55 protein-coding genes (2 of these 55 only partly in view) are annotated in these 57366 nt (G+C 62.9%); 30 read left to right on the top strand and 25 right to left on the bottom strand.

Going from position 1 to position 57366, the window contains the following annotated elements:
- The 5 genes in view from tssE to tssA are tightly spaced (at most 48 nt apart) and all read right to left on the bottom strand, a layout consistent with a single transcriptional unit that may run on beyond the window.
- A protein-coding gene (gene tssE / locus AC07FD_RS04975) for a type VI secretion system baseplate subunit TssE (protein ID WP_478348940.1) crosses the window boundary here: on the bottom strand, positions 1-227 show its start. The gene continues 529 nt to the left of window position 1, outside the view; 227 of the gene's 756 nt are visible here — the first part of the coding sequence; its start codon is at positions 225-227; the stop codon falls past the left edge of the window.
- Complete coding sequence (locus tag AC07FD_RS04970) at positions 214-669, bottom strand: Hcp family type VI secretion system effector (RefSeq protein WP_095080773.1); 456 nt, start codon at positions 667-669, stop codon at positions 214-216. The genes tssE and AC07FD_RS04970 overlap by 14 nt, the downstream gene beginning before the upstream one ends.
- A gap of 48 nt (positions 670-717) precedes the next feature.
- Positions 718-2223, bottom strand: coding sequence for a type VI secretion system contractile sheath large subunit (gene tssC / locus AC07FD_RS04965; protein WP_478348897.1), 1506 nt, complete (start codon positions 2221-2223; stop codon positions 718-720).
- Positions 2224-2226: 3 nt separating this feature from the next.
- Positions 2227-2766, bottom strand: a complete 540-nt coding sequence (gene tssB, locus AC07FD_RS04960; protein ID WP_478348896.1) for a type VI secretion system contractile sheath small subunit — start codon at positions 2764-2766, stop codon at positions 2227-2229.
- A 6-nt stretch (positions 2767-2772) separates the two neighbouring features.
- Positions 2773-3945 carry a type VI secretion system protein TssA gene (gene tssA, locus AC07FD_RS04955; RefSeq protein WP_478348895.1) on the bottom strand — a complete coding sequence of 391 codons (1173 nt, stop codon included), beginning with the start codon at positions 3943-3945 and terminating at the stop codon, positions 2773-2775.
- Positions 3946-4268: 323 nt separating this feature from the next.
- Between tssA and tssH the strand changes: the two genes are divergently transcribed.
- The 14 genes from tssH to derI all read left to right on the top strand — a co-directional run bounded on the left by tssH (position 4269) and on the right by derI (position 22825).
- Positions 4269-7094, top strand: coding sequence for a type VI secretion system ATPase TssH (tssH, locus tag AC07FD_RS04950; protein ID WP_478348894.1), 2826 nt, complete (start codon positions 4269-4271; stop codon positions 7092-7094).
- Positions 7095-7564: 470 nt separating this feature from the next.
- Positions 7565-9100: an FGGY-family carbohydrate kinase gene (locus AC07FD_RS04945; RefSeq protein WP_478348893.1), complete on the top strand. Its 1536-nt coding sequence runs from the start codon at positions 7565-7567 to the stop codon at positions 9098-9100.
- Positions 9097-9873 (top strand): DeoR/GlpR family DNA-binding transcription regulator, encoded by a 777-nt coding sequence (locus AC07FD_RS04940; RefSeq protein WP_095080779.1) that lies wholly within the window; start codon positions 9097-9099, stop codon positions 9871-9873. Before AC07FD_RS04945 ends, AC07FD_RS04940 begins: the two co-directional genes overlap by 4 nt.
- Positions 9870-11582 (top strand): glycerol-3-phosphate dehydrogenase/oxidase, encoded by a 1713-nt coding sequence (locus AC07FD_RS04935; protein WP_478348892.1) that lies wholly within the window; start codon positions 9870-9872, stop codon positions 11580-11582. The genes AC07FD_RS04940 and AC07FD_RS04935 overlap by 4 nt, the downstream gene beginning before the upstream one ends.
- A gap of 419 nt (positions 11583-12001) precedes the next feature.
- Complete coding sequence (locus tag AC07FD_RS04930; protein WP_477284122.1) at positions 12002-13024, top strand: sugar-binding transcriptional regulator; 1023 nt, start codon at positions 12002-12004, stop codon at positions 13022-13024.
- A 33-nt stretch (positions 13025-13057) separates the two neighbouring features.
- A complete protein-coding gene (locus AC07FD_RS04925) occupies positions 13058-13714 on the top strand; it encodes a DUF2291 family protein (RefSeq protein WP_478348891.1) in 657 nt (218 codons plus the stop codon).
- The gene (locus AC07FD_RS04920; protein WP_478348890.1) at positions 13711-15252 is read left to right on the top strand and encodes a sugar ABC transporter ATP-binding protein; all 1542 of its coding nucleotides are present in this window, start codon (positions 13711-13713) and stop codon (positions 15250-15252) included. Before AC07FD_RS04925 ends, AC07FD_RS04920 begins: the two co-directional genes overlap by 4 nt.
- A 26-nt stretch (positions 15253-15278) precedes the next feature.
- On the top strand, positions 15279-16412 hold the full coding sequence (locus tag AC07FD_RS04915; protein ID WP_478348889.1) for an ABC transporter permease: 1134 nt from the start codon (positions 15279-15281) through the stop codon (positions 16410-16412).
- Between the two features lie 39 nt (positions 16413-16451).
- Entirely contained in the window at positions 16452-17393 is a 942-nt protein-coding gene (locus AC07FD_RS04910; protein ID WP_095081092.1) for a D-ribose ABC transporter substrate-binding protein, read from the top strand.
- Positions 17394-17498: 105 nt separating this feature from the next.
- A complete protein-coding gene (locus AC07FD_RS04905; RefSeq protein WP_478348888.1) occupies positions 17499-19073 on the top strand; it encodes an FGGY family carbohydrate kinase in 1575 nt (524 codons plus the stop codon).
- Positions 19074-19077: 4 nt separating this feature from the next.
- Positions 19078-20586 (top strand): glycerol-3-phosphate dehydrogenase, encoded by a 1509-nt coding sequence (locus AC07FD_RS04900; RefSeq protein WP_478348887.1) that lies wholly within the window; start codon positions 19078-19080, stop codon positions 20584-20586.
- The gene (locus tag AC07FD_RS04895) at positions 20586-21524 is read left to right on the top strand and encodes a sugar phosphate isomerase/epimerase family protein (protein ID WP_478348886.1); all 939 of its coding nucleotides are present in this window, start codon (positions 20586-20588) and stop codon (positions 21522-21524) included. The genes AC07FD_RS04900 and AC07FD_RS04895 overlap by 1 nt, the downstream gene beginning before the upstream one ends.
- A 63-nt stretch (positions 21525-21587) precedes the next feature.
- Positions 21588-22355, top strand: a complete 768-nt coding sequence (locus AC07FD_RS04890) for a triose-phosphate isomerase (RefSeq protein ID WP_478348885.1) — start codon at positions 21588-21590, stop codon at positions 22353-22355.
- 32 nt (positions 22356-22387) lie between these two features.
- A complete protein-coding gene (gene derI, locus AC07FD_RS04885; RefSeq protein WP_478348884.1) occupies positions 22388-22825 on the top strand; it encodes a D-erythrulose-4-phosphate isomerase in 438 nt (145 codons plus the stop codon).
- Positions 22826-22844: 19 nt separating this feature from the next.
- On the opposite strand, the gene dhaL is transcribed toward derI, so the two are convergent.
- The 4 genes from dhaL to AC07FD_RS04865 all read right to left on the bottom strand — a co-directional run bounded on the left by dhaL (position 22845) and on the right by AC07FD_RS04865 (position 26530).
- A complete protein-coding gene (gene dhaL, locus AC07FD_RS04880) occupies positions 22845-23486 on the bottom strand; it encodes a dihydroxyacetone kinase subunit DhaL (RefSeq protein WP_478348883.1) in 642 nt (213 codons plus the stop codon).
- Positions 23487-23569: 83 nt separating this feature from the next.
- Positions 23570-24577 (bottom strand): dihydroxyacetone kinase subunit DhaK, encoded by a 1008-nt coding sequence (locus AC07FD_RS04875; RefSeq protein ID WP_478348882.1) that lies wholly within the window; start codon positions 24575-24577, stop codon positions 23570-23572.
- A 142-nt stretch (positions 24578-24719) separates the two neighbouring features.
- Positions 24720-25484, bottom strand: coding sequence for a GntR family transcriptional regulator (locus AC07FD_RS04870; RefSeq protein ID WP_478348939.1), 765 nt, complete (start codon positions 25482-25484; stop codon positions 24720-24722).
- A gap of 5 nt (positions 25485-25489) precedes the next feature.
- Complete coding sequence (locus tag AC07FD_RS04865; protein ID WP_478348881.1) at positions 25490-26530, bottom strand: Gfo/Idh/MocA family protein; 1041 nt, start codon at positions 26528-26530, stop codon at positions 25490-25492.
- A 187-nt stretch (positions 26531-26717) separates the two neighbouring features.
- Between AC07FD_RS04865 and AC07FD_RS04860 the strand changes: the two genes are divergently transcribed.
- The 10 genes from AC07FD_RS04860 (at position 26718) to AC07FD_RS04815 (ending at position 36942) form a co-directional block, all read left to right on the top strand.
- Positions 26718-27977, top strand: coding sequence for an ABC transporter substrate-binding protein (locus tag AC07FD_RS04860; RefSeq protein WP_478348880.1), 1260 nt, complete (start codon positions 26718-26720; stop codon positions 27975-27977).
- Between the two features lie 101 nt (positions 27978-28078).
- Complete coding sequence (locus AC07FD_RS04855) at positions 28079-28966, top strand: carbohydrate ABC transporter permease (protein ID WP_478348879.1); 888 nt, start codon at positions 28079-28081, stop codon at positions 28964-28966.
- A gap of 29 nt (positions 28967-28995) precedes the next feature.
- Positions 28996-29850, top strand: a complete 855-nt coding sequence (locus tag AC07FD_RS04850; protein ID WP_478348938.1) for a carbohydrate ABC transporter permease — start codon at positions 28996-28998, stop codon at positions 29848-29850.
- Between the two features lie 64 nt (positions 29851-29914).
- On the top strand, positions 29915-30958 hold the full coding sequence (locus AC07FD_RS04845; protein WP_478348878.1) for an SIS domain-containing protein: 1044 nt from the start codon (positions 29915-29917) through the stop codon (positions 30956-30958).
- Complete coding sequence (locus tag AC07FD_RS04840) at positions 30958-31887, top strand: ROK family protein (protein WP_478348877.1); 930 nt, start codon at positions 30958-30960, stop codon at positions 31885-31887. The genes AC07FD_RS04845 and AC07FD_RS04840 overlap by 1 nt, the downstream gene beginning before the upstream one ends.
- A gap of 4 nt (positions 31888-31891) precedes the next feature.
- The gene (locus AC07FD_RS04835) at positions 31892-32983 is read left to right on the top strand and encodes an ABC transporter ATP-binding protein (RefSeq protein WP_478348876.1); all 1092 of its coding nucleotides are present in this window, start codon (positions 31892-31894) and stop codon (positions 32981-32983) included.
- A gap of 208 nt (positions 32984-33191) precedes the next feature.
- Complete coding sequence (locus AC07FD_RS04830; protein WP_478348875.1) at positions 33192-34190, top strand: ABC transporter ATP-binding protein; 999 nt, start codon at positions 33192-33194, stop codon at positions 34188-34190.
- Between the two features lie 7 nt (positions 34191-34197).
- Positions 34198-35067: an ABC transporter permease gene (locus AC07FD_RS04825; protein ID WP_478348874.1), complete on the top strand. Its 870-nt coding sequence runs from the start codon at positions 34198-34200 to the stop codon at positions 35065-35067.
- The gene (locus tag AC07FD_RS04820) at positions 35064-35858 is read left to right on the top strand and encodes an ABC transporter permease (protein WP_478348873.1); all 795 of its coding nucleotides are present in this window, start codon (positions 35064-35066) and stop codon (positions 35856-35858) included. The genes AC07FD_RS04825 and AC07FD_RS04820 overlap by 4 nt, the downstream gene beginning before the upstream one ends.
- Before the next feature lie 37 nt (positions 35859-35895).
- Positions 35896-36942, top strand: coding sequence for an extracellular solute-binding protein (locus AC07FD_RS04815; protein ID WP_477413912.1), 1047 nt, complete (start codon positions 35896-35898; stop codon positions 36940-36942).
- A 76-nt stretch (positions 36943-37018) separates the two neighbouring features.
- Here the strand turns inward: AC07FD_RS04815 and AC07FD_RS04810 are convergent, their stop codons facing one another.
- The gene (locus AC07FD_RS04810) at positions 37019-37720 is read right to left on the bottom strand and encodes a GntR family transcriptional regulator (RefSeq protein WP_478348872.1); all 702 of its coding nucleotides are present in this window, start codon (positions 37718-37720) and stop codon (positions 37019-37021) included.
- A 144-nt stretch (positions 37721-37864) separates the two neighbouring features.
- On the opposite strand from AC07FD_RS04810, the gene AC07FD_RS04805 reads away from it, so the two are divergent.
- Genes AC07FD_RS04805 through AC07FD_RS04795 form a run of 3 tightly spaced genes read left to right on the top strand, consistent with a single transcriptional unit; the run spans position 37865 to position 40587 of the window.
- Complete coding sequence (locus AC07FD_RS04805; protein ID WP_478348871.1) at positions 37865-38749, top strand: fumarylacetoacetate hydrolase family protein; 885 nt, start codon at positions 37865-37867, stop codon at positions 38747-38749.
- A gap of 27 nt (positions 38750-38776) precedes the next feature.
- On the top strand, positions 38777-40051 hold the full coding sequence (locus tag AC07FD_RS04800) for a metal-dependent hydrolase family protein (RefSeq protein WP_477413909.1): 1275 nt from the start codon (positions 38777-38779) through the stop codon (positions 40049-40051).
- A 5-nt stretch (positions 40052-40056) separates the two neighbouring features.
- Positions 40057-40587, top strand: coding sequence for a DUF5943 domain-containing protein (locus tag AC07FD_RS04795; RefSeq protein ID WP_478348870.1), 531 nt, complete (start codon positions 40057-40059; stop codon positions 40585-40587).
- 23 nt (positions 40588-40610) lie between these two features.
- Here AC07FD_RS04795 and AC07FD_RS04790 read toward each other — a convergent pair whose 3' ends face one another.
- A complete protein-coding gene (locus AC07FD_RS04790; RefSeq protein ID WP_478348869.1) occupies positions 40611-40946 on the bottom strand; it encodes a hypothetical protein in 336 nt (111 codons plus the stop codon).
- Positions 40947-41292: 346 nt separating this feature from the next.
- Here AC07FD_RS04790 and AC07FD_RS04785 point away from each other — a divergent pair, with 346 nt between their 5' ends.
- On the top strand, positions 41293-42723 hold the full coding sequence (locus tag AC07FD_RS04785; protein ID WP_478348868.1) for a DHA2 family efflux MFS transporter permease subunit: 1431 nt from the start codon (positions 41293-41295) through the stop codon (positions 42721-42723).
- 88 nt (positions 42724-42811) lie between these two features.
- Here the strand turns inward: AC07FD_RS04785 and AC07FD_RS04780 are convergent, their stop codons facing one another.
- The 8 genes from AC07FD_RS04780 to AC07FD_RS04745 form a co-directional block, all read right to left on the bottom strand.
- On the bottom strand, positions 42812-43267 hold the full coding sequence (locus AC07FD_RS04780; RefSeq protein ID WP_478348937.1) for a MaoC/PaaZ C-terminal domain-containing protein: 456 nt from the start codon (positions 43265-43267) through the stop codon (positions 42812-42814).
- Positions 43264-44337 (bottom strand): Gfo/Idh/MocA family protein, encoded by a 1074-nt coding sequence (locus tag AC07FD_RS04775; protein ID WP_478348936.1) that lies wholly within the window; start codon positions 44335-44337, stop codon positions 43264-43266. Before AC07FD_RS04775 ends, AC07FD_RS04780 begins: the two co-directional genes overlap by 4 nt.
- Positions 44333-44662 (bottom strand): L-rhamnose mutarotase, encoded by a 330-nt coding sequence (locus AC07FD_RS04770; protein WP_478348867.1) that lies wholly within the window; start codon positions 44660-44662, stop codon positions 44333-44335. The genes AC07FD_RS04775 and AC07FD_RS04770 overlap by 5 nt, the downstream gene beginning before the upstream one ends.
- 9 nt (positions 44663-44671) lie before the next feature.
- Positions 44672-45784: a mandelate racemase/muconate lactonizing enzyme family protein gene (locus AC07FD_RS04765; RefSeq protein WP_478348866.1), complete on the bottom strand. Its 1113-nt coding sequence runs from the start codon at positions 45782-45784 to the stop codon at positions 44672-44674.
- Positions 45785-45789: 5 nt separating this feature from the next.
- Positions 45790-46887, bottom strand: coding sequence for an ABC transporter ATP-binding protein (locus AC07FD_RS04760; RefSeq protein ID WP_478348865.1), 1098 nt, complete (start codon positions 46885-46887; stop codon positions 45790-45792).
- A 3-nt stretch (positions 46888-46890) separates the two neighbouring features.
- Entirely contained in the window at positions 46891-47757 is an 867-nt protein-coding gene (locus AC07FD_RS04755) for a carbohydrate ABC transporter permease (protein WP_478348864.1), read from the bottom strand.
- A gap of 16 nt (positions 47758-47773) precedes the next feature.
- Entirely contained in the window at positions 47774-48670 is an 897-nt protein-coding gene (locus tag AC07FD_RS04750) for a carbohydrate ABC transporter permease (protein WP_478348863.1), read from the bottom strand.
- Between the two features lie 161 nt (positions 48671-48831).
- Entirely contained in the window at positions 48832-50151 is a 1320-nt protein-coding gene (locus tag AC07FD_RS04745; protein ID WP_478348862.1) for an ABC transporter substrate-binding protein, read from the bottom strand.
- A gap of 168 nt (positions 50152-50319) precedes the next feature.
- Between AC07FD_RS04745 and AC07FD_RS04740 the strand changes: the two genes are divergently transcribed.
- Together AC07FD_RS04740 and AC07FD_RS04735 are read left to right on the top strand one after the other, a co-directional pair.
- Positions 50320-51105 carry an IclR family transcriptional regulator gene (locus AC07FD_RS04740; protein ID WP_478348861.1) on the top strand — a complete coding sequence of 262 codons (786 nt, stop codon included), beginning with the start codon at positions 50320-50322 and terminating at the stop codon, positions 51103-51105.
- Between the two features lie 63 nt (positions 51106-51168).
- On the top strand, positions 51169-52008 hold the full coding sequence (locus AC07FD_RS04735; RefSeq protein ID WP_478348860.1) for an amidohydrolase family protein: 840 nt from the start codon (positions 51169-51171) through the stop codon (positions 52006-52008).
- A 109-nt stretch (positions 52009-52117) separates the two neighbouring features.
- Here AC07FD_RS04735 and AC07FD_RS04730 read toward each other — a convergent pair whose 3' ends face one another.
- The 6 genes from AC07FD_RS04730 to AC07FD_RS04705 all read right to left on the bottom strand — a co-directional run.
- Positions 52118-53233, bottom strand: coding sequence for an extracellular solute-binding protein (locus tag AC07FD_RS04730; RefSeq protein ID WP_478348935.1), 1116 nt, complete (start codon positions 53231-53233; stop codon positions 52118-52120).
- Between the two features lie 32 nt (positions 53234-53265).
- Positions 53266-54426: a CaiB/BaiF CoA transferase family protein gene (locus AC07FD_RS04725; protein ID WP_478348859.1), complete on the bottom strand. Its 1161-nt coding sequence runs from the start codon at positions 54424-54426 to the stop codon at positions 53266-53268.
- Between the two features lie 2 nt (positions 54427-54428).
- Positions 54429-54980, bottom strand: coding sequence for a MaoC family dehydratase (locus tag AC07FD_RS04720; protein ID WP_478348858.1), 552 nt, complete (start codon positions 54978-54980; stop codon positions 54429-54431).
- Positions 54981-55365: 385 nt separating this feature from the next.
- The gene (locus AC07FD_RS04715) at positions 55366-56388 is read right to left on the bottom strand and encodes a Tim44 domain-containing protein (RefSeq protein ID WP_478348857.1); all 1023 of its coding nucleotides are present in this window, start codon (positions 56386-56388) and stop codon (positions 55366-55368) included.
- Between the two features lie 76 nt (positions 56389-56464).
- Positions 56465-56764, bottom strand: coding sequence for a TFIIB-type zinc ribbon-containing protein (locus AC07FD_RS04710; RefSeq protein ID WP_478348934.1), 300 nt, complete (start codon positions 56762-56764; stop codon positions 56465-56467).
- 166 nt (positions 56765-56930) lie between these two features.
- Positions 56931-57366, bottom strand: the final stretch of a protein-coding gene (locus AC07FD_RS04705; protein ID WP_478348856.1) for a zinc-dependent alcohol dehydrogenase family protein. Its footprint extends 554 nt past the window's final position; only the last 436 of its 990 coding nucleotides appear in the window; the start codon falls outside the window, past its right edge; it ends in the stop codon at positions 56931-56933.

The raw sequence follows: 57366 nt of genomic DNA, 5'->3' as shown, positions 1-57366 counted from the left end.
TCGGCGTCTATGGTCCGCGCACTGCCGGCGACGAGTGTGTCGAGACGGTCCGCGCCAAGCTCGTCGAGCAAGACATGGCGCAGCCCGTCTATCTCCGAAGTCAGGCCCGGCAGGTCATTGACGAGGCGATCCCAAAGTGAAGGCTGGACGGCCTCGCTTTTTGCCCGCAAGCTGCCGGTAGTCTGCTGCTTGCCCGCGCCGGGTCGCCGAACCTCACTTGCCGACATAGACATCCATTTCGGCTTCATCATTGCCGTCATAGACGAACTTGATCTTCTTGTAGGCGAAGCTGACCTCTTCCTGGATCAGGTCTTCCTCGTCCGGCGCCTGCGACATGTCGTATTCCATGATCGAGGCGTCGGTGAGGGTGACCACCAGGTAATCCTTGGTCTCACCATCGATGGTCCGCCGTGCCGAGAACACCACCTCATCCAGGGCCTTGTTCTCGAACAAAGCCTTCTTCAGGTAGGGCGAGGATTTGTCGTAATGTTTGATGAATTTGATCATGCCCATGGACACGCGGCCACGGCGTGAGAGCGAATTCGGATCATACGGTGCGACCATCTTGTAGTCGACGCCATGGATTTCGATCTCGTCATCGTGGCCGTCGCGGGTGCTCGGGCCTTTGATATCTGGAACCTTCAGAAAACCATCAATCTTCACTGGCATTGTCTTTCTCCACCGCTTTCAAACAAAACAAAGTCTGGTTGCTGCAAATCAAGTCTTCACGGACGGTAGTTCCGACACCAGTCGGAGCGAGGCATTGATGCCCTCCAGCTGGTAATGTGGGCGCAGATAGAAGCGGGCAGCGTAATAGCCGGGACGCCCCTCCACACTGTCCACCTGAACCTCGGCGGCGGCAAGCGGGCGCTTGGCGCGCGCCTTGTCGTCGGCAAAGGCCGGGTTGGCCAGCACGTACCGGTTGATCCACTCGGTCAACCAGATCTGCATGTCGGAGCGCTCCTTGAACGAGCCGACCTTGTCGCGCGCAATGGCCTTGAGGTAGTGCGCAAAGCGCGAAACCGGGAAGAGATAGGGCAGGTTGGCGCTTAGCCGCTCGTTCGACTGTGCGTCCGGGTCGACCAGCCGTCCCGCCCGCGTCTCGTCGTCCTGCAGCGAGTGCGCGCCGATGAAGGCCGCGAGATCGGTGTTCTTCCGGTGCAGGATCGGCATCAGGCCGAGCTTGGCCAGTTCGGCCTCGCGTCGGTCGTCGATGGCGACTTCGGTCGGACATTTCATCGCTATCGACCCATCGTCGGTCGGGAAGCTGTGCACTGGCAGGTTCAGCACCGTGCCGCCGTTCTCGACGCCGCGGATCTGCGTGCCCCAGCCAAACAGCTTGTGGCTGCGGTTGATGTTGACGCCCATCGGGAAGGCGGCGTTCATCCAGACATATTTGTTGTGGTCGCCCTGCACCTCTTCCTCGAAGGTGAAGCCCTTCACCGGAACGGTATCGGTGCCGTAGGGCAGCCGGGCCAGGACGCGGGGCATGGTCAGGCCGATGTAGCGAGCGTCCTCGCTCTCGCGCAGCGACTGCCACGAAGCATAGGCCGGGTTGGAGACGATCTGCTGCAGGTCTTGAGGGTTCGGCAATTCCTGCCAGCTGTCCATGCGGAACAGGCGCGGCGAGGCGGCTGCGATGAACGGCGTATGCGCAGAGGCGCAGATGCCGGAGATGTTGCGCAGCAGACCGACGTCGCGCGGGTGGTTGGAGAATTCGTAGGCGCCGACCACGCAGCCGATCGGCTCGCCGCCAAGCATCGAATACTCGTCTGTATAGACTTTCTTGAAGATCGGGCTCTGATCCCACATCTGGCCTTCGTAGTCTTCCAGCGTATCGCCCAACTGCTCCTTGGAAATGTTCATCACCCGGATCTTCAGCTTCTGATCCGTCTCGGTGTTGTTGACGAGATACCAGAGGCCGCGCCATGTGCCTTCCATTTCGCGCACTTCCGGTGCGTGCAGGATCTCGTTGACCTGTGTCGTCAGCATCTTGTCGATGCCGGCGATCAGCGACTTGATCGACTTGATTGCATTGGACGAGATGGTCGTGGTGTCGGAACGGGACTGCGCCGCGAGAGCGAGATTGCGCACGAGTTGCTGCAGCTTCTCGCTGTCGTCCTTCTTGACCTTGAAATCCTTCTCGAGGAGCCCGCTGAATTCTCCAAGGTCTATGGCTTCGGCCTCGGCGGCGACGGCGGCGGTCTTTTGCTGTTCGGCCATGATCTATTCCCCCGCCTTGTCATCATCGGCCAGCGCCTGGCCAGCGATCTTGCCAAGAAGCGGCTCGTTGTTCAGAAGCTGCGCGATACGCTTTTCGGCGTCGACGCGGCCATCCATGAAGCCCAGCAATTCCTCGAGCTGACGACGCATCTTGAGGATCTCGGCCAGTTGCGGAACTTGCGCGGCGATCTTGTCCGGGGCGAAATCACCCATTTTGGTGAAGGTGAGGTCGAGCGCCAGTTCCTCGTCGCGCTCCTGGCCTTCGGCCTGCGGCAGCGTGTTCTTCACCCGGGCTTTGACGCGGGGCCCGAGCGCCTCCATGAACTTGGGAAAGCGGTTCGCGTCGGTCTCGACAAAGGAGCGGTCCAGCACCGACTTTGACGCTTCCTTGGTTTGCGAAGCACCGGAAAGATCGGCCATCACGCCCATGACGAACGGCAGTTCGATCGTCGTCGGGCTGCCATAAGTTTCCACATCATAGGCGATCTGCACCCGCGGCGCGCGATTTCGTTCGATGACCTTCGCTTTGCTTTCGGCTGGCATGTGTTGTTACCTTTCATCCTTCTGAGCCGCCTTCTTGGCGTCGGGAACGCCGGCAAGGAGCCGGAATTCCTTCAGCCCCGACGGGGCGAGATCTTCCATCAGTTCAACGAAATCCATATGCACCATCCGGCGCACACGCCGAGCCAGGTGCGGTATCGGGCTCGACGGTTCGGTGCGGTCATAGAAGGCGACCACGAGGTCGAGGCATTTCACCACGTCGTCGCGCGAGGAAATCCGGTCGGGAAGCCCCGTGCCCGGCTCCGCGTAGCTTGCCATACTTGCCATCGTATCGGCTCCATGACCGTTTCGAGCAGGCGTTGCCGGTTCTGCCGGCGTGGGCGGCTTGGCCGCGCCATTCGCCACGACACCGGCTGCCGAATTCCGTTCGAGGGTCGTCAGCAAACGCTGCAGGAACCGCTTTAATTCCGGAACCGGAGCGCCGCCGCCTTCGAGGCGAGCGTTGAGGGCGGTCTCGACCGCATCGAGGGCCGCCATCGCTGCCCGGGCATCGGCGATCAGCAAGACCATCTCTGCGTTGGCTTGATCCATCTGTGCCGCGCATCCGGCACGCACCCGGTTCAAGAGTTGTCCGTGCGCACTGGCCAGTGTCGCCTTTTCTGCCGCATTCAACCCCGAGGCGGCTTCCTGGAGCATGACGCGGTCGTCGAGCGCACCCTTTTCCAAGTCTATGCCCTGAATCGGGCCGATTGCGCGCGGCGCAAAGAACGTCATTCGCCGCAGGTCCACCAGCAAACCGTCCTGACCATTCTGCAGGTCGAGCAGCGCATTGATTCGACGCAAGGCGGCATCGCGTGGCGAAGCGTTGGGCCGCAGTGCCGGATGCATGGTTTCCCAATGCTGATCGAAGGTCTGCGCAATGAGGGTCAGGCCCTGCGCGAGCCCGGCCAGTCCCTCTTCATTGGCCAGCGCGCGCGTTACGATGACGAGCAGGCGCAGGTCCCGGCCATGGGCGCGCAATTCCTCCGCCTTGGCGAGTACCGCCGACCAGTCGACCGGAATGGTGCTTTGCGAGCTGGCCTTGTTGTTGCCGTCATGGACGACCTTGACCTGGGATTCTGTCAGGCGCTCGAGCTCATGAAAAGCCGGGTCGTTGCGCAAATCCTCCCCGGACGGATTTTCACCGTCGAGCGGAGTAAGCCAGAGTGCGAGATCAATCACACCAACCCCCAGCGACCGGCCCTCAAACCGTACGTGACCCAACGTTATCACACCGTTGCGCTTTACTACAATTCAACAACTGCTCAAAAATTAACAGAAGGCTAAACGCGTGCCGGAACCGGTGGCGTGATTGTCGAACCTGTATGTGAAATGTATCGCATAGGGCACGCAATTCCATGGTTGTTTGCAGCCGGTGGTGCGGGACTTTCCGCAAGCGGAAGGAGCCGGCTGAACCGGGCATCGAGCCGCCGTCCATCACGCGCTTTGTCAAGTGACGGCTTATGTGGCAGGTTATCGGCTGGCAGATTGCAGGAGCACGTTCGATGGAACAGCGCCGGTCGTCGCAGAGCTTCAAACGCAAGGAACTGGTCGGCAAGCTCAATCCTGTCGGAGTGCGCGCCTTCAAGGCTGCCGCCGACACCGCCAAACTACGCGGCAATCCTTACGTCGAACTCGTCCACTTCATCGAGCAACTGGTGCTTTCCGACCGCTCGGATGTGCAAATGATAGTCGCCGATGCGGGACTGGATGCGAGCCGGCTCACGGCCGATATGACCCGCGCCGTCGACAAGCTGCCTTACGGCGCGACGTCGATAGAGGAGTTTTCCGACCATATCTTCCATGCCATCCAGGAAGCCTGGAACCTGGCAACGCTGGAATTCGGCGTCGAGGAAGTCCGCAGCGCACATATCCTCCTTGCCTGCCTGAAGACGCCGGTGCTGGAAGGCCTGCTGTCGAAGATCAGCGGCGAGTTCGACAAGATCGACGCCGACGCAGTCATCGCGCGGTTCGCCGATGTCGTGGAAGGTTCGCTCGAAGCCGGCGCGGCCATCGCGGTTCCCACGGCCGAAACGCCGAAGCGGGCTCCGGGCGGGGATTCGGCGCTGGCGAAATACGCCACCGACCTGACCCAGCGCGCCCGCGACGGCAAGATCGACCCGGTCGTCGGCCGCGATCCGGAGATCAGGCAGATCGTCGATATCCTGATGCGACGCCGGCAGAACAATCCGATCCTGACCGGTGAGGCCGGCGTCGGCAAGACGGCGGTCGTCGAGGGCTTTGCCTTGCGCATCGCCCAGGGCGATGTGCCGCCCACACTGCAGGATGTCAGTGTCCGCATGCTCGATGTCGGATTGATGCAGGCGGGTGCAAGCGTGAAGGGCGAATTCGAAAAACGGTTAAAGGCTGTCATCGATGAGGTTCAATCGTCCGAAACGCCGGTCATCCTGTTCATCGACGAAGCCCACACCTTGATCGGCGCCGGCGGCGCGGCAGGAACGGGCGATGCCGCCAATCTCCTGAAACCGGCGCTAGCGCGTGGCGAACTTCGCACCATCGCGGCAACGACCTGGGCCGAATACAAGCAGCACATCGAGAAAGACCCGGCGCTGACCCGCCGTTTCCAGGTGGTGAAAATCGACGAGCCGTCGGAGGCGGTGGCGGTTCTCATGTTGCGCGGCGTGGCCGGGGTTCTGGAGCAGCACCACAAGGTGCAGATACTGGATGAGGCGATCGAGGCGGCGGTCGGCCTGTCGCATCGCTACATCCCGGCGCGGCAACTGCCCGACAAGGCGGTGAGCCTTCTCGACACCGCTTGCGCCCGTGTCGCCATATCGCAGCACGCCACGCCGGCCGAGGTCGAAGACATCATGCGTCGCCGCCAGGCGCTGGAGGTCGAGAACGGTATCATCGGCCGCGAGGCCGCGATCGGCATCGAAGTGGCCGAGCGTCAGGCACGGGTCGACACCGGACTGGCCGAAACCGAGGTTACGCTGGCCGCAGCGCAACAGCGTTGGGATCGGGAAAAAGCCCTGGTTGCCGAGATACTCGAATTGCGTGCCCGGCTGCGCGGCGAAGGTGTGCCGCTCGATGCGGTGGAGACGCCCGAGGCCTATGCCGAGACGGCAGGCACGGACGCCGCGGAGACTCCGCCGCCCAAGACCGCAACGCCCCAAACCGAAACGCTAAAGACCGAAGCGCCCAAAACCAAAAAAGCCAAGACCAAGACTGCCAAGGCCGACGTAGAGACACCGGCGGCGGCCAATGCCCCTCCACCGGAACCGGCCGCCGATCTCGTCCGGTTGCGCGAACTGATGGCCGAACTCGCCGAGGCGCAAGGCGAAACGCCGCTGATCCTGCCGTCGGTCGACCGCAACGCCATAGCGGCGGTCGTTCAGGACTGGACGGGAATCCCGACCGGGCGGATGCTGTCGAGCCAGACCGAAAAGGCGCTGCGGCTCGCCGCGACCCTGTCCGAACGCGTGGTCGGCCAGGATCACGCCATGGAGATGATCGCCAAGCGTGTGCAGACCAGCCGCGCCGGGCTCGGCGCGCCGGAAAAACCGGTGGGCGTGTTCCTGCTCTGCGGCCCCTCGGGCGTCGGCAAGACCGAAACCGCATTGGCGCTGGCCGAAACGCTCTATGGGGGTGAGCAGAATCTGATCTCGATCAACATGTCCGAGTTCCAGGAGGCACATACCGTCTCTACCTTGAAGGGCGCTCCGCCCGGATATGTCGGCTATGGCAAGGGCGGCATCCTGACCGAGGCGGTCCGCCGCAAACCCTATTCGGTGATCTTGCTCGACGAGGTCGAGAAGGCCCATCCGGACGTGCACGAAATCTTCTTCCAGGTTTTCGACAAGGGCATGATGGACGACAGCGAAGGCCGGCGCATCGATTTCAAGAACACGCTGATCCTGCTGACCTCGAATGTCGGCTCGGAGGTCATCATGGACCGGACCAGGAACGGTACGCTGCGGGCCGGGCTCGACGATCTGGACACCGCGTTGCGCAGCCCGCTGCTGAAGGTTTTTCCCGCGGCCTTTCTCGGCCGGGTGGTGACCATTCCTTACTATCCGCTCTCGGATTCGATGATCGAAGCCATCACCCGCCACCAGTTCGCCAAGATCGCCCGCCGGCTGCGTGCAACCAACGACGCGGAATTGGTGATCGGCGACGGCGTCATGGACCTGGTCAAGGCCCGCTGTACAGAGATCGAATCCGGCGGCCGGATGATCGATGCCATCCTGACCAACACGCTTCTACCGGAATTGAGCCGCGGCGTGCTGAACCGTTCGCTCGGGGGCGAAAAGATGACGAAGGTGACCGTCGGCGCCTCCAAGGAGGGCTTCACCTATTCCTTCGAGTAGCGGAGGCTGGGCTTCCCGTCACCGAAAGGCTGGCACATGAAGTCTTCAGCCTTCCAATGCACCCCTACCTGGACGAAGCCACGCAGGACTTCATTGTCGAAGCAATCCATGAGGTCTTGAATCCGTCGGCCTGATTCCACGGCGTCCGCGGGGATTTCGAGTTCGAAAGGCATGGCCGTTCCGACCGAATGAACGATCTCGGTGGGATATTCTTGTAGCGAAAAATTTTAACAGAATCAGAAAGTTAGTAAGTTTCTGATTTTCGACAACGCTCATTTTCAGCGATGCCAGCGGCATTGTCTCACATATTGACGTTAAATTCACATCGCTATATGGTCCGTTCAATCCGCAAGGTGCAGCCGCATTGTATCGCCGTTGTCCATTGATTGTCGTAATTTCTGTAGCCCTCGCCCCAGCCTGCAGGGTTGTCGCGCAGTGCGCATCGCCAGTTGCCGAAAGAGGCGGTGATCATGCCCAGTTTGCTCGGAATCGATAACGGTCTCACGGTCACCAAGGCGGTGATCTTCGATGCCGATGGCACGCAGTTGTCGGTGGCGCGCCGGCGGGTGCCGCAGTCGATGCCCCATGCGCGCTGGGTGGAGCGCGACATGGCAGGCCTCTGGCAAGCGACCGCCGACGCCATCAAGGAAGCGATCGCGTTCTGTGGCCGGCCGGCGGACGATATCAGGGCGGTGGCAGCGACCGCGCATGGCGACGGTCTCTATCTGCTCGACAAGGATCGTCGGCCGCTAGGGCCCGGAATCCTGTCGCTCGACAGCCGCGCCGGCGAGATTATCGAAAGATGGTCGGCGGACCTGGTCTTCGACGAAGCGCTTGCGTGCACCGGCCAGGCGCCGCATGTTTCGGCGCCTTCGGCGCTGCTTGCATGGCTCAAGCAGAACGATCCGGATCGCTATGCTCGCATCGGTCACATACTGGCCTGCAAGGACTGGCTTCGCTTTTGCCTGACCGGCACGATCGGTACCGACCGAACGGAGGCCAGCACGTCGTTCACGGATTTCCGTACGCAGGCCTACGCGCCGGAAGCGATGCAGATCTTTGGATTGGGTGACCTTTTCGACGCGCTGCCGCCGGTGGCGCATTCCGCCGACATCGTCGGCCAGGTCACCGCCGATGCCGCCGAAATGACTGGCCTTCGCAAGGGAACGCCGGTCGCGTGCGGCCTGCACGACGTGACCGCTTCGGCGCTTGGCATGGGCGGCCATGAGGAGGACGTGCTCAGCATCGTTGCCGGCACCTATTCCATCAACGAAGTCGTCTCTTCGAAACCGCGCGTCGACCGACGCTGGTTCTGTCGCAACGCCATCGATGCAGGCCGTTGGAACAACATGGCGATCTCGCCGGCCTCGACCGCAAACTACGACTGGTTTCTCGACACCTTCTGCCGCTCGGAGCAGGACAGGACAAACGCCGATGGCGGCTCCATCCACGAATTGCTGGCAGCAGAGATCGACGCGGCGCTGAAGAAGCCTTCGACCATCCTGTTTCATCCCTATCTGTTCGGCTCTCCCTATGGCGACGTTGCCAGCGGCAGTTTTGTCGGCCTGCATGGCTGGCACGATCGCGGCGACATGCTGAAGGCGGTTCTGGAAGGCATTGTCTTCAATCACCGCACCCATGTCGAAGCCTTGCGCGAGGGCTTCACCGTCCGCGAAATACGCCTGACCGGCGGCGGTTCGCGCAATCCGGCTTTCGTCCAGATGTTTGCCGACGTGCTGAACGCCCCGGTCACCATCACCTCGACCGATGAGGCTGCCGCCTTTGGTGCCGCCCTTTGCGCCGGCGCCGCGGTCGGCATCTTCGCGACGCCGCAACAGGGTGCCAGGCAGGTCGGCATGACGGCGCGCCAGTATCAGCCCGTGCCTGCCTCCAGTGCTGTGTTCAGCGAGCGGTTTTCCCTCTATTGCCGCATCGCCGAGCAGCTGAAGTCGCAATGGCCTGAGATCGAAAGGCTGGCGCGGCCAGACACCAAGGGGACTGCATGATCAAGGCCGACGAACGACGCGAAGAGATCGCCGAGTATGTGATCAAGCTCGGTCAGGTGCGCATCGACGATCTGGTCGAGCATTTCGGCGTATCGCGCATGACCATCCACCGGCACATCGACCGGCTGGCGCAGCAGGGCGTGCTGCGCAAGCTGCACGGCGCGGTGACGGTTCAGCCTTCCGGCCTCTACGAAAGCGCCTTTCGTTACCGGGTAACGGTCAACAGAGCCGAGAAAGATACGCTGGCGCGGGCGGCACTGGATTATGTCGAAGCCGGACAGGTGGTCATGCTGGACGATTCATCGACGGCAAACGCCGTCGCCACGCTGCTGCTCGACGTCAAGCCGCTGACCGTCATCACCAACAGCGTGGCGACGGCTTCGCTGCTAACCAATGTCGACGACATCGACTTCATCTGTCTTGGTGGCAAATACCACGGCACCTACAATGCCTATATCGGCATCGTCTGCGAGAACGCCGTGGCGCAGCTTCGCGCCAATGTCCTGATCTGTTCGGCTTCGGCCATCACCGGAACCACGGCCTTCATCCAGGATCCCAACGTCGTGCGGGTGAAGCAGGCGATGATGGCCGCATCGGTGAAGCGGATCCTGCTGGTCGACCATGCGAAATTCGACCGGATCGCACTGCATGTCTTTGACGATCTGACCAGCTTCGATGCCGTGCTGACGACCGAGGGGCTGGGCGATGCACAGGCGCAGCACCTCGAACGGGCCGGCGTGAAGCTGCGCATCGTCAAGACGACGGCACAATGAGCTCAGCCGACGCAGCTGGTGCGGAAAATGCCGCCGGGCGTCTCGCCGCCATGGCCGCGGCCGGCAAGGTCGACGTCGTCATTCTTGGCGCCGGCATCAACGGGGCGGGGCTGTTTCGCGACCTGTGCGCGCAAGGCGTAAGCTGCCTGATCGTTGACAAGGCGGATTTCGGCTCCGGCACCAGTGCCGCGCCGTCGCGGCTCATCCATGGCGGGTTGAAATATCTCGAAACCGGCGAGTTCGGGCTGGTGGCGCAGTCGACGCTCGAACGCAACCTGCTTTTGCAGAACGCGCCGCACTATGTCAGCCCGCTGCCGACCGTCATTCCGATCTTTTCGTGGAGCAAGGGCATGCTGGCGGCGCTGCGAACGCTGTTCGGCTCGACCAGCGCGCCGCGCAGCCGCGGCGCTATCCTGATCAAGATCGGCCTGATGATCTACGATTTCTACGGCTCGCGAAACCAGGTCATGCCGCGCCACCGCATGGTCGGGCGGCGGCAGGCGCTGGGTGAGATACCGGCGCTCAACCCTTCGATCGTCGCCACCGGCACCTATTACGATGCCAAGATAAGCCATCCCGAAAGGCTGGTGCTCGAGTTGATCCTCGACGGGTTGCGGTCCAATGCAGCCTCCGCCAGCACGAACTACACAGCTCTGGTGAGCTCAGCCAATGGCGTGCTGACCTTCCAACCGGAAAACGGTGGTGCATTCTCGGTGCGGCCGAAACTGGTGGTCAATGCTGCCGGCCCCTGGATCGACGATGTCAACGCCTTGCTCGGTGCACCGTCGAAGATGATCGGCGGCACCAAGGGCTCGCACATCCTGCTGAAGCATGACGAATTGGTAGAAAGCCTGGCCGGGCGGATGCTTTATTTCGAGGCCGATGACGGCCGCATCTGCCTTGTCTACGACTATCTCGGCTTGGCGCTGGTAGGCTCGACCGACATCAAAGCCGACAACCCCGATGAGGTCCGCTGCGAACCCGGCGAAGTGGACTATCTGCTCGAGAGCGTGCGGACGCTGTTGCCGGGCATGATTTTCGAACACGCCCAGATCGTCTACGCCTATAGCGGCATCAGGCCGCTCCCGGCCTCTGATGCATCGCTACCGGGCCTGATCAGTCGCGATCATTCCGCTCCGGTCGCCGAGCCGGACCGGGACAGGCCCTTCGCGGTCATTTCGCTGGTCGGCGGCAAATGGACGACATTCCGGGGCTTTGCCGAGGAAGTCGCCGACGCGATACTCGACCGTCTGCGGCGCAGCCGCAAGGTAACGACGCAATCCATGCCGATCGGCGGCGGCAAGGACTTCCCGGCCAATGCGGCGGCGCGCGCAAGCTGGCTAGCCCAGGCCCGGACGGAGACGGACGTCGACGAACGACGTCTCGACCAATTGCTGTCGCGCTACGGGACCAGAGCCCTGGAGATTGCCACGCATGGGCCAGATGATGAGGGCGAACTGCCGGACTCCGACAGCTACGGCAGATCGGAAATCGACTACATCGTCCGCAACGAGTTCGTCGAACATCTGGCCGACATCGTCATGCGTCGCAGCACGCTCGCCATAGGCGGTTCACTGACAAGTCGCGATCTGCAGGAGATTGCGATGATCGCCGGGCGGGCGCTGGGCTGGAACGCCGAGCGCATTGCGCAGGAAGTCGAGGCCGCTGTCGTGGAGCTCGAAGGCAGGAACCTGATGCGGCTGGACTGAGCGCGTCATCGACAATGCCGATCCCCTTTTTTCTGGGCAATCCGATCTGCTCCTGGTTGCGCGGCGCACCCGAAATGTCCCAACTCACAGCTGGATTGGGATTTCTACACCGTCGAAAATATATCACTAAAAACAGACACTTAATTGACATATCGGCGGAGTTCGCTTCCATGCTGCCGCCAACGAAGACATTTGATAACATCAATTGACGTTAATTTAACATCGCAATATGATCAACCCAACATGCCGACCTCCTAATGGACCGACGCTGACCGGGAGGGCGACGTATCGGCGAGGGGCGAGGGCTGCGGTTTCCCTGCAATGGCTTGGACCCAATTCGCGAAGGGATTGACAGCGATGCAAAGGTATGAAAATTTTTGCACACAAAGATAATAATATCATCTCGGGGAGGAGATGGCTTGAAATCTGGCGGAACCGCTAACCGCGACCACGAGTCCAGCCTCGCCACACGCGCGGCGTGGCTTCACTTTGCCGGGGGTCTCACGCAGGCCCAGGTCGCCAAGCGGCTTGGCCTGACCAGCCTCAAGGCGCATCGGCTCATCACCAAGGCCAACCAGGAAGGTCTGGTCAGGGTCTTTATCGACGGCGACGTCGCCGAGTGTGTGGAGTTGGAGCAGCGCCTGACCGCCGCATACGGGCTCGATTATTGCGAGGTGGTTCCGGATCTGGATCAGGAAGACCTGCCGCTCAGGGGACTGGGCATCGCCGGCGCGCAGTTCCTGAAGCGCGAGATCGATCGTGGCGAAGACATGCTGATCGGCGTCGGCCATGGCCGCACCCTTGCGGCCAGCGTCGAATATCTGACGCGCACCCCTGCCGCCCATATCCGTTTCGTCTCGCTGCTTGGCGGCGTGACGCGCAAATTTGCGGCCAACCCGCACGACGTCATGCATCGGCTGGCCGAACGGACCGGCGCGCAGGCCTATGTGATGCCGGTGCCTTTCGTCGCCAACACCGCCGAGGACCGCGAGGTGCTGCTCGGCCAGCGTGGCATCAGCGACGTCTTCGCTCTGGCAGGCCGGTCCGACCTGATGTTCGTCGGCATAGGGACCGCCGAGCGGGAAGCTTCGCTGGTCGCAACCGGCATGATCGAGCATTCCGAAATCGATGAGGTCAAGCGCGATGGCGGCGTCGGCGAGCTGCTCGCCCACTTCTTCGACGACAAGGGGCGCCCTGTGGAAACGGCGCTGTCGGAGAGAATCCTGGCGCTGCCGCGGGACCAATTGAAAGGCCGCAGGATTGTCGCCGTCGCCGGCGGCAAGGTGAAAGTGCGGGCGATCAAAGCAGTGCTCGAAAGCCGTTACCTGAGCGGCCTGATCACCGATGAATGCACCGCCCGTGCCCTTGTGGAACTGAACCAATCCAATGGAGCGGCCGGCGCGGCGAAGCGCCATGTGAACGGAGGATCGTCGAATGCGTGACAACGGAAAACCCGCATCGCCGGTGTTTGCATCATGAGCGCGAAGGCCACCACCGCATCGGCCCGGCAGGTCTCGCCCGGCCTGCGCCGCATCCTTGCCGGCGCCGCGGTTGTCGTCCTGCTCGGCGCCATGGCGCTCGACACCAAGGTGGTCAGGATCGGATCCGCAGGCGACGTTCGCAGCGCCGTCTTTTCGGCCGCCGACTATGGCAAGTCGGAATTTCCCAAGGTGCAGGCCGATGTCGAAGCGCGAGCGGCCGACGCGGTGACGGTGGCAACGGCGATCTCCAAGGACAGGGCGACGGCCGAGAAGGAATACGGCGTGCCCGCGGGCGTCGGGCCGGTCATCTCGGTCAAGTTCACCGGCGTCGTCGGCGAGGGAAAATCGGGCATCTACAAGGTCGTGGTCGAGGGCGTGCCGGAAACGTTGCAGCTTCGCGTGCAGACGGGGCCGGCGATCAATGGGACCGAGCTGCGCGACGCCACCGGCAAGATCACATTCGGTCAGTTCACCAACCAGATCGAATACCAGGACGCCGGCTCAGCGCTGAACAACGAGATGAAGAAGGACGTCCTGGCAAAGGTCGATACGGGCGTTCTGACCGGCAAGACCATATCGGTGGTCGGCGCGTTCAAGCTGGTCAATCCGAAGAGCTGGCTGGTCACTCCGGTGAGGCTGGAGGTGCAATGAAACCGGCTGCCGACACCGCGCCCCCGAATGGCGACGCCGTGCTTTCGGCGCGCAACATCGTTATGTCGTATGGTGGCGTTCATGCGCTCAAGGGCGTCAATTTCGACATCCATCGCGGCAAGGTCACCACACTGTTCGGCGAGAACGGCGCCGGCAAGTCGACGCTGATGAAGATCCTGTCCGGCGTCGTCACGCCGACATCGGGCGACATCGTGCTTGACGGCAATCTCGTCAGTTTTTCCTCGTCCTCGGACGCGCGCGATCGCGGCATCTCGATCATCCACCAGGAACTCAGCCTGGCGCCGAACCTCAGCGTTCGTGACAACATCTTCATGGGCCGTGAACTGCGCACCAGGACCGGCCTCGACTTCGCCGAGGAATCGCGCCAGGCGCGCGCGCTGATGGCCGATCTCGAAGAGGACATCGACCCGATGACCCTGGTCGAGGATTTGCGCCTCGGCCAGCAGCAGATCGTCGAGATCGCGCGGGCACTGTCGGTCGACTCGCGCATCCTCATCATGGACGAACCGACCTCGGCGCTCAGCGCGACCGAGGTGGAGGTGCTGTTCAAGGTGATCCGTGACCTGACCAGCCGCGGCGTTTCCATCGTCTACATTTCACATCACCTCGAAGAGGCTCTGCAGATCACCGACTACGCCGTTGTCTTGCGCGACGGCGCGATCACGGCAACGGCCGAAGCCCGGGACATCGATCTCGAGTGGATCGTCCGCAACATGGTCGGCGAGAATTTCGATCTCGGCTCGCCGCCGACAGGCCATGCGTTCGGCGAGGTCGCCCTGTCGATCGAGGATGTCAGCGTCATAGACGCTTCGGGCTCGGGCTATTCCGTCGTCGATCACCTGTCGCTGGATGTCAGGGCGGGCGAGATCGTCTGCATCTATGGGCTGATGGGCGCCGGACGTACGGAATTGCTGGAAGCCGTCGCCGGGCGGATGCCGATGGCGGGCGGCCGGGCGCTGCTGGAAGGCGAGGATGTCTCGAGACTGAGCATAGCCCAGCGCATCGCCAAAGGTCTTGTGCTCGTCCCCGAGGACCGCCAGCGCGACGGGCTGGTGCAGACGATGACCGTCGGCCGCAATCTTTCGCTTGCCAGCATCGAGGCGTTCGCAAAAGGGCTGTTTCTGTCCCGCTCCAGGGAGCGTGAGCTGGTCGAAGACTCGATCCGCAAGGTGACCGTCAAGACCGCGGGCGGCAATGCCATGATCGGATCGCTGTCGGGCGGCAACCAGCAGAAGGTCGTCATCGGCAAGATGCTGACGACCAACCCCAAGGTCATCCTCCTCGACGAGCCGAGCCGTGGCATCGATGTCGGCGCCAAGGCGGAGGTCTTCCGCTTGCTGAGCGAACGCGCCGCGCAGGGTCTGGCGGTCGTCTTCTCGACCTCCGAGGTCAACGAGTGCCTCAGCATCGCGCACCGGATCGTGGTGATGCGCCGGGGCAGGATTTCAGCGGAATTCGGCGCCAGCGCCACCAAAGAGCAGATCATGGCCGCCTCCGGCGAAGCCGTGGTCGCCTGATCACCATGAATATCGGAGCCCCGATCATGACCGACGTCAGCCAGGCCAGAAAACAGTCCAGTGCAAGCGCGCGCGGCGAAGGCTTCGATCTCGCCAAGCTGTTGCTCGAGGGCCGGGCCTTCTTTGCCCTGATCGTCATCATCGTCGTCTTCTCGATCCTGTCGCCCTACTACCTCTCGGTGGCGAATTTCCTGACCATGGCCTCGCATGTCGCCATCTTCGGAATTCTCGCGGTCGGCATGCTGCTCGTCATCCTCAACGGCGGCATCGATCTGTCGGTGGGGTCGACGCTGGGCTTGGCCGGCGTCGTTGCCGGATTCCTGATGCAAGGCGTGACGCTGACCTGGCTGGGTGTCGTTCTCTACCCGCCGGTCTGGGTGGTCGCGGTGATTGCCTGCATGCTGGGCGCCGGTGTCGGGCTGATCAACGGCGTGCTCATCGCGCGCTTCAAGGTTCCGGCCTTCGTCGCCACGCTGGGCGTCATGTACATGGCCCGCGGCCTGGCGCTGCTGATGACCAGCGGCCTGACCTACAACAACCTCGGCGGCAAGCCGGAGCTGGGAAACACCGGCTTCGACGCGCTCGGCTTCAACCGCCTGTTCGGCGTGCCGACCGGCGTGGTGGTTCTGGTGGTCATCGCACTCATCGGCAGCATCGTCTTGAACCGCACAGCCTTCGGGCGCTGGCTTTATGCATCAGGCGGCAACGAGCGCGCCGCCGAGCTGTCCGGTGTTCCGGTCAAGACGGTGCAGGTTTCCGTCTATGTGCTGTCTGGCATCTGTGCCGCCATTGCCGGCCTGATCCTGTCCTCGCAGCTGACGTCGGCGGGTCCGACCGCCGGCACCACCTACGAATTGACGGCCATTGCGGCCGTCGTCATCGGCGGCACGGCGCTGACCGGAGGGCGCGGTAACATCCGCGGAACCCTGCTCGGCGCCTTCGTCATCGGCTTCCTTTCCGACGGTCTGGTGATCATCGGCATCTCGTCCTACTGGCAGACAGTGTTCACCGGCGCCGTCATCGTGCTCGCCGTGCTTCTCAATGCCGTTCAGTATCGCCGCCGTAGCAAGCTCCCGGCTTCGACGGGCGGCCAACCGACTTCTCAGCAACGGGGGAAGGCCGAGCCGGCCAATCCTGCCCAAGGGAAGACTGCCAGGTGACTGGCAGCAACACCGCGTAAATCATTTGGAGGAATGTATATGAAAACCATGCTGAAAAGTCTGCTTGCCGCTGCGATGGTTGTCGGGTTCACGGCCGCCGCGTCGGCCGCGGGCCTGATCTCGATCATCGTCAATGATCCGGCCAACCCCTACTGGCTGACGGAGGGCAATGTCGCCAAGGCCGAAGCCGAGAAGCTCGGCTATACGGCCAACGTCGCCGCCCACAAGGGCGACACCAACACGGAAAGCAACCTGATCGACACCGCCATCACCAACAAGTCCGTGGCGATCATCCTTGATCCGGCCAATGCCGACGGCTCCGTCGGTGCGGTGAAGAAGGCGATTGCCGCCAACATCCCGGTTTTCCTTGTCAACGCCGAGATCAATCAGGAAGGTCTCGCCAAGGGGCAGCTCGTTTCCAACAATGCCCAGGGTGCTGCTCTGGGCGCCCAGCAATGGGTGCAGGCAGTCGGCGAAAAGGGCAAATATGTCGAACTCCTCGGCGCCCCGTCGGACAACAATGCCGCCACGCGCTCGAACGGTTACGCGACCGTGCTGAGCCAATATCCGGACCTCGAAAAGGCTGCCTCGCAGGTCGCCGACTGGGATCGTACCAAGGGCCACGACAAGATGCAGAGCATGCTGCAGGCCAACCCCGACATCATCGCCGTGATCAGCGGCAATGACGAAATGGCGCTCGGCGCGGTTGCCGCGCTGAAGGAAGCTGGCAAGCTCTCCGGCATCAAGGTCGGCGGCTTCGACGGCTCTCCGGACGCGGTTGCAGCAATCAAGTCCGGCGAATTGCAGTACACCGTACTGCAGCCAGTCGCCATCTTCTCGGCCAAGGCCGTGCAGCAGGCGGACTCGTTCATCAAGTCGGGCGCCACCGGTGCGGCGACCGAGAAGCAGCTGTTCGATTGCCTTCTCATCACCAAGGACAATGTCGACAAGTACACCGCACCCTTCGTGCTGTCGGAATGAAACCTGCACAGGGGGTGTCCTTGCGGACACTCCCTGCCTCTTCTACGGCTCAGACAACAAAGATAGCCTTGTGAACTGCCTTCGTAACCAAGCGGAATTTGCGGCATGAAAGACCTGCTGATCGGGATCGACGCGGGAACGTCGGTGATCAAATCGGTCGCGTTCGATCTGTCCGGCCGGCAGCTCGCCATGACGTCGGTGAACAACAGCTTCGTCACGCTGGAGGGCGGCGGCGCCGAGCAGGACCTCGATCAGACCTGGCGCGACATGGCCCGGACCGTTCGTGACCTGGCGACCAAGATTCCCGACCTCGCGCAACGAACCGCGGCGGTTGCCATCACCGGGCAGGGCGACGGAACCTGGCTGATCGATGGCGACGGCTTGCCGGTCGGGCGCGCGTGGCTGTGGCTCGACGCCCGCGCCGGACATCTGGTGGACGTGATGCGCGCCGATCCCCGCGATCGCACGCGGTTTGAACTGACCGGCACGGGGCTCAACTCCTGCCAGCAGGGCGCCCAGCTTGCCTTTATGAAAAAGAACGATCCGGACATGCTGCAGCAGGCGGCGACCGCACTGCATTGCAAGGATTGGCTCTACTTCAAGATGACGGGTGAACGCGCCACCGATCCGTCCGAAGGAACCTTCACCTTCGGCGATTTTCGCTCGCGCAGCTATTCCGACGAAGTCTTCGACATTCTGGATCTGGCGACGCATCGCCGCCTGTTGCCTCCCATGCTTGAGGGCACCACCGACCATCACCCGCTATCGCGATCGGCGGCAGGAGAGACCGGCCTGCTCGAAGGTACGCCGGTTGTTTTGGGTTATGTGGATATGGTCATGACAGCGCTCGGAGCCGGCCTTTATGATCGGAGCGGCAATGTCGGCTGCACGGTCATCGGCTCGACCGGCATACATACGCGCTTCGCCCGCACACCTAGCGATGTCGTGCTCAACGGCGATGGATCTGGCTACACGATCGCCATGCCTATTCCGGGTGCCTTTGCACAGTTGCAGTCCAACATGGCGGCGACGCTCAACATAGACTGGCTGCTTGGCCTTGCACGCGACGTGCTCACCGCCGGCGGCGCCGAGCTCTCGCGCGACGATTTGCTGAAAGCGCTCGACGTCTGGGTGGAGGGATCGGAGCCGGGATCGCTGGTCTACCAGCCCTACATTTCGCTCGCCGGGGAACGCGGACCGTTCGTCGACCCTGATGCGCGCGCAGGCTTCATCGGCCTTTCGGTCAAGCACGGCTTCGGCGATCTGGCACGCGCCGTCCTCGAGGGATTGGCCTTCGCCGCCCGCGATTGCTACCAGGCGATGGGCACGGTGCCGGGCGAGATCCGGCTGTCGGGCGGCGCCGCGCGCAGCCCGTCCCTGCGTCGCATCATCGCGGCCGCGACCCGGGCGCAAGTGCGAACGAGCAGCCGCCAGGAGGCAGGTGCTGCAGGTGCGGCGATGATGGCCGCGGTCGGCCTTGGCGTCTATCGATCGATGGACGACTGCGCCGCCGAGTGGGTGACGCCGCTTCTCGGCGACTGCGATGCCTATGACGAGGCGCTTTCGCAAAGCTACGATGCGCTCTTCCCTTCCTTCGTTGCGGCGCGCCAGGCGCTTCGGCCGGTGTGGAAAACCATGGCGCACCGGCCGCTCACCCGCATCCCGGGTGCACAGGAGTAAGGTCTTGAGTGATATAGTTGATCTCTTTGTGATTGGCGGCGGCGTCAACGGGGCCGGCATCGCGCGTGATGCGGCAGGTCGCGGGCTGTCCGTCATCCTGTGCGAAAAGGACGATCTGGCGCAAGGCACCAGCTCTCGCTCCGGCAAGCTGGTGCATGGCGGCCTGCGCTATCTGGAATATTATGAATTCCGGCTGGTTCGCGAGGCGCTCATCGAACGCGAGGTGCTGCTCGAGGCGGCGCCGCACATCATCTGGCCCATGCGCTTCGTTCTTCCGCACAGTCCAGAAGACAGGCCGGCGTGGCTGGTCCGGCTCGGACTGTTTCTCTACGATCACCTTGGCGGCCGCAAGCGGCTGCCGGGAACCAGGACGCTCGATCTCAGAACAGCGCCGGAAGGGGCGCCGATCAAGGACGAATTCAAGCGCGGTTTCGAATATTCCGACTGCTGGGTCGACGATGCGCGCCTGGTGCTGCTCAACGCCCTGGACGCTAGCCAGCGTGGCGCCAGCGTGCTGACGCGCACCGCTTGTGTCGCCGCCCGCCGCGAAGACGGACTGTGGTCGATCGAAATGCAGGATGGCCGCACGGGCGCGGTGACGAAAATCCGCGCGCGGGCGCTGGTCAATGCGGCAGGGCCGTGGGTCAACGACATTGTCAGCCGCGTCGCCGGGCAGAATTCCACTCGCAATGTTCGGCTTGTAAAGGGCAGCCATATCGTCGTGCCCAAATTCTGGGAGGGACGGCAGGCCTATCTCATCCAGAACAGTGACAAGCGGGTGATCTTCGTCAACCCCTACGAGAACGATCTGGCGCTGGTCGGCACGACCGACATTCCCTACGAAGGCAGGCCGGAGGAAGTGGCCGCCGAGCCAAGCGAAGTCGACTATCTGATCAAGGTGGTCAATCGCTATTTCAAGCGACAGCTGACACCACGAGACGTGGTCTACAGCTTCTCCGGCGTGCGCCCGCTCTATGACGACAATGCCGACAATCCGAGCGCGGTGACACGCGACTACATCTTTGAACTCGACGCCCCGAACGGCGGCGCACCGCTGCTTTCGGTGTTTGGCGGCAAGATCACCACCTTCCGCAAGCTGTCCGAACATGCGCTGGAAAAAATCCAGCCGTTCTTTCCGGCGATGAAGAAAGCCTGGACTGCCAAAATTCCCTTGCCGGGGGGCGACCTGCCGAATGCGGACTTCGAACAGTTCCTGAGCGGCCTGCACACTGAGTTTCCATGGCTCGGCCCGTCGCTGGTGGAGCACTACGCTCGAAGCTATGGCAGCCGCGCCAGGCAATTGCTCGCCGGCACGCAAAGCGAGGCGGATCTCGGCCGCCGCTTCGGACCCGATTTTTATGAACGAGAGGCAAAATTCCTGGTCGACACTGAATGGGCCGGCACATCAGCCGATATACTGGAGCGCCGCACCAAACATGGCCTGCATATCAATGCAGCCGAGCGGAAGACGTTCGAAGAGTGGTTCGGCAACATCATGGCGGCGGCGGACTAATGGCTTTTACGCTTTCCCTCAACACCAATCCGCTGGTCAACCGCTTCGCCGATCCCGATGACCTGATCGATGCCATTGCCTATGACATCGGCATCCGCGACGTGCAGCTGACGCATGAATTCGTCAACCCGGGCTGGCCGGCGGCGACGATTGCCAAATTCCTGCGCCTGTTCAACCGGGCGCTTTCGCGGACCGGTGTCAAGATCACCTCCGGCATGACCGGACCCTATGGCCGGCTCAATCATTTCGGCCATCCGGACCCGGATGTCCGGCGCTACTATGTCGACTGGTTCAAGACCTTCGCCGACATTTCCGCCGAACTCGGTGCTCCGGGCATGGGCACGCAATTCGCCATATTCACCTACAGGGACTTTGACGATCCGCAGCGGCGCGCTGCACTTCTCGACATCGCGCTTGAATGCTGGCGAGAGGTGGCCGAACGCGCCAAGTCGGCGGGGCTGACATATCTGTTTTGGGAGCCGATGTCGGTGGGCCGGGAATTTGGCCACACGATTGAAAGCTGCGTCACGCTGCAGAGTGCCATCGATGCGGCCAAGCTGCCGATCCCGATGAAGATGATGGTGGATATCGACCATGGCGACGTCACCTCGCCAAATCCTGAGGACACCGATCCTTATGCCTGGGCGAAGGCATTTCCGCTGCAGTCGCCGATCATCCACATCAAGCAGTCTTCGATGAACAAGGGTGGACACTGGCCGTTCACCGCTGCCTACAACAAGGACGGCCGCATAGTTCCGCAGAAGCTGCTCGACACCGTGCGGCAGGGTGGCGGAACCGACAACGAAATCTGCCTTGAACTTTCCTTCAGGGAGAGGGAACCGGTCGATCATCAGGTTATCGAGATGATCCGCGAGTCGGTGGATTTCTGGGCGCCTTACATCGACAGCGGCCGCGACAGTCTCAAGCCTCGGGCCTGAACGAATACGTCGCCTGACAGCCGGCGCCGATGTCGGCCGCAAAAGGATCGAAGGAGAAAAAGAATGGCCCCATATTGGGTCGGCACGAGTTGGAAGATGAACAAGACGCTGGCGGAGGCACTGCAGTTCGCCGATGTGCTGGCGGCGTTCGTGCCTGGTTTTGATCCGGCGATAGAACCGTTCGTCATTCCGCCGTTCACCGCCGTGCGCGAGGTCAAGGCGGCGCTGGCCAAGACCCGCGTGAAGGTCGGCGCCCAGAACATGCATTGGGCCGACGCCGGCGCCTGGACGGGAGAGGTTTCGCCGGTGATGCTGAAGGATTGTGGGCTCGATCTGATCGAACTCGGCCATAGCGAGCGTCGCGAGCATTTCGGCGAAACGGATGTGACCGTCGGATTGAAGACGGCGGCGGCGGTCAGGCACGGCTTCGTGCCGCTGATCTGCGTCGGCGAGACGTTGACCGAACGCGAGGGCGGGCGCGCCGATGACGTTTTGACCGCGCAGGTTCTCGGTGCGCTACAAGGGCTCGAGGACGGCGAATTGTCGGCCGAAATCCTCTTTGCCTACGAGCCTGTCTGGGCGATCGGCGAGAAGGGTGTCCCGGCCAGCGCCGACTATGCCGACAAGCAGCAGGCGCTGATCAAAGAGGTCGCCGCAAGCCGGATGGCGAAGGCGCCGCCCGTGCTTTACGGCGGCAGCGTCAATCCCGGCAACGCGGCCGAACTGATCGGCCAGCCGCATGTCGATGGCCTGTTCATTGGCCGTTCGGCGTGGCAAGCGGAAGGCTACATCGACATCCTGAAAAAGGCGTCGGCCGCCATCGGGCGCTGACCATTACAGTAAGAAGCAAAGGAGTTCATGCCATGAAAATAGCACTCGGAGCCGACAGCGCCGGCAAACCGCTGCTCGACGTCATCGCCAAGCATCTCGCCGCGAAGCCGGAGCTGCAGGTGATTGATCTTAGCCAGGCCGGATTCTACGCCGATATCGCCGCCAAGGTCGGTCACGAAATTCTGGACGGCAACTACGACCGGGCCATCCTGTTCTGCGGTACCGGCATTGGCGTCAGCATATCCGCCAACAAAGTCCCGGGAATTCGCGCCGCATTGACCCACGATACCTATTCCGCCGAGCGCGCCGCCAAGTCCAACAACGCACAGATCATCACCATGGGCGCCCGCGTCATCGGTCCCGAACTGGCGAAATCGATCGCCGACGCATGGCTGGCCTCGGAGTTCGATCCGAACGGCCCCTCCGCCGCAAACGTGCATGCCATCGACAAGCTCGACAGCAAGCGCTGAAGGCGGGACTCGCTCCTGATCAGCCGGTCAGGGCGACCCGCATCGCCTCGATCACGGTTACGGCGGACGCGGCGCCTGGATCCATATGGCCAAGCGAGCGTTCGCCGAGGCGCGACGCCCGGCCCTTGGCGGCGATCATTGCCTTGGTCGCTTCCGCGCCTGCCTTCGCCGCCTGGGCAGCAGCCTCGAGACTGTCCACCAGACCCTTGCCGGAGGCCAGCGCCTCGCCCGCCGCCTGCGCTGCCGGACCCCATGCATCCATCATCGTCTTTTCGCCCGGCTCGGCCTTGCCGCGATCCTGAATGCCCTTGGCCATGGCCTGGAACATTGCGACCGCGTCGGCGTCGTCAAGCGACGTCTTGCCCTTCACGGCTGCCGCGCCGCGCATGAACGCAGTGGCATAGAGCGGACCCGAGGAGGCGCCGACGGCATTCAGAAACGACTTTGCCGCGGTGTTCAGCAAGGTGGTCGGATCGGTGGCTCCGGTGTCCAATGCCGCTACCGCATCGCGTGCTGCGGAGAATCCGAGCTCCATCGCAATGCCGTGGTCGGCGTCGCCGATAATGCCGTCAAGCGCGCACAGCCGGTCCCTGTCGGCTGACATCGCGTCCGCGATGGCCGCGAACATGCCGGCAAGGCGGGCGGTGTCGATTGTCGTCATGTCTTTGTCCCTTGCCGCTGAAGGTCTATTGTTTGACCATGAACTTTTCCGAAAACCGGAACCCCACTTTTCGGGATCATGGTCTAGCCGGCGCGAAACATGGCGCAGTCGCAGGGGTGGTCCAGCATCGTCTGCAACTCGCCGTCGAGCCGATGTAACGTGATTGAGGCCCCGGCCATTTCGAGTGAGGTGCAGTAATTGCCGACCCAGGTTGCGTGAATGGACACACCGATGTCATCAAGCCGGCGCTTCACCCGCCGGTTCATGATGTAGAGTTCCATCAGCGGCGTCGAACCGAGCGAATTGACGAGCACGGCGACCTTGTCGCCGCGTGCCGGCGCCATCTCGTCGAGGATCTTGTCCAGCATCTCGTCGGTGATCTCGTCGGCCGTTTTCAGTTTTCCGCGCGCGATGCCGGGCTCACCGTGGATGCCCATCCCGATCTCCATCTCGTCAGGCCCGATCTCGAAATTCGGCCGGCGGGTCTGCGGCAGCGAACAGGGCGACAGCGCGACGCCCATGGTGAAGGTGTGGTCGTTGGCCTTCCCGGCGATGCGCTCGCATTCGTCGAAGGACAGCATCCGGTCGCAGGCAGCACCGGCCGCCTTGAAGATGAAGAAATTGCCGGCGACGCCGCGCCTCTTGTGCCGCTGGTCGCGCGGTGCCGAGGCGACGTCGTCGGTGCTCAGCAACGTGCGCACCTCGATGTCGTCCATATCAGCCATCTCGGCGGCCATGTCGAAATTCATCACGTCGCCGGCATAGTTGCCGTACATGAACAGGACGCCGGCGCCCCCACTGACCGCCTTGGCGCATTCGAGGATCGGGTCTGGCGGCGGCGAGGCGAAGACGTTGCCGATGGCCGCCGCATCGGCCAGCCCCTTGCCGACGAAGCCAAGAAAGCTCGGCTCGTGCCCCGAGCCGCCGCCGATGACGAGGCCCACCTTGCCTTGGCGCGGTCCGTCGCGGGCGATGATCGAGCGTGAACTGCCGTCGACGCTTTTGAGATGGCGGGGATGCGCGGCCAGGATGCCTTCCAGCATCTCGTCGACGGCGCGGTTGCCGTCATTGATGATCTTCTTGGTCTGCACCCGCAGCCTCCCGATTTCGATATTTTTGCAGATAGTACCGGGTGTTATCGGGATTTCCACCCGGCAAAAAGCATTTCACGCGTTGCGGTGTTCGCGCGCCGCCGTTGTTGACAAGCATGCCTGGACGGTTGCGATCCGGCGGCTAGCCAGCGGCGCGCCCCGCCGACCTGCTTGTCCGCGAAAACGACGTGCGAAGGCGATAGCGGTCGCCGGCATATCGGATCGTCGACGACAGCAGCGGCCGGCCGGTCGCATCGACGATGAGCTGACGCATCACCAGGGTGGATTTGCCGACGTCGATGTCGAGGTGGCGCGCGAGGGTAGGATCGGCGCCGCGCGCCTCGATCGTGGTTTCGGCGCGCGCCAGATCAACGCCGGCATCGATCAGCAGGCCGAACAGCGACGCGGTGCGGAAGTCGACACGGCTGAGATCGGGGACAAGGGCGAGGGCGAAGAACGAGGTGTCGACGGCGACCGGAACCTGGTCGAGGCGGCGGATCCTTTCCAGGTGGAACAGCGTCGCGCCAGGCGCGATCGACAGCTCCTCGGCCTCGTCCAGCGAGGCAGGTGCTTCCTCTGCGCGCAACACGTCCGAGGAGGGTGCCAGACCGAGGCGCCTGGCGGTCTCGCTGAAGGATTCCAGCGTGTTGGGAAACTCTTTCGGCACCTTGGCTGAAACATACCAGCCGCGCCCATGCGAAGGGGTCAGCACACCTTCCTCGACAAGGCTTTGCAGGGCCCGGCGCAAGGTCACCCTGCTGATCGACATGCGCGTGAACAGATCGCGCTCGGGCGGCAGCCGCGCGCCCGAAGCAAGCTTGCCGGCGGCGATCTCCTGCAGGATCGCATCGGCCGCTTGTCGCCAGAGCGGTTCGGGTCCGTCCGACTGCAGTGGCGAGCCCTCCATTTCAGTCACCCATCCGCCCTGATCTTTTCCCAGACGCCCGTTCGCATCGAACGGTAGCAGGCGTCAATTACGTGGTTGACGATGACGCCATCCTCGAAGGTTTCCAGTGGCGTCGTCCCCGCCGCGAAGTGTTCCACAAAATGCCGCATCTGTTGTGAAAAACCGTAGGCTCGGGTCTCCTCGGGCACCGGATAGACCCAGCCGGTCTCGGAATCCGCCTTCTCGACGAGGTAGCCCACCGGCTTTTCGATAAAACCCCAGACCGGGCCGACGGATGTGTCGGTGACGATGCGGCCGGCCGAGCCGACCAGTTCGTGGCGAAGCTGCATGCCGCCTTTTTCGATCCACGACGATTCGATCGTCGCGAGCTGGCCGCCGGCGAATTTCAGCAGCGCGATCGCCGTGTCTTCCCCGGTTGTCTTATCACCGTGGACCAGCGTCGCGCCCCACGCCATCACCTCGGTGATCAAATTGTCCTTGCCGAAGAAGTGGCGGGCGCTTTCGACGGTGTGGCAGCCCATGTCGAGCAGGGCGCCGCCACCGGCGAGCTCGGCGTTCCAGAAATGCGGCGCGTGCGGCCCCGAATGTGCTTCCCGGGCGCGCATGGTGAGGAGATTGCCGATGCCGCCCGCCTGTATCATCTGGTAGGCCTTGGCGATGTTGGGGGAAAACACGGCGCATTCGGCATAGCCATGCCAGATGTCGGCACGCTGGACGATATCGAGGATTTCCTGCGCTTCCTTGCCCGTGCGTGCCAATGGCTTGGTGCAGATGACGGCCTTGCCGTGCCTTGCAGCGGTCCTGACGGCTTCGAGATGGATCTCGTTGGGCAGCGCGATCACCACGAGCTCGACCGCGGGATCGGCGCACAGGGCGTCGATATCCCTGTGGGCGGTGACCTTTGGACCCCACTTTTTCGCGAAGGCTTCGGCGCGCTCGAAGCTGCGCGAGGAGCAGGCCACGAGTTCGGCGTTGCGTACGTCGAGCAGTGAGTCCGCATAGGTCTCGGCGATGAAACCCGAGCCCAGAATTCCAACTCCAATCATCAAGTCCTCCCAAATTTCTTGCCGTCGGTTTGGTGGTGCCCAGTCCGGACAACGACCATACAACAGGAAAAGACAACACAATACCACTTGTCACAACATGTATCAGTAGGTATGGTCCCAGGCAACAGTGCAAAATCGTGAATCCACACGGGGCACCATCTTGAGGGAGAGCAGGAAAATGCGTTCCATGCGTGTATCGATCCCGCTGGCGGCGACGCTTGGCGTGATGTTTTCAGGCGGCGTAGGCGCCGCTTTTGCCGACCCGGTCACCATCACCTTGAACAGCTGGCGGACCGAGGACATCGCGGTCTGGCAGGACACCATCCTGCCAGCCTTCGAAGCCAAGCATCCCGACATCAAGGTCGAATTCGCGCCGATCAACACCAATGAATACAATGCCGCCATCCAGTCGCAGATCGAAGGCGGCGCCGGCGGCGACCTGATCACCTGCCGCCCCTTCGACGTGAATCGCGAATGGATCAAGCGCGGCTATTTCGAATCCCTGGAAGGGCTGGCGGGCCTGGAAAACTTCGACAAGACGTCCCGCGCCGCTTGGTCGGGCGCCGACGACAAGGCCTACTGTCTGCCCGTCGCCGCCGTGCTCGCCGGCTTCTACTACAACGCCGACATCTTCAAGGAACTGGGTTTGAAGGTGCCGACCACCAGCGCCGAGTTCATCGATGTGCTGCAGGCGATCAAGAAGGACGGCCGCTATACGCCGCTGGCTTACGGCTCGGCCGAATCCTGGCAACTCGCCTATAACGGCCTCTACAGCATCGGTCCGGCCTACTGGAAGGGCGAGGAGGGCCGGCTCGGCCTGATCGACGGCAAGAAGAAACTGACCGACCCCGAATTCGTCGATGCCATCGCCTTCTTCGAAGCCTGGAAGCCGTTCCTGCCGGCCGGGCAGGAAAGCCTGAACTATGCCGACATGACGCAGCTGTTCACGCTCGGCAAGGCGGCCATCCTCCCGGACGGCTCATGGGACATCAACCAGGCGACCTCGACCGGCCTCAATATCGGCGTGTTCGGTCCGCCGGTGCCGAAGGCGGGCGACCAGCGCTACCTACAGGAAATGCCGGACATGGGCATCGGCATCAATGCCAAGAGCACGCACAAGGAAGCGGCCAAGACCTTCCTCGACTGGGTCGCCGGCCCCGAATTCCAGGAGCTCTATGTCAACGCCGCCCCCGGCTTCTTTGCCATGAGCAGCAAGCCGGTCACCTACAAGAACAAGCTGGCGCAGGATTTCGCCGACCTCAAGAAAGGCGCTGAGCTGACACCGCGGCTGGCGCTGGATCGCCTGAGCGCCGGCACGCCTCCGCTCGACGACGAGACCTGGCGTCTGCTGCAGGTGATGTTCACCAAGTCGGACGTCACCCCGAAGCAGGTCGCCACCGAGCTTCAGACCGGGCTCGCCTCCTGGTACGGACCGCAGAAGAAGTAATCCGGGAACGCCTTGCGCATGTCTTGCCAGCCGGCGAGGCATGCGCGAAGCCTTCGGGCACGCCGGCACATTCCATGCCGGCGTGAACAAGAGGTCATCAATTGATATCTCCCGCTGCCGCCTACAGAAACCTGTTGCTGTTCGTGCTGCCGGCCCTGGCCGTCTACCTGGTCTTTGCCGTGCTGCCGCTGGCGACCTCGATCGTAATGAGCTTCTTCCAGACCAGTGGCGCCTCTGGCGACACCTTTGTCGGCCTCGCCAATTACGAGCGCCTGTTCACGCATCCGACGATCAGCGCCCGCTTCTGGAACGCGCTTTTGAACAACATGCAGTATTTCGCCATCCATCTCGTTGTCGAAGTGCCGATGGGCCTGCTGCTGGCGGCGTTGCTGACGTCGGGAAAACTGGCACGGTCGGAAGGCATCTACCGCACCTTGCTGTTCATACCGGCGACGCTGTCGGTGGTCATTGTCGGCTTCGTCTGGCGCCTGATCATCAACCCGCTCTGGGGCCTGGTCGGTTTTCCGCTGCTGGGCACGGAATCGACCGCACTCACCACGATTTCGCTGATGTCGGTCTGGCAGTATTTCGGCATTCCGATGGTCTTCCTTTACAGCGCCCTGCTGGCGGTGCCCAACGAGCTCGTCGAAGCCGCCAACATCGATGGCGCCGGCGGCTGGACGACGTTCTGGAAGATCAAGTTTCCGCTGATCGCGCCGCAATTCGGCCTGATCGCGATCCTCACCTACATCTGGACGTTCAACGGCTTCGACCTGGTGTTCGCGCTCAACGGATCGGCGCCCGGTCCCAACTACAGCACCGACATCCTCGGCACCTATTTCTACCGGACCTTCTTCGGTTCGAGCGGACAGCTTGCCGATCTCGATCTGGGTGCCGCGGTCGCGACGATCATCTTCCTCACGGTTCTGTTGGTGACATCGGTCTATTTCTGGCTGATCCAGCGCCGCCTGAAATCCTATTCGGTCTAGGAGCTGATATGAGCGCCCCGGACCTCACCATGCCAGTTGCCCGCCGCCGCCAGGACCGCGAACCCTGGACAATCGAACGCATCATCGTTCATGCGCTCTTGATCCTCTTTGTCATCCTTGCGATCGGACCGGTGCTGATCGTCATCATCAATTCGCTGAAGACGACACCGGCGATCTTCGGTGGCCCGTTCGACCTGCCGACGGCCAAGACGTTCAGTCTCGAAGGATACAAGCGGGTCTTCACTCGCGGCAATTTCATCGTCAACTATCGCAACAGCCTGATCGTCACAGTGACGACGATCGTGCTCACCGTAGTCCTGTCGACGCTCGCCGCCTTCGCCCTGGTCGAATATCGTGTGCGGGTTGCCTCGCTGCTCGGCGGGCTGTTCGTGCTCGGCATCATGTTGCCGATCCGGCTCGGCACGATCCCGCTCATCCAGATGATGCTTGCCTGGAAGCTGATGGATACGCTGGCGGCCCTCATCCTCGTCTACACCGCCATGAGCATCCCGATCGCGGTGACGCTGATGGTCACCTATTTCCGCACCGTTCCGACGGATCTCAAGGAAGCAGCGCGCATGGATGGCGCGAGCGAGCTGCGCACCTTCTGGATCGTGCTGCCTTTGGTCAGGCCCGGCCTCGCCGCGGTGGCCGCGCTGACCATGCTGCCGGTCTGGAACGACCTCTGGTTCCCGCTGATCCTGGCTCCAAGCCGGCAGAACCAGACGGTGACGCTCGGCGTGCAGCAATTCGTCGGGCAGTTCATGAACGACTATCCCGCACTTCTCGCCGCGCTGACGCTTGGCGCGGTGCCACTCGTCCTGCTGTTCACTCTGTTCTCGCGGCAGTTCATCAGCGGCCTGAGCAAAGGCTACAGCAAATAACCCGGCGTCATGGCCGACAGATTTTCACAAGACTTCTACAATTTCGAAATGATGGAACATCAAGATGCAGATAGGCAAATACATCCGCCGGCAGCCTTCGACCCTGACCGGGCTGCCCGCCGCCATCGGCGCGGATCTGGATCGGTTCGCCAGCCTGCGCCAGAAGCCGCAGCGCATCGTGCTGCTCGGCACCGGCTCCTCGATGAATGCGCTGCTGGCCGGCGCCGAGGCGCTGGAGGAGGGCACCGGGGCGTCTGTGATCGCCAAGGAGCCGGAGGCTTTCCTGCGCCTGCCGCCCAAGCCAACGGACCAACGCACGTTGGTTCTGGCGGCCTCGCAGTCCGGCATGAGCATCACCACGATCGAAGCGGTACGCCTGGCGGTGGCGCGCGGGTTTCCCACACTTGTCATTACCGGTGAGGAGGGCAGCCTGATTACCGAGGCCGGCGCCGAGGTGATCGTCATGCCGATCGGCCCGGAGACGGTCGGCCCGAAGACCATGGGCTATACCGCCACCGTCATCTCGGTGCTGGCGGTTGCCGCCAAGCTAGCCAACAAGACGGTCGATCTGTCGAAGCTTCTCGAACAACTCGAGCAGACAGCGGAAACCGGTCTCGCTGCAGCGAAGGACCTGATCACCCGCTTCGGCGTCCCCGATTACATACTGGTCGCTGGACAGGCGACGCATCTTGGCACCGCGTTGGAGGCATCGCTAAAGATTGCCGAGATCAGCGGCGTGCCGACAGCCGCCTTCGACACGGAGGAGGCGTTGCATGGGCACGTCTATGGCACGACGGACAACAGCCTGGTGATCGCCATCGCGCAGACCGAGGCCGAGGCGAAGGTCGCCGCCAATCTTGGCGAGGCTCTGGCCGAACTCGGGCCGCGTACGGTCGTCCTCAACCTCTCCGGCCATCCGACCCGCTTCGACCTCGATGTCAGCTGGCCGACGGCGGCGGAGCAGCAATGGCTCGCCGGTTGCTGGGCGCCGATCCCGCTGCAATGGTATGGCTGCGAACTGGCGATCGCGCGTGGCATCGATCCGGACAAGATGATCTATCCCAATCTCGGACGCAGGCTCAACGTGCGCATCCGCAAGGAGGCCTGATGGTAACCGCGATCGGAATCGACATTGGCGGCAGCCTGGTCAAGCTCGGCGCCGTCGACGGTTCGGGTAAGGTGCTGGCGCGCGGCGCTGTCCCGGTACATCGGGATATCGAGTTTGCGGATTTCGTCCATCTGGTCACCAAGGCCACCGAAGAGCTGACGCGGCAGTATCCGGACATCACCGCCATCGGCATTGGTGTGCCGGGCACGCCAAATCCCCAGACCGGTATGCTGAATGGCCGATGCCCGGCGATCCCGGCACTGTTGAAGGGTTCGCTGTCGAAACTGTTCGGCATTCGCTTCGGCGTCCCGGCCATCGTCCGCAACGATGCCGTCTGCGCCACCCATGGCGAGATGCGGCACGGCGCCGGCCGTCCCTTCTCCCGCTTTGCCCTGCTGACGCTCGGCACCGGCATTGGCGGCGCCATGGTCATCGACCGCAAGGTGATCGACGGCCCGGACGGGTTGCCGCCACAGCTTGGCTGCATCTCGCTCGATCCGGCCCGCACCGACATTGCCGATCCGGTGCCTGGCATGGTCGAGAACCTCGCCAGCGCCCGCGCGCTCGTCAATCGCTATCGCCAGCTCAAGCCGGACACCGACGCCACCAACGCCGAGACCGTCTGCGATCTTGCCAAAGAAGGCGATCCCATCGCGCTGCAGGTCGTTGACGAGGTGGCGCGCTGGCTCGGTCAGATGATCGGCATCATGTCGAACATGCTCAACATCGAGGCGGCGATCATCGGTGGCGGTCTGGCGCTCGCGGGCCCGTTCTTCACCGACCGAATTGCCCGCAATGTCAGGGATTTCGTGCTGCTCAAGCCCGGCCGGCCACCTTTGATCGTGGCGGTGGAGCATGGCAATGACGCCGGCGTGATCGGAGCGGCGGCACTGGCGCTCGACATGTTCGCGCCCACGGCAAGGGAGTAGCGCCATGGCCGACGTCGAACTGAAGAAGGTTTCGAAGAGTTTCCAGAATCTGAAGGTGGTGCACGATATCGATCTCGATATCGCAGAGGGCGAATTCGTCGTCCTCGTCGGGCCGTCCGGCTGCGGCAAGTCGACGACGCTGCGCATGGTGGCGGGACTGGACAGGCCGAGCGGCGGCGAGATCCATATCGGCGGCAGGCTGGTCAACAACGTGCAGGCCAGGGATCGCGACATCGCGATGGTCTTCCAGAGCTACGCGCTCTATCCGCAGATGACGGTCGCGCAGAACATGGCTTTCGGCCTGCGCATCCGCAAGGTGCCGGACGGCGAGGTGACGCAGCGCATCGCTCGTGTCGCCGACATCCTCGACCTCAGCGAACTCCTGCAGCGCAAGCCGCACCAGTTGTCCGGCGGCCAACGCCAGCGCGTCGCGATGGGCCGCGCCATGGTGCGGCAGCCGAAAGTGTTCCTGTTCGACGAGCCGCTCTCCAATCTCGACGCCAAGCTCAGGGTGAAGATGCGCGCCGAGATCAAGAAGCTGCACCAGATGGTCGCCACCACGACGGTCTACGTCACCCATGACCAGGTCGAGGCGATGACGCTGGCCGACCGCGTCGTGGTGATGAACAAGGGGCGCATCGAGCAGATCGGGCCGCCCAACGATCTCTACCATGAACCGGCCAGCCGCTTCGTCGCCGGCTTCATCGGCAGCCCCGGCATGAACTTCTTCAAAGTCCGCCTGGAGGCGCGCGGCGACCGGCTCGCGGTCGTGCTCGGTGATGGCACCGCTCTCGCCGTCCCGGCTGCCCGTACAGCACGCTATGCCGGCCATGTCGGGCGCGAACTCGAACTCGGCCTGCGTCCAGAGCACATCACCGAGCAGCGCGAGCGGCCCGACGTCGTCGACATCAAGGCGCCGGTCGAGGTGGTCGAGCCGATGGGCATGGAGACGCTGCTGCATGTGCTGATCGCCGGCGCGGAGGCGACGGCGCGCATCGATCCCGCTTCGACGCCGAAGCCCGGCCAGGTGGCGACGCTCTCGCTCGGCATGGCTCATATGCATCTGCTCGATCCCGACAGCTGCAAGGTGCTCTGAGCTCCGTTGGATATCGACACAACATGGCCAAGGGCCTGGCCGAGAGATCACGGTTCCCTGCCACACTTTCGCGTGTCAGAACGCAAAACAATATATTATTTGTTGACAAATATAATTTTGGAGCGAATTTTTAGGAACGGTTTCGAATGACCGTGATGGTTCCCAGCAGGCACCGCCATCTCACCGCAGTCCCAGGAATTTGCCGGTCATGATCGACATCCAAAGCGTGTCAAAGTCCTTCTTGACCAGGGACGCCGATCCTGTCCGTGCGCTGAACGAAGTCAGCCTCGAAATCTTCGACAATGAGTTCTTCACCCTGCTTGGCCCGTCCGGTTGCGGCAAGACGACCCTCTTGCGGCTGATAGCCGGCTTCGAGGCTCCAAGCTCGGGCGCCATCCGCATCGCCGGCAGCGATGTCGCCGCCTTGCCGCCGCAGAAACGGCCGGTCAACACGGTGTTCCAGAGCTACGCGCTGTTCCCGCATATGAGCGTCGCCGAGAATGTTGCGTTCGGGCTGGAAATGCAGAACGCGCCGAAATCGCTGATCGACGAGCGGGTCAGGGAAGCACTGGAAATGGTGCGGCTCGAAGGCTTCGCCACGCGCCGCCCGGCGCAACTGTCGGGCGGCCAGCAGCAGCGCGTCGCGGTGGCGCGTGCCCTTGCTCCGAAGCCGAGCGTGCTTTTGCTCGACGAGCCGCTGTCGGCCCTCGACCTCAAGCTGCGCAAGGGCATGCAGAGCGAATTGAAGCGGCTGCAGCGCGAAACCGGCATCACCTTCGTGCTGGTCACCCACGACCAGGAGGAGGCGCTCGCCATGTCCGATAGGATCGCGGTGATGCGCAGTGGCGACGTGCTGCAGGTCGGCACGCCGCGCGACATCTACGACAATCCGCAGGACCGCTTCGTTGCCGATTTCATCGGCGAGTCCAACCTGCTGCCGGGTGCAGCGCTTGGCCGCGACCCTGCAAAGACGATCGTCGTGCGTCCCGAACACATCGTCGTATCACCGGCATCCGATCACGCCACAGGCCACGCCAGAGGAGCGGTGTCAGCCATCACCTTCCTCGGCTCCGACACGCTCTACGAGATTGTCCTGGAAGAGGGAGCAAGGCTGCAGTCGCGCTCGCGCGGTGGTGCGGCATTCGCGACAGGCGACAGGGTCGTCGTCGACTGGGCCCGCGACGTCGAACGCGAACTGGCGACCTGAGGCGGCGATGGGTCCGAACCGCACCTACCTGCTGATCGCACCCGCCATGCTGGTCATCGGCATTTTCATGGTGCTGCCGCTGTTCCTTGCGGTCGCCTATTCGTTCATGACCGCCAACCCCTATGGCGGCGTCACGGCGCCGGCTACATTCGACGCCTATCTCCAGTTCCTGTACCAGCGCGACTTCGACGACAGCCTGGTGTTTTCGCCGAGCTATGCGCTGATCATCCTGCGTTCGATCTACCTCGCCATTGCCACGACCCTCATCTGCCTGGTGCTCGGCCTGCCGGTTGCCTGGTACATCGTCTACCAGACACCGGAGCGCCGCCGGGTCCTGCTGTTTGCCGTCACACTGCCATTTTGGATCAACACGTTGATCCGCACCTATTGCTGGATCCTCATCCTGCGCGACGAAGGCCTGGCGAATGGTGCGCTGCGCCATGCCGGCGTCATCTCCGGTCCGCTGCCGCTGCTCTACAATGACGGGTCGATCCTGCTCGGCCTCGTCTACACCTTCCTCCCCTTCATGGTGCTGCCGATCTATTCGACGCTGGAGCGCATCGACCCCAGGCTGATCGAGGCCGCGCACGACCTCTATGCCAGCCGCGCCGCCGTCTTCCGCCGCATCGTCTGGCCGCTGGCCAAACCCGGCGCGCTGGCCGGCGCCACGCTTGTCTTCGCGCCGGCGCTCGGCTCGTTCCTGGCGCCCGACCTGCTTGGCGGCGGCAAGAAGCTTTTGATCGGCAGCCTGATCCAGATGCAGTTCACCTCGTCGCGCAACTGGCCGTTTGGGGCAGCACTTTCGACCGTCGTGACGGTCGTCCTGCTGACGGTCTTCGTCATCCGTTCGCGCAAGGCACAGGAGGGGCGGCGATGAATGGCGCAAAACCCTTCGACTGGCGGCATACGCCCGGCCTGTCGGCCTACACCGCTCTCATATTCCTCTTCTTCTACGCGCCGCTGCTGATCCTGGTGATCTATGCCTTCAACTCGAGCCGGCTGGTCACCGTGTGGGCCGGCTTCAGTTTCAAATGGTTCGTGGCGGTCGCCAACAACGGCTCGATCCGCGACGCCGCCTTCAACAGCGTCATCATCGCGATCGTCGCCACCATCGCCTCGACGGCGATCGCCACGGCTGGCGCGCTGGCGCTGGAACGCGGCCGGCTGCGCTTCGGGCGCAGTGCGGCAACGGCGCTGATCGCGATGCCGCTGGTGGTGCCGGAGATCGTCGTGGCGATCACCACACTGATCTTCTTCTCCGGGCTCGGGATGCATCACGGGCTCATCAACCTGATGATCGCCCACACCGTCTTTTGCATTCCGTTCGCGCTGCTGCCGATCCAGGCGCGGCTGCGCGACATGGGCGGCACGCTGGAGGAAGCCGGCCGCGACCTCTATACCGACGAGTGGCGGCTGTTTCGCCGCGTCACGCTACCCTTGTTGGTCCCGGCGATCTCGGCCGGCGCCATCATGGCATTCGTCGTGTCGCTCGATGATTTCCTGATCTCGATGATGGTGTCGAGCGCCGGCTCGACCACCTTACCGGTCTATATCTACGGGATGATGCGGCTTGGCGTGACGCCGGAGGTCAACGCCATCTCCACCATCCTTCTTGCCGTTTCCATCGTCTTCGTCGCGGCGGCGCTGCTCGTCGGACGACGCAAATAAGCTTGCCTAGAAATAAGAAAACCAGAGGAGAACGACCGTGACCAAATGGAAAGAAGGACTTTCAGGAATTGCTTTGGCCACCGCCATCATGGGGGCCATCACCACCACGGCGCTCGCCGGTTCCGGCGAACTGCACATCTACAACTGGACCGACTACACATCGGACGAAATGATCAAGAAGTTCGAGGCGGAGACCGGGATCAAGGTCACCATCGACACCTACGATTCGAACGAGACCGCGCTCGCCAAGCTAAGCTCGGGCGCCGCCGGCTACGACGTGATGATCATCAGCAACGACTTCGTGCCGATCTTCGTCAAGCAGAAGCTGTTCCAGGAGGTCGATGCGGGGGCGATGCCGAACTTCAAGAACGTCGATCCGAAATGGCAGCACCGGTCCTGGGATCCGGATGCGAAATACACAGTGCCATGGGTATGGGGCACCACGTCCTATTCGGTCGACACCGCCGTCTACAAGGGTCCGACCGACAGCCTGAAGCCGCTCTTCGATCCGCCCGCGGAACTCAAGGGCAAGGTCGGCATGTTCGGCTCGCCGACCGAGGTGATGTCGCTGGCGCTGGTGTATCTCGGCAAGGATCAGTGCAACAGCAATCCAGCCGACCTGAAGGAACTCGATGCTTTGCTCGAGGCGCAAAAGCCCTTCGTCAAGGTTTACAATTCCGACGGCATCGTCGAGCGCCAGGTCGCCGGCGAGACGGTCATGCACGAGCAGTGGTCGGGCAAGGCGCTGGCGACACGCCAGCAGAAGTCGACGGTCAAATACGTCTATCCCAAGGAAGGCGTTGTCGGCTGGATGGACAATGTCGCCGTGCCCTCGACCGCGCCCAATGTCGACAACGCCAAGAAGTTCCTCAACTTCCTGATGGATCCCGAAAACATCGCGCTGCAGCAGAAATACACCGGCTACCAGAGCGCGATCGCGGGCTCCAACAAATACCTGGCGGCGGATATTGGCGGCTCGCCGGAGTTCAACCCGCCGGCCGATCTGAAGATCTCGTTTGCGCCGTCATGCGACGAGAAGGCGATCCGCGCCTACGATCGTATCTGGACCAATCTGCGCCAATAGGCTCATGACGCAAAACGCCGCCCGTTCGCACAGGCGGCGTTTTTACCTCCTGTCCGAGGACCTCGAAAATGAAGCGCTACGCCCGCACAATTGTCTCGCGCGCCGGCAAGTCATCGGCTTCGGCCGCCAGCAGGATGTCGGTGGTCACCGCCAGATGCGCCGCCAGCAATTCGGCTGCCTTCTCGGCATTGCGGTCGAGCACGGCATTGGCGAGCTCCTGATGTTCCTTGCTGATGTTGCGGGCATTGGGTGCCAGCGAGACCGAACGGCGGCGGTAGCGCTCGCTCTGGTCGTAAAGCTGGTCGCGCAGGCGCAGCAGCCAGCGGCTGTCGCAGCCGCCCACCAGTGCCTTGTGAAAGGCCGCATGCGCGGTCGCCCATTCGTCGCTCGAATGCACCGGATGATCCGGTGTGTGCTCCGGCGTTCGCGACAGCCGGTGCAGGGCCGCGACCAGCTGCGATTCCCAGGCGACGTCGCCCACCTCGATGGCGCGGCGGATGCACAGCGTCTCGATCTGGATGCGCGTCTTGGTGAGGTCGACCAGATCCTCGGCCGAGATCGGTGCGGCGCGGAAGCCGCGTTGCGGTTCGGCCACGACAAGGCCCTCGGACGTCAGCCGCGACAGCGCCTCGCGGATGGCGCCGAGGCTGACCGACAGCCTGTCGCACAGTTCCTGCACCTTGAGCCGGCTGCCCGGTGCGATGCGGCACGACAAAAGGTCGGCGCGCAAATCCTCATACGCGCCCTGGGTGAGATTGATCGAGCCTTCCCTAGCCATTGGTTCGCCCGCGGCCGAATCTGTCCATCGAATGCCCTCATACATTATCCCAGGCAGGAATCAGAATGCAAAATAATATATTCTATGTTGACAGATATATAATTTCTGAACAAAGTCCAGCCTTCACAAGCGAGGATGTGGCCAGTGCGATTTGCAGCCTATAAATCGCCGCGGGGACCCGGACTGGCAATCGCATTGCCGGCAGGTGAGTTCCGCGGCATCGACGAAAGCGATGCGATGTTTCCCGGACGGCTGGAGGAACTCATCGCCGAAGGCGCGCAGGCGCTGCAGGCGGCAGGCGAGCGGCTGGCCAGCGGACGGCGGATCGATCCTCAATCGGTCGAGTGGCTGCCGCCGCTATCGGCGCCGGGCAAGATCATCTGCGTCGGCCTCAACTATGTCGACCATTCCATCGAGAGCGGCTTCGTGCCGCCGAACTATCCGACCTTGTTCGCCCGCTTTTCGACCAGCCTGATCGGGCATGGCGCGGCCATCCGCCGTCCGGAGGCCTCGATCCAGCTCGACTACGAGGGCGAGATGGTGGCGATCATCGGCAAGGCCGGCCGCCACATTGCCCCCGGCAAGGCACTGAGCCATGTCGCCGGCTACTCCATCTTCAACGACGCCTCGATCCGCGACTTCCAGACCAAGTCGCCGCAGTGGACCGTTGGCAAGAATTTCGACGGCACCGGATCCTTCGGGCCGATCTTCGTGACATCAGACGAATTGCCGCCGGGCGGCAAGGGGCTGCGCATCCAGACGCGCCTCAACGGCCAGGTCGTCCAGAACGCCTCGACCAGCGACATGATCTTCGATGTCGCCTCGCTGATCTCGATCATCAGCGAAGCGATCACGCTCGAGCCGGGCGATATCCTCGTCACCGGCACGCCGTCCGGCGTCGGCATGGCGCGCCAGCCGCAGCTGTTCATGAAACATGGCGACGTCTGCGAAGTGGAATTGGAAGACGTCGGCATCCTGTCCAATGTCGTTGCTGACGACGTCATCTCTGCGCAAGCCGTCAACCAATAACCCCGCCAACTCCGAAAGGACGATGTCATGACAAGAGTGATGTTTCGAAATGCCATGATTTGGGATGGCACCGGCGCCGATGCCTTTCCAGCCGATCTGCTGGTCGAGAATGGCCGCATCGTCACCATTGCGCGCACGCCCGGCCAATTGTCCGGTGACGGCGCGACGACAGTCGAATGCCGCGGCATGACGCTGATGCCGGGCCTTGTCGAAGGCCACGCCCACATCTCCTTCGGCGGCGCGATCAAGGATTCCGACCTTGGCCTGATTCCGCCCGAGGAGCATCTTCTGCTGACCATGCGCAATGCCAAGACATTGCTCGACCATGGCTTCACCAGCGCCTACAGCGCCGCGACCTCGAAGCTCAGGCTAGACATCGTCATCCGCAACGAAATCAATGCCGGCCGCCTGCCGGGACCGCGCATGCGCGCCGGCAGTCCGGAAATCACGGTGACCGGCGGCCTCGGCGACGAGCGCCAGCAGCATATGTATCACGAGAGCTTCGGCATGATCGCCGACGGCGTCGAGGAGATCACCAAGGCGGTTCGCCTGTGCTGCCGCGAAGGCGCCGACAACATCAAGATCAACATTTCCGGCGACGATCTGAGCCCCGCGGCGCATGGCGGCCTGACCGTGATGAGCGAGGCCGAAGTGATGACGGCGGTGTCCGTTGCCCGCGACTTCGGCAAGAAGATCAACTGCCATGCCCGCGCAGCCGGCTCTGTGAAGCGCGCGGTAAAGTGCGGCGTCGACGTCATCTACCACTGCGAATCCGCCGACGAGGAAGCGCTCGATGCGCTGGAATCGGCCAAGGACCGCATCTTCGTCGGCCCGGCCATCGGCATCATCTACGGCACGCTCTACGAGGGCGAGCCCTTCGGCTTCACCCACGAGATGGCGGTCAAGTTCGGCATGCAGCGCATCCTCGACGACAGCCGCAAGGTCTACACCGAATTGCGCAAGCGCGGCGTGCGCGCACTGATCGGTGGCGATTATGGTTTCGCGCAGACACCGCAAGGCACCAACGCGCGCGACCTCAAGCATTTCGTCGACCTGCTCGGCTATTCGCCGAGCGAGGCGCTACAATGCGGCACCCGGCTCGGCGGCCAGGTGATGGGCCTCGGCGACGAACTCGGCATGGTCAAGGAAGGCTTCATCGCCGACCTGCTGCTGGTCAATGGTGACCCGCTGAAGGACCTCGACATGATGGTGCATGAGAAGAACCTCGTCGTCATCATGAAGGACGGCGAACTCTACAAGGACCAGTCGGCCTCGGTCGCCGCGCAGCGCCAAGCAGCCTAGGCATCATGCAGCCCGCGGTTCCTATCGATATCGACGAGACGAGCGGCATCTGGCGGACCGACGGGCTGCCGATGGTCTACCTGCCCAGGCGCTTCCTGGTGAACAATCATCTCGCGGTCGAGGCAGCTCTCGGCCGCGACGCCTATCGCGCCATCCTGCGCACCGCGACGGCAAAGTCCGCCATCGAATGGTGCGAGGCGCAGGTGCAGGGCAACGGCCTCGATCCGGAGGCGACGTTCCGCCATTATTTCCAGCGCCTGTCGCAGCGCGGCTGGGGCCAGTTCTCGATCGACACGCTGGATGTGGGCGGGCGCTTCGGCAGCATCAGCCTGAGGAATTCGATCTTCGGGCTGGAGGCCGGGCAGGGGCCAGGCCAGCGCGTCTGCTACATGTTCGAGGGTTTTGTCACCGGCGCCTTCTCGTTCCTGCTCGGTCTTGCGGCACCGACGCAAGTCGAATGCGAGGAGACATACTGCGCCTGTGATGGCCGGCACGACCATTGCCGGTTCGACTTCGCGGAAAGCCGTCCTGCCTGAGGCGCGCTACGGCCGGATGAGGGTCAGGGACCGTGGGGGCCGCACAGGTCGAGCGTCCATTGGATGGTTCCGCAATAGTCGCCGGCGTAGCCGTCGTAACTGCCGTAGCCATTGTAGTAGCCGTCTATCCAGCCATCATCGCCGACCCGATCGTCGCCGGTCCAACCGCCGCTGACCCACCCGCCGCGGTGCCCATGTCCACCGCGCACAGCGTGTCGATGCGCGCCACCGTGATGGGCAGCAGTGTGGTGGACACTATGGTGCCTGACGACCGCGGCATTGGCGTCGGTGGTCAACGGGATCGCGCTCGTGGCCAACGCCAGTACGATGGAAGTGATGAATCCTATTTGCCTTTTCATGAGGATGCCTCCTGTTCATGCGAGACATACATGGGGAGGAAAACGACCTCTCACTCGACACGTTCCTTCACGAAATCGGGACGGCATTCGCTGAAACGCAAATGAGCCGGAAAACTCGACGCACGGCCGTTTGCCGATGTCCTCGCAGGGATAGCCGCGGTCAAGATTTGTTGACCTCCATCAAGGCCAAATTGACTACCGCTTGCCTTTTTGTCGGACCATAAGACAGGCCGTGCGGTCAGGTCTCGGCTGGCTGGCGCACACAAGGCAATCTTGCCTTTGAACGCGGATGCGCCAGCTTGGGCTGGAACATATCGCCGCCTGCATGACGGAATTGGCCACAGCATTGGAACAGCCTCAATTTGCCACCGAGCGCGACCCGAGGTTGAGGCTGATCATTCCGATCATCGTCGCCATCGCGTTTCTGATGGAGCAGCTCGATTCCACCATCATCACCACTGCGATCCCGGCCATCGCGCGCAGCCTCGACACGACACCGGTCAGGCTGAACCTGGCGATCACCACCTACATCCTGACCTTGGCCGTGTTCATCCCAGTCAGCGGCTGGTTCGCGGACAGGTTCGGCGCACGAAGAGTGTTCGCGCTGGCGCTTTTCGCCTTCACCCTTGGTTCGGCGCTGTGCGGCATCGCCAGCAGTTTCAGCATGCTGCTGGCGATGCGCGCGCTGCAGGGGCTGGGCGGCGCCATGATGACGCCCGTCGGGCGGCTGATCCTGCTGCGCAGCTTTCCGCGCAGCGGCTTGATCACCGCCATGACCTATATGACCTTGCCCGCCATCATGGGACCTGTCATCGGGCCGCTGCTCGGCGGCCTGTTGACCACCTATGCCTCGTGGCGCTGGATATTCTATGTCAACGTGCCGTTCGGCTGCCTTGGCATTGCGGCTGCGCTGCGCTTTGTCGACGATTTCCATGAGGAAGCGGTACAACGTTTCGACTTCGCCGGATTCCTGATGGTGGGATGCGGCGTCGCATTGCTGCAATTCGGACTGGAAAGCATCGGCCGGCCGATCATCCCTGTCTCGGCGACAGTGCTGGTGCTGGCAGCGGCGGTCCTGCTGCTGCTCGCCTTCGGGCGCTATGCGCGCCGCGTCGTCGCGCCGGCAGTCGACCTGACGCTGTTTCGGTTTCGCTCGTTCTGGGTCGGTACGCTGGCCGGCGGCCTGTGCCGTGTTGGCCTCAACGGCGCGCCGTTCCTGTTGCCGCTGATGCTGCAGGTCGGCTTTGGCATGAGCCCGGTTACCTCCGGCTCGCTGACATTCGTCGGCAGCTTCGGCGCCTTGCTCATTCGGCCGCTGCTGTCGCCGCTGTTGCGGCGCTTCGGTTTCAATGTCGTGCTGATCGGCAGTGCGCTTGTCGGCTCCGCCGTTGTGGCGGGCTTCGCCCTGATCGGCGCCGATACGCCACACTGGATGATCGGCCTCTACGTCTTCATGTTCGGCATCATCCGGTCGGCGCAGTTCATGACCTCCAACACGCTGTCCTATGCCGACCTGCCGGCGGACAAGTTAAGCCGCGCCACCAGCCTCGGCGGCGTCCTGCAGCAGCTCAGCGTTTCGCTCGGCGTTTCAATCGCCGCCATGGTGCTGGGTCTGGTTGCCGGGGAAACCCACATCGTGACACCGGAGCGCTTTCATCAGGTGTTCCTGCTGACCGCGATCATCCCGCTTCTGTCCATTCCCGGCTTCCTGCATCTGCGCGCCGAGGACGGCGTGCAGGTCAGCGGTCACGTTCGGAAGGGCAATTCTAGCAAATAAGGCGACGAAAGTTATGACCTAGCATCAGGCGCGTATACGGGCATACTTGCATCCACACAGGAAACCATCGGTTAGGGTGCCCTGAGCTTCAGCTCTCCGCCGCCTTGCGTTCGACGATGTAGATGTGGTCGGCCGCCAGCACCACTTCGCCGCGCTGGTTGATCACTTCGCAGCGCTCGATGACCCGTCCCGAAGCCGGCCGCTTGGGATCGTCTTCCTTGGCCGCGATGGTGGTGCGCGTCCGGATCGTGTCGCCGATGAAAACCGGCTTGATAAAGCGCAGCCGGTCGTAGCCATAGGAAAAGGCGACAGGATTGACGACGGTCGCCGTCAGCCCGATGCCGATCGAGAACACCAGCGTGCCATGCGCGATGCGCTGGCCGAACGGCGTCGTCTTCATGAACTCGGCGTCCATGTGATGCGGGAAGAAATCGCCGGTGTGGCCGGCATGGACGACGAAGTCGGTTTCGGTGATGGTGCGCCCGCTGGTCAGGCGCGACGAACCGATCTCGTAGTCCTCGAAATACTGGATCTGTTCCATCAGGGTCTTTCCGCGATCGGTGTCGCCGGTGCCGAACTCGACTGATAGGCCGCCTCGACCAGCGCCATCGTGCTCCAGGCATCCTCGACCGGACTGATCAGCGTCGCGTCTTCGCCGGCTGCAAAACGCTGGACATTGGCCATGCGGCCGACGAAGGCATCGGGAAACCACTCGCCGGCCAAGGACACCGCAACCCAGTCCGTCCCGCCTTTGGGGTAGATTTCCAGCACATCCGGTTCACCGCGCGGATAGTCGAGGTTGAGGCCAAGCTTGAGATAGGCAGCGCCCTCGGTGCCGCAGATGCGGAACTCGCAGGCCTGGTGCCGGCGGCCGAACTTGTGGTCATGGTTGATCGACAGCGCGCAGCGCACGGTGTCGCCATAGTCGAGAATGGCGCTGGTGCGCGTCTGCGCCACCGCATGGTTGGGATGGCCGAGCGTCTTGGCGTGCACGCCTCGGGGGTCACCGAGCAACTGCCGGATCAGGTCGAGATAGTGGATCGAATGCATGGCGATCTCGACGCGTGGCGCCTTGAGCAGGAATTCCCACAGTTCCCACGGCGTCGCCAGCGCCAGCCAGGCGTCGAAGTCGACGATCTCGCCGAGCCAGCCCTTGGCGATGGCGTCCTTGAGCGCCAGCATCATCGGCGCGAAGCGCAGCTGGAAGTTCACCGCTGCCTGAAGCTTTTTGGCGCGGCAGATTTCGAGGATCGTGGTTGCTTCGGTGAGGTTGCCGCCCATTGGCTTCTGGATCAGCGCCACCGCGCCGTCAGGCAAGGATTTCAGCACATCGGCATGGCGCGACGGCGGCGTCGCGAGGTCGAAGATCGCGCCCTTGACGGCGGCAGCCTCCTCGGCGGAACGAAAGGCTGTCACACCCCATTGGTTGGCCAGCTTTTCAGCTCGAGCATGATCGGGATCGTAAAGCCCGGCGATCGGAAAGCCGGCCTTCCTGTAGGCCGGGAAATGCGCGTCGCCGACAATCGACCCGGCGCCGAAGGTGACGATCGGCCGGGGCGTCGAAGGTCTGGGCCAGGACTGGGCGAGTGAGGCAGGGTCGAAACCGCCTTCAATCATGATGGAAGACCTCGTCCATCGCCGCCCACCATTCGCCTTCCCCGCGCGTCGCCAGCGGTTCCTGGCAAGGCATGCAGACCGCCCACCATTCCTGCGTCTTCGGGTCGGCCGCCATCTTGGCCATGTCGGCCGTGTAGTCGGCGCCGTGGTATTCGAAAATGCTGAACAGCAGATTCTCCGGCCGCTTCAGGTAGATCGAGTAGTTCTTGATGTTGCAGGCCGAGATCATGGTCAGCACGTCCGGCCAGACGGCGGCGTGAAGGCGGACATACTCCTCGACCTTTTCCGGCTTCAGCCCCAGAACCATCCCCATCCGCTGCATATCAGTCTCCTATCCGGTGATCGTCGTGGTGAATTCGGCGATGCTCATGGCCTTGACCGCGTCCCAGTCCCAATCGATGCCGATGCCCGGTTCGTCGGGCGCCAGCGCCTGGCCATCCTCGATGCGCATATGCTTGCCGGTCAACTGGTCGAGCTGCGGAATGTACTCGACATAGCGGCCGTTCTGAACTGCGCATGCCAGGCTGACATGCAGTTCCATCAGGAAATGCGGGCAGACCGGAATGTCGAAGGCCTCCGCTGCATGGGCGATCTTGAGCCAGGGCGTGATGCCGCCGATGCGGCCGACATCGACCTGGACGATCGAGCAGGCGCCTTTTTGCATGTATTCGCGGAAATGGCGGATGGAATAGAGCGACTCGCCGACGGCGATCGGCGTCGGCGTCGAGTTCGACAACCGCACATGCCCGTCGATATCGTCGGCCGGCAGCGGCTCCTCGATCCAGGCGAGGTCGAGCTCGCGCAGCCTGGCCGCGCGCCGGATCGCCTCATCGACAGAGAACCCCTGATTGGCGTCGGTCATGATCTCGTAGCCGTCGCCCACCGCCCTGCGCACCGCAGACAGGCGGGCGAGATCCTCCGAGCCGTGCGGCCTGCCGATCTTCACTTTCGAACCGCGAAAGCCCTTGGCCTTGGCGGCCAGCGCGTCGTCGACCAGCGCCTGCGTCTCGATGTGCAGCCAGCCGCCTTCGGTCGTGTAGAGCGGGCAGCGATCCTTGGCGCCGCCGGCCAGCTTCCACAGCGGCAGGTTCTGTTTCTTCGCCCGCAGATCCCAGAGCGCGGTGTCGATCGCGGCGATCGCTATGGCCGTGATCGCACCGATCGTGGTGGCGTGGGTGGCAAATTCGAGATCGTGCCAGATCGCCTCGATCATGTCGGGGTCGCGGCCGATCAGGCGCGGCACCAGATGGTCGGACAGGAGCCGCATCACCGACGAGCCGCCGGTCCCTATCGTGTAGCTGTAACCGGTGCCGACCGCGCCGTCGGAATCGGTGATCGTCACAACAGGCGTTTCCTGGCTGACGAAGCTCTGGATGGCGTCGGTGCGCTTGACCTTGGGCACAAGGTCCACCATCCGCAGTTCGACTTTCTCGATTCTGGCCATGTCCGTCAGCTCCGCAATGTGTTCCCGGTGTCGGCGGCAAACAGATGTGCCTGCGACATGTCGAGGCTCATGGCGACCCGCTCGCCCGATTTCAGGGGTCTCGGGTTCAGCATGCGCGACACCCAGTCGGTGCCGTTGAATTCGACGAACACCAGCGTCTCGTTGCCGAGCGGTTCGGTCACCGTGATCGGCAATTCGATCTGGTGCACGTCGGCAGCGCCGCCCGAACTGATGCCATGTCCGGTCGGATAGATGTCGTCAGGCCGCAGCCCGAACACGACCTTGTCACCGGCCGCGACATTGGCTCTGAACTGGCCGGGCAGGGGCAGCTTGTCGCCGCTGGCGAAAACCATCTGGCCATCGTCGATCGTGGCTTCGTGCAGGTTCATCGGCGGCGAGCCGATGAAGCCGGCAACGAAGCGCGTCGCCGGCCGCCGGAACACCTCGTCGGGCGTGCCGACCTGTTCAATGTAACCGTCCCGCATGATGACGATGCGGTCGGCAAGCGTCATCGCCTCGACCTGGTCATGGGTGACATAGATCACCGTCGATTGCACCTTGGCATGCAGTTTCTTGATCTCGGTGCGCATCTGCGTGCGCAGCTTGGCGTCGAGGTTGGAAAGCGGCTCGTCGAACAGGAAGACGTCGGGATCGCGCACGATGGCACGACCCATGGCGACGCGCTGGCGCTGGCCGCCGGACAGTTGCGACGGGCGGCGGTCCAGCAGCGTATCGAGGCCGAGGATGGCCGCAGCCTCGGCGACGCGGCGGTCCATGTCTTCCTTGGCGGCACCGGCGATCTTCAGCGAGAAGCCGAGATTCTCGCGCACCGTCATATGCGGATAGAGCGCGTAGGACTGGAACACCATCGAGATGTTGCGCGAGCGCGGCGGCAGGTCGTTGACGACGCGGCCGCCGATCTCGATCGAGCCGGCGCTGATTTCCTCAAGCCCGGCGATCATGCGCAGCGTCGTCGACTTGCCGCAGCCGGAGGGGCCGACCAGCGCGATGAATTCGCGGTCGGCGATGTCGAGGTCGATACCGTGCACGATCCCGACATTGCCGTAGCGCTTGGTCAGCTTGGTGAGGGAAACGGTTGCCATGGGTCAGCCTTTCACCGCGCCGGAGGTCAGGCCACCGACAAGGTGTTTCTGGACGATGTAGGTGAGGGTGAGCGCCGGAATGATCATCACCACGGCGAGCGCGCACATGCCGCGCCAGTCGATGGTGAACTCGGCCGTGTAGTCGAGCAGGCCGACCGGCAGCGTCTTGGCGCTCACCGAGCGGGTCAACTGCGAGGCCAGCGCGAATTCATTCCAGCAGGTCAGGAAGGCGAAGATGGCGGCCGACGCGATGCCCGGCCCGGCGAGCGGGAACTCGACCTGCCAGAACGCCTGCCAGCGCGTGCAGCCGTCGATCTGCGCGGCTTCAGCGAGGTCCTTCGGCACCTGGCGGAAGAAGCCGTCGATCAGCCAGATCGTGAACGGCACGTTGAGCGCGACATAGGCAAGGATCAGTCCGACATGCGTGTCGATGATGCCAAGCCGCACGTAGAGGAAGAACAGCGGCAGCGACAGCGCGATGCCCGGCACCGTGCGCGTCAGCATCAGGCCGAGGAAGACGCTCGACTTGCCGCGGAAGCGGTAGCGCGCGAATGCATAGCCACCGGCCATACCAATGGCCACCGCAATGATCGTCGACGTCACCGAGATGATCAGCGAGTTGCGGAAATACTCGATCACCGGGATGCCGCCCTTGCCGATGCCGCTGAACATCGCGACATAGGCGTCGAACGAGATCTCCTGCGGGATCCACACTGGCGGCTTGGCCATGATCTCGACCGTCGGCCGCAGCGACGACAGCACGATCCACAGGCCAGGCAGGCAGATGGTCAGCATCGCCAGGAACAGGCCGATGCGATAGACGATGCCTGTGAGCCGGCGCTTCAAGCGGGCGGAAGAATTCTCGTCCATCTTCACCACCCAGCCCTCACCACTCGGCACCGATCTGCGTGCGCGCCGCGGCGAGCTTGTTGAAGAAATAGACGGTGAAGGCGATCGACAGCAGGATCGAGAAATAGGCCATGGCGTTAGCCATGCCCATGCGCCCGTCGCTGTAGGCGGTGCGCGCCACCAGCGTCCAAAGCAGCTCGGTGCGGCCCGCCGGTCCGCCATCGGTCATGATCTTGACGATGTCGTAGGCGCGCGCCACGTCGAGCGAGCGGATGGTCATGGCGATGTAGGCAAAGGGCATGACGAACGGCCACGTCACATAGCGGAATGTCTGCCATGGCGTGCAGCCGTCGACGCGCGCCGCCTCGATCGGTTCCTTGGGCATGGCGAGCAGGCCGGCGAGGATCAGGATGGCGAAGATCGCCGTCGACGACCAGATCTCGGCGATCGAAATGGCGATGAAGGCGAGATGGCTCTCGATCAGCCACGGTATGGCGTCCTGCGTGATGCCGAGCGACTGCAAGGCATTGTTCACCAGGCCGATGTTGTCATTGAACATGAATTTGAACTGGAAGCCGACCAGGATCGGCGAGAACATCATCGGAAACATCATCAGCGTGCGCAGGATGCGCTGGCCGCGCGTAGCCTTCTCGACCAGCATCGCAAGGCCGAGGCCAAGCAGCATTTCAAGATTGAGCGCGATCGTCAGCAGCAGCACCGTGCGGCCGAACGCCCACCAGAAATCGGTGTTGGACAGGATCGAAAGATAGTTCCTGAAGCCGATGACGACGAAAAATGTTTCGGGCCGTGTCAGGCGGAACGGCGTGAAGCTGGAATAGAGGGACAGCAGCAACGGGACCACGACAACCGCCGCCAGCACGATGACAGCCGGAAGCAGCAGCAGGAATGGCGGGGATGGCTTGAAGCCCTTCATCAGGATCCTGTGGGGTGTTGCATTGAACTGTCGGTGCCTCTCCTTCGTCGAGGCCCGGCCGGGGAACGGAAGGCTATCTCGGATCGGTCCGCGCACTCGCCCCGGTAAGGCGCGATCGCCTCCCCCATCGCTGACGGGGGAGGCCGTCTTGGGAGCAGTCGCTAGAGCTTGCCGGCGTCCTGAAGGATCTGCGTCGCCTTGGCGGCGGCCTCATCCAGTGCCTGCTTGGAAGTCTTGTCGCCGAGGATCGCCGCCTGCAGCTCGGGATAGACGGCGTTCGAGATCTCGATCCACTCAGGCGTCTGCGGCACGGCAAAGGCGTGCGTGGCTTCTTCCTGGAAGGCGGCAAGGACCTCCTTCTTGTAAGGGTCGTTTGCTGCTTGCTGCAGGTCCCAGTCCCACACCGCGGTGCGGGTCGGCAGCGGTCCAGCGGCGGCCTCGAGCTTCTGGCTGTCCTCGTTGGTCAGCCACCACACCAGGGAAGCAGCGGCCTCCTTGTTGGGACAGTTCTCGGTCACCGAGAAGCCATGGAAACCGGACCAGCCGGTGCGCTTGCCCGAAGAGCCCTTCGGCGCAACCTTGACGCCGACATTGCCGGCGACCTTCGACGACTTCGGATCGTTGAAGAACCCGGCCCAGCCCGGCCAGTCGAGGTTGATGGCGACGGTGCCGGAAGCAAAACCCTGGCCGAGGTCGTCCCAAAGGTAGTTGGTCGTTCCGGCCGGCACTGCCTTGGCCTTGTAGAGGTTGACGAACCAGTCGAGCGCCTTGATGCCTGCTTCGGAGTTAAAGACCGGCTTGCCGTCCTCGTCGAGGTACTCGCCGCCTTCGGCGACCACCATCTCGTAGAAACGGCCGTTGATCGCCTCTTCCTTGCCGGCGAACTGGGTGCCGTAGAAATTGGGCGGGTTGGCGAAGAACTCAGCCTGGTCGGTGACTTCCTTCCAGGTGTCCGGCGGCACCAGATCATAGCCGTATTTGGCCTTGAACTTGGTCTTGTTGTCGGCGTTCTCGTACAGGCTCTTCTGGTAGTAGAGCGCCGAAACGTCGAACTGCGCGCGGGGCAGCATCTCCAGCTTGCCGTCGATTGTTGCCGACTTGATCGTCGAAGGCACGAAGGCGTCGATCTCTGCCTTGGGCAAGAGCTTGCCGAGATCGGTGTAAAGGCTCGTATACTGCGGCGCGAAGGACGAATGGTTCCAGCCGACGCACCAGTTGGTGCTGCCCGAGGCGATGTCGGACTTGAGCTCCTTGTCGATGTCGAAGCCGTTCTTCTTGGTCAGGATGTTGACCTTGGCGCCGGTCAGCTTCTCCCATTCGGGGATACGCTCATAGAGTTTTTCATATTGCTGGCCGCCGATCAGCTTGGCGTCGATGGTGACGCCTTCGAACTTGCCGGGCAGGTCGCCGGCAAGGGCCGTGCCTGCACCGAATGCAAGCAACAATGCGCCGGCGGACACGCCGGAAAGCAATCTGTTCATTGGTATCCTCCCTTGGTGCGCCTCACCGGCGACCGCAACTCGTCTGATGACAAGAAGTGCTACATTCATATACAAACAAAACATTCACGGGTACGTCAAGGCGAAATTTGTTTCCGTCGGCCGCGTTCCTGCGTATATGAAGAATCGAATTCACTGGAGGGATGCGCCATGGATGACAGCGAAGACGAGCGCTATCGCGCGCCGGCGCTCGACAAGGGGCTCGACATCCTCGAACTGCTGGCCGGCGTCGACGGTGGCCTGACGCAAGCCGAAATCGCCAAGAAACTCGACCGCAGCCCCAACGAATTCTACCGCATGCTCGACCGGCTGGTGCGGCGCGGCTATGTCACCCGGCTGGATGGCGACCGCTATTCGCTGACACTGAAGTTGTTTGGCCTGGCGCAACTGCATGCGCCGGTGCGGCGGCTGGTTTCCTACGCTACGCCGCTGATGCGTGAACTCGCCGAGACGTCGCAGCAGGCCAACCAACTCGTTGTTTTTGATCGAGGTTCCGCCGTTGTGATCGGCCAGCAGGAGGCGCCGAACTACTGGGGCATCTCGATCCGCGTCGGCTCACACATCAGCCTGTTCGACACCGGTTCGGGACATGTGTTGCTCGCCTTCCGCTCACAGGAAGAGCGGCAGATGATGATTTCGGAACACGTCCGCAGCACCGACAAGACGGCGCAATCGGCCGAATTCTTCGCCAGGCTCGACCAGATCCGCGACCGTGGTTACGAGATGATGGCCTCGATGCAGACCGCCGGTGTCTTCAACCTCTCGGCCCCGGTGCGCAGTTCCGACGGCAAGGCGATCGCGGCACTGTCGATTCCCTACATCACCGTCGTCAACGCGCCCTCCGCGCCTGACATCACCAGGACCATCGAACTGTTGCTGGTCACGGCCGAAAAGCTGTCGCACCTGGCCGGATCGGCGGTCGGCTCGCCGTCGTGAATTCTTATTTGAATGAAGAATTCCTCCGTGAGATGATCTAACGACCCAAGAGGAGGAGCTACAGTGATCGTCGATACCCATCTGCATCTCATCGATCGTTCGGTGCTGCGCTATCCCTGGCTTGCCGGCGTGCCGGCGCTCGACCGCGATTTTTCCTATGAGGAATACGCCGTGGAGGCCCACCGCGTCGGCGTCGGGCGCGTGCTGCATATGGAGGTCGACGTCGATCCGGCGGACATCGAGGCCGAGACCACTCGTGTCGAAAGGCTGTCGCGGCAGCCCGGCAGCATGCTGGCCGGTGCGATCGCGTCCTGCCGGCCGGAACAAGCAGATTTTGCAGCCTATCTCGAGCGGCAGCGGGCAAATCCCTTCGTCAAGGGTTTCCGCCGCGTCCTCCATGTCGTGCCCGACGATCTATCGGACGGCGCGCTGTTTCGCGACAACATCAGGCGACTTGGCGGCACCGGTCTGACCTTCGATCTGGTCGTGCTGCCGCACCAGATTCCCAAGGCGATCGCGCTTGCCGACCTGGCGCCCGATGTCCAGTTCGTGCTCGATCATTGCGGCGTCCCCGATATCAAGGGCAATGGCGAACATCCATGGCGCGAACACATGAGCGAGATCGCGCGCCGCCCGAATGTCATGGCCAAGATTTCCGGTGTCGTCGCCTATGCCGATCCCGGCAGCTGGACGGCCGGGACGCTGCGGCCTTATGTCGAACACACCATCGATGCGTTCGGCTGGGGCCGCGTTGTCTGGGGCAGCGACTGGCCGGTCTGCACGCTTGGCGGCGGCCTCTCGACCTGGGTGGCGGCGACCCATGCGCTGCTGTCAGGTTGCAGCCTCGATGAACGCGACCGGCTCTTGTTCGCGAATGCCCGCAAGCTGTGGCGGCTCGATTAGAGCAATTCCAGGAAAAGTGTGAAACGGTTTTCCGTCCGGAATTGCGTCAAAACAAAGAGTTAGAGCGGCTCGCCGTTTCCGTGAAACGGTTCGTTCACGCTCCGGACACCTACGCCGGAACACTTTCCCGGAACAGGCGATTGAGATCGGCAACGACCTGGCCGGCCCGGTGCCTGGAAGTCAGGCCGACGACGATGCAGTCGGACGCCGCCTGCTGGAACGCCATGTAACCGTCATGGCGCGGCCGAACCCACGAACCTTCCAGCGTCACGCGCGTATCGCGATAAAAGTTGCCGGTGGCGGCGTTGACCTTCTGATCTTCCCACGCCGCGGCATGGCCGGGCTGGCCGCCCGCGGCGCCATAGGCACCGCGCTGGACATCGCCACTGGCGACCCAGTAGGCGAAGTCGATCGCGGCATCCTTTGCCTTGGAAAAGGCTGAAACCGCTATGCCGGTGCCGCCAAGCGCCGAACCGATGGGACCGCCGGCGCCGATGACCGGGATATCGGCGAAGGCCAGGCGGTGCGCGCGGAACCCCGCCATCGCATAGGAGACGTAACCATAGATCAGCGGCGCGCAGACGATCCGGGAATCGACCTCTGCCATGCGCTCCGAGGCGGCGATCGGATCCATGTCAAAGCAGGCCGGATCGACCAGTGCCGCGATCTCGCGCATAGCCTCGAAGACGTCGCTGCCGGCCTCGATGTCGATGAGATCGCGGGAGGGATCGGTCGTGCAGGCATGGCCGAGATTGCCGGCGAGCGTGTAGAACACCATCAGCGAGTGGGGTGGGCGCAGCGGCAACAGCACGCGGCCTTGCCGGGCGAGGTCGAGCACCTCGCTCCAACGCGATGGCGGTGCATCGAGCGCATCCGGCCGCCAGGCCTGGACCTGTGTTGCCGCATCGATTGGGAAAGCCCACTGCCGTCCCTGCCAGTTGTAGCTCGGATAGGATTTTCCGACGCTGCCCGAGGCAAGGGCTGCGCACTCCGCCTCGCGGCCGGTGACATCGAGCGGCTCAAGGCAGCGCTCCGCCGTGATCTGGCCGACATGCGGATGGTCGATGACGATGAGGTCATAGGCCCGCGCCAGTTCCTCGACGGGGAAGGACTCGAAATCCTGCAGCGAGCGCTTGTCCCATTCGATTGCAATGCCGGTCTTCTGCTTCCATAGCGACGAGCAGGCGACCATCGGATCGTAGCCGCGCGGATGGCTCCAGGTCATGCCCCTGAGGGCGGGCACGGGCGTGGGCTCGCTCACAGCCCGAACTCATCGCGGATTGCAGCACTGTGCTCGCCGATGCGCGGTGCCGCCCGGTCGACCTTGGATCTGACACCGTCGACCCTGAGCGGCGAACTGGTGGTGAGGATCGAGACGTCGTCCTCGCGCGTCACCGTCTGAAGCATGTCGAGCGACTGGAACCCTTCGCTTGCCAGCATCTCCGGCCAGGTCAGCACCTTGGCGCACCAGATGTCGGCCGGCTCCAGGATATCAAGCCATTCGTCGATGGCCTTGGTGGCGATCCTTTGCGCGATGATCGCCTTGATGTCGTCGCGCGCGGTGAACCACGATGCCGGCTTGTCACGATAGGGCGCCAGTTCGCCAAGAGACAGCAGATCGGCCAGCTTGGGGATCGGCGTCATGGCGATGGCGAGATAACCGTCCTTGGCGGGGTAAACGCCGTAAGGCGCAGAAAGATAGGCATGCGCGCTGCGGAAGCTGGAGCGTCGGGGCAAGCGACGGCCGTCATTGAGATGCGTGGTCAGCACCTCGAACTGGAAATCGACCAGCGCTTCCAGCAGGCTGGTTTCGATATGGCTTCCCTGGCCGGTGATGCCGCGCCGCACCAGCGCCGCCAGGATGCCCTGCGCGCAGGCGGCACCGGCCAGCATGTCGCCGATGGCGAGCCCGAATGGCACCGGGCCCTGGTCCTCGTCGCCGTTCAGCCACATCACGCCGGAGCGCGACTGCGCCAACAGATCCTGGCCCGGCCGCTTGACCCAGGGGCCATCCTCGCCATAGCCGCTGATCGAGGCGTAGACCAGGCGCGGGTTGATCTTGCGGACGGCCTCGTAGTCGAAGCCGAGCCGCTCGATGACGCCCGGCCGGAAATTCTGGATCAGCACATCGGCCTTGGCCAGCAGGCCGCGCAGCGTCTTGAGGTCGGCCTCGTTCTTGAGGTCGATAGCAAAACTTTCCTTGGCCCGGTTGATGGCATGGAAGATGGTGGAATCGCCGCCGATCTCGGTGTCGCTGAGGTAGAGCCGGCGCGACAGGTCGCCGCCATCCGGACGCTCGATCTTGATGACGCGGGCGCCGAGGTCGAGCAGCCTGAGCGAGCAGTAGGGCCCGGACAGGAATTGGCTCATGTCGACGACGACGAGACCGGCAAGCGGCAATTCGGCTGCAGCCGGCATCGCTATTTCTCCGTCTTGCCGACAAAGTCGGCCGGGTTGCGGTACTTCACCGTCTGCAGATGCTCGCAGTAGAGAACGAGTTCGCCTTCGCCCTTGAACACCTCGTAGCTGGCGCGGATCAGCCCCATCTCCTTGTAGCGCGGCTTCTTGTCGAGGTAGGAGCGGATCGAATAAATCGTATCGCCAATGAAGACAGGCTTTATGAAGCGGAGCTTGTCGTAGCCATAGGAAAAGGCGTTGATGCAATTGGTGGCGACCAGCCCGAGGCCAGCCGAGAACACGAAAGCACCGGCGATCAGCCGCTTGCCGAAAATGCCTTCCGTCTCGGCAAACATCTGGTCCTGCACATAGGGGTGGATGTCGAGCACTAGGGTGTTGAACAGGTGGCTGTCGCCTTCCGCCATGGTGCGCCGCAACGAGCGGATTTTCTGGCCCACCGGCCAGTCCTCATAGAACCAGTTTTCGGCGTTCCAAACCGGCAGGGCGGCGTGCTCCTCAGGCATGTTGGCGGGGTGCGTCGAGGCGACGCCGACGGTGGGCGCGAAACCGTTCATGGTCGGCTCCGCCAGCCCTGTGGCGGGCACCGCACAGGTGCTGGAGCACGCATCAAAGCGCCTGAAAGCACGACGTTTCCTCCGGTCGATCTTCTTTTGTAAATAGTATTTTCACATATGGGATTACGTTGCAAGCGTGAACAGGCGAAATCTTGGCCGTTCCCGCGCGCCGAAGCTGGCGCGCAGGGGAGGAAACAATGCGGAATGCCTGTCTGGTATCTATCGGTTGAATCGTGAGGCGCCGTAATTTCAAGGCGCGACACCGACAGCGGCATGTTTACCGGCACCGGACTGGCCATCGAGATCGGCACGCCGATGTGCGTCAAGAACGTGCGCTGAACGCCCGCAACTACTGTCGAGGCCTCGGAACAAAACTGGCCGGGGCTCAAGCCTGTTGGATTGCCGAGAGCTTCCAGTTCGAGCCGTTCTCCCGCATGAATGTCCACAGCTCCGTCGTCTCTGTCGGATGTTCATCGTCGCCCTCGACGACCTTGCCGCTGGCCCGTTCGCGCATCACGTCGCGAGACTCGTAGCGCAATGCGGCCGTGGCGTAGTCACGGTCATCCTCGCGCCAGCTTTCCGCGATGTCGGCCTGCAGCAAAGTGATGTCCGATACGTCGTTCCTGAGACCTTTCTGGGCATTGTCGGCCAACTCTTCCGACAGATAGGACACCATCTCGGGGGTCGTCGCCCGGCGCAGCGCGGCATGGTCTTCGCGCCCGAATGCTTCCTGGACGTCAGTCAACAGCTGCTGGAATGCGTCGAGGTCGGTCTGAGCCAGCGTAATCTCCTCGGAACCGGTGGCTGGAGAGCCTCCACCCGAACCGCCGCCAAAGCCGGGAATTGAGAAGGAGCGAGCAGTGTCCGCCTGCTGCTGTGCCGTTGCGCGGTTCTCAAATCTCGAAGCCTGGGCATTGGAAGCTTGGGCACTGGAAGATTGGGCAGTGCCTGCACCGGCCAGTGCCGAGGCAGGGCCACGCGCGGATTGCGACCGGAAGAAGCGAATGGCCAGCATGATTGCGCCACCTATAAGCAGGGCCTGAAGCAGGAAACCGAACATGCCGGCCAAGCCGCCGAAGCCTTGGCCGACGAGCAGGCCGATCAGGCCGCCGAGCAGCAGGCCGCGCATCATCGTTCCACCGAAGCCGCTCATGAAGCCGGGCCTCTGTAGGCCGGCCTGCGGCTGCCGGACCGGAGCGTTCACGCCTGGGTTGGGCGTCATGGAGCGCTCGACCGGAGCGGTCGGCGCTGGTGCCGTTCTGGTCGGCGGTGCCGATTGGAACGTACGCGTGCCACGACTGCCGAAACTGCCGCCGCGACGAGCCTCGGCATGCTCCATCGCGACCATGGAGAATGCAAGGACCAGCCCTGCAAACAGGGCGGCAAATCGGCTTGAGCGAGAAATCATCGGGGGTTGGCCTTTTTGTCGATGTGGTTTCGGAAATTTTCAGCAAACGCCGGCCCGGATGCCGGGCCTCATGCGGTCAATCGAACAACTCTTCGAAGAATGATTTCTTCCGCTTTGGATAGCGCTGGCCCTGCGAGCGGGAATAATCGTCATCGCGCCCTTGGCCATGTTGCGGCTGGGCGAATGCTGCCGGCTGTGGCTGTTGCACAGGCGCAGCGTCCCTGCCGGAACGCTCGATGATCTTGTCGAGTTCGCCGCGATCAAGCCAGACGCCGCGGCACTGCGGACAATAATCGATCTCGATCCCCTGGCGTTCGCTCATCACGAGCGCGACGCGGCAGGAGGGGCAAACCAAACCAAGGAGGGAAGATGTCATGAGGGGCTCCAAACCAAAAAAGAATGAGCCCGCTTGACCGAAAAGAATGGAAACGGGCCCGTTACAGCGGTCCGACATCACAATCGCCAAACAAGCGACAGTCAGAGGGGCCCGGCCCGCACAAGGCAATTAGGAATGCAGATGCGCGCCTTCAAGGGATTGTTGCTCAAACCGTCACCACAATCTTTCCGAACTGCCGGTTCGATTCCAGAAAGCGATGCGCCTCGACGACCTGCTCGAACGGGAAAGTTCTGTCGATGATCGGCCTCAGCGCGCCGGTCTCCAGGCCCTCGAGGATGAACGCTTTGGCCGCTTCCAGCTTCGCTGGGTCGCCAGTGATCTCATGGACGAGATAGCCGCGCAGCGTCAGCGTCTTGGCCAGTACGGCGAACAACGGGAACGGCGTTGGCTCCAGGCTGAGGCCACCATATTCGATGAGCATGCCACCCCGCGTCATCGCCGCCGTCAGCGGCTCGAAGATCGGGCCACCGATCGCATCGAACACGACGCGCACGCCTTGCGGCCCGGCGATCTCACCGAGCCGTGCGGCCAGATCCTCCTCCTTCGCCGCCACGACATAGGCCGCACCGGCATCGAGCAGG

The organism is Mesorhizobium waitakense (genome assembly GCF_056431085.1).
Note: the sequence above shows the minus strand (reverse complement) of the source record. Positions and strands in the feature narration are given on the sequence as shown.

What these genes read in the sequence shown, in the direction of transcription:
- AC07FD_RS04970 (WP_095080773.1), bottom strand. Translation starts at nt 669, where the DNA reads ATGCCAGTGAAGATTGATGGTTTTCTGAAGGTTCCAGATATCAAAGGC.
- tssC (WP_478348897.1), bottom strand. Translation starts at nt 2,223, where the DNA reads ATGGCCGAACAGCAAAAGACCGCCGCCGTCGCCGCCGAGGCCGAAGCC.
- tssB (WP_478348896.1), bottom strand. Translation starts at nt 2,766, where the DNA reads ATGCCAGCCGAAAGCAAAGCGAAGGTCATCGAACGAAATCGCGCGCCG.
- tssH (WP_478348894.1), top strand. Translation starts at nt 4,269, where the DNA reads ATGGAACAGCGCCGGTCGTCGCAGAGCTTCAAACGCAAGGAACTGGTC.
- AC07FD_RS04945 (WP_478348893.1), top strand. Translation starts at nt 7,565, where the DNA reads ATGCCCAGTTTGCTCGGAATCGATAACGGTCTCACGGTCACCAAGGCG.
- AC07FD_RS04940 (WP_095080779.1), top strand. Translation starts at nt 9,097, where the DNA reads ATGATCAAGGCCGACGAACGACGCGAAGAGATCGCCGAGTATGTGATC.
- AC07FD_RS04935 (WP_478348892.1), top strand. Translation starts at nt 9,870, where the DNA reads ATGAGCTCAGCCGACGCAGCTGGTGCGGAAAATGCCGCCGGGCGTCTC.
- AC07FD_RS04925 (WP_478348891.1), top strand. Translation starts at nt 13,058, where the DNA reads ATGAGCGCGAAGGCCACCACCGCATCGGCCCGGCAGGTCTCGCCCGGC.
- AC07FD_RS04920 (WP_478348890.1), top strand. Translation starts at nt 13,711, where the DNA reads ATGAAACCGGCTGCCGACACCGCGCCCCCGAATGGCGACGCCGTGCTT.
- AC07FD_RS04915 (WP_478348889.1), top strand. Translation starts at nt 15,279, where the DNA reads ATGACCGACGTCAGCCAGGCCAGAAAACAGTCCAGTGCAAGCGCGCGC.
- AC07FD_RS04910 (WP_095081092.1), top strand. Translation starts at nt 16,452, where the DNA reads ATGAAAACCATGCTGAAAAGTCTGCTTGCCGCTGCGATGGTTGTCGGG.
- AC07FD_RS04905 (WP_478348888.1), top strand. Translation starts at nt 17,499, where the DNA reads ATGAAAGACCTGCTGATCGGGATCGACGCGGGAACGTCGGTGATCAAA.
- AC07FD_RS04895 (WP_478348886.1), top strand. Translation starts at nt 20,586, where the DNA reads ATGGCTTTTACGCTTTCCCTCAACACCAATCCGCTGGTCAACCGCTTC.
- AC07FD_RS04890 (WP_478348885.1), top strand. Translation starts at nt 21,588, where the DNA reads ATGGCCCCATATTGGGTCGGCACGAGTTGGAAGATGAACAAGACGCTG.
- derI (WP_478348884.1), top strand. Translation starts at nt 22,388, where the DNA reads ATGAAAATAGCACTCGGAGCCGACAGCGCCGGCAAACCGCTGCTCGAC.
- dhaL (WP_478348883.1), bottom strand. Translation starts at nt 23,486, where the DNA reads ATGACGACAATCGACACCGCCCGCCTTGCCGGCATGTTCGCGGCCATC.
- AC07FD_RS04870 (WP_478348939.1), bottom strand. Translation starts at nt 25,484, where the DNA reads ATGGAGGGCTCGCCACTGCAGTCGGACGGACCCGAACCGCTCTGGCGA.
- AC07FD_RS04865 (WP_478348881.1), bottom strand. Translation starts at nt 26,530, where the DNA reads ATGATTGGAGTTGGAATTCTGGGCTCGGGTTTCATCGCCGAGACCTAT.
- AC07FD_RS04860 (WP_478348880.1), top strand. Translation starts at nt 26,718, where the DNA reads ATGCGTGTATCGATCCCGCTGGCGGCGACGCTTGGCGTGATGTTTTCA.
- AC07FD_RS04850 (WP_478348938.1), top strand. Translation starts at nt 28,996, where the DNA reads ATGCCAGTTGCCCGCCGCCGCCAGGACCGCGAACCCTGGACAATCGAA.
- AC07FD_RS04845 (WP_478348878.1), top strand. Translation starts at nt 29,915, where the DNA reads ATGCAGATAGGCAAATACATCCGCCGGCAGCCTTCGACCCTGACCGGG.
- AC07FD_RS04840 (WP_478348877.1), top strand. Translation starts at nt 30,958, where the DNA reads ATGGTAACCGCGATCGGAATCGACATTGGCGGCAGCCTGGTCAAGCTC.
- AC07FD_RS04835 (WP_478348876.1), top strand. Translation starts at nt 31,892, where the DNA reads ATGGCCGACGTCGAACTGAAGAAGGTTTCGAAGAGTTTCCAGAATCTG.
- AC07FD_RS04830 (WP_478348875.1), top strand. Translation starts at nt 33,192, where the DNA reads ATGATCGACATCCAAAGCGTGTCAAAGTCCTTCTTGACCAGGGACGCC.
- AC07FD_RS04825 (WP_478348874.1), top strand. Translation starts at nt 34,198, where the DNA reads ATGGGTCCGAACCGCACCTACCTGCTGATCGCACCCGCCATGCTGGTC.
- AC07FD_RS04820 (WP_478348873.1), top strand. Translation starts at nt 35,064, where the DNA reads ATGAATGGCGCAAAACCCTTCGACTGGCGGCATACGCCCGGCCTGTCG.
- AC07FD_RS04810 (WP_478348872.1), bottom strand. Translation starts at nt 37,720, where the DNA reads ATGGCTAGGGAAGGCTCGATCAATCTCACCCAGGGCGCGTATGAGGAT.
- AC07FD_RS04800 (WP_477413909.1), top strand. Translation starts at nt 38,777, where the DNA reads ATGACAAGAGTGATGTTTCGAAATGCCATGATTTGGGATGGCACCGGC.
- AC07FD_RS04795 (WP_478348870.1), top strand. Translation starts at nt 40,057, where the DNA reads ATGCAGCCCGCGGTTCCTATCGATATCGACGAGACGAGCGGCATCTGG.
- AC07FD_RS04790 (WP_478348869.1), bottom strand. Translation starts at nt 40,946, where the DNA reads ATGAAAAGGCAAATAGGATTCATCACTTCCATCGTACTGGCGTTGGCC.
- AC07FD_RS04770 (WP_478348867.1), bottom strand. Translation starts at nt 44,662, where the DNA reads ATGCAGCGGATGGGGATGGTTCTGGGGCTGAAGCCGGAAAAGGTCGAG.
- AC07FD_RS04765 (WP_478348866.1), bottom strand. Translation starts at nt 45,784, where the DNA reads ATGGCCAGAATCGAGAAAGTCGAACTGCGGATGGTGGACCTTGTGCCC.
- AC07FD_RS04760 (WP_478348865.1), bottom strand. Translation starts at nt 46,887, where the DNA reads ATGGCAACCGTTTCCCTCACCAAGCTGACCAAGCGCTACGGCAATGTC.
- AC07FD_RS04755 (WP_478348864.1), bottom strand. Translation starts at nt 47,757, where the DNA reads ATGGACGAGAATTCTTCCGCCCGCTTGAAGCGCCGGCTCACAGGCATC.
- AC07FD_RS04750 (WP_478348863.1), bottom strand. Translation starts at nt 48,670, where the DNA reads ATGAAGGGCTTCAAGCCATCCCCGCCATTCCTGCTGCTGCTTCCGGCT.
- AC07FD_RS04745 (WP_478348862.1), bottom strand. Translation starts at nt 50,151, where the DNA reads ATGAACAGATTGCTTTCCGGCGTGTCCGCCGGCGCATTGTTGCTTGCA.
- AC07FD_RS04740 (WP_478348861.1), top strand. Translation starts at nt 50,320, where the DNA reads ATGGATGACAGCGAAGACGAGCGCTATCGCGCGCCGGCGCTCGACAAG.
- AC07FD_RS04730 (WP_478348935.1), bottom strand. Translation starts at nt 53,233, where the DNA reads ATGACCTGGAGCCATCCGCGCGGCTACGATCCGATGGTCGCCTGCTCG.
- AC07FD_RS04725 (WP_478348859.1), bottom strand. Translation starts at nt 54,426, where the DNA reads ATGCCGGCTGCAGCCGAATTGCCGCTTGCCGGTCTCGTCGTCGTCGAC.
- AC07FD_RS04720 (WP_478348858.1), bottom strand. Translation starts at nt 54,980, where the DNA reads ATGAACGGTTTCGCGCCCACCGTCGGCGTCGCCTCGACGCACCCCGCC.
- AC07FD_RS04715 (WP_478348857.1), bottom strand. Translation starts at nt 56,388, where the DNA reads ATGATTTCTCGCTCAAGCCGATTTGCCGCCCTGTTTGCAGGGCTGGTC.
- AC07FD_RS04710 (WP_478348934.1), bottom strand. Translation starts at nt 56,764, where the DNA reads ATGACATCTTCCCTCCTTGGTTTGGTTTGCCCCTCCTGCCGCGTCGCG.